The organism is Synechococcus sp. BIOS-U3-1 (assembly GCF_014279975.1).
GTDB lineage: Bacteria > Cyanobacteriota > Cyanobacteriia > PCC-6307 > Cyanobiaceae > Synechococcus_C.
Map to the genome: position 1 here is coordinate 783753 of NZ_CP047936.1, position 54803 is coordinate 838555.

A 54803-nucleotide genomic window follows, 5' to 3' on the forward strand; every position below is an offset into this window, starting at 1 on the left:
TGAGTTCGGTGGCACAAGGTAGATTGGATGTGGGTGTTCTTTATGGCTACGACACGATTGATCAGTTAGGCGGGTTGTGGTCCTACAACGGCAGGATGGATGATACGACCTTGAATGCCCAGGGTTTTGTTCGTGTTCAATCGGATGACAGTGTTGTCTTGAAGGGGATTACAACGCTTGGACGGTCTTCAGATATTGATACTCCGTTTGGAGTGCAAGGTCGTTCTGTGATTGCAGTGTCTGGTGAACTAACGATTGGTGAGAAAGGAATACAAGAGCTTGGAGATGCTAGAGCTTCTCTGCTGGTTGCATTAGGTGAGGGTAATGGCGATGGTGCGCATGTTGATCTCATCGGTGAAAGCAACTATTCAGGACCCACAATTGTGGCGCGTGGTGGTTCTCTTCATGCCCACACTGATGGTGCCATGAGCTCGGTTTCGAAAACTCTGGTAGGGAAAGATGGATCAATACTCATTGAGGGTGAACAAGTTGTCAATCGACTAATGATCCGAAAAGATGGGCAATTTATCGGTGGTGGAGATTCTAAATTAACAACCCAAAGTATTGTGAATCGCGGTGACATCAGTCTTGATTCACTTGTGATTGAAGACGGAATGACCCGTTTCATTGATCGGTTTATCAATTACAAGGCTTCTAAAGGAGAAGTAGTGTCTCCGAATTCCCCTCTGCGTAAAATTGATGCTCAAGGGAGTTTAAAAAATATTGGTGGATCGATCAGTGTCAATGGTGACTTGAGGTTTACGAGCACAGGTGATGCGGGCGGTCATGCCTTGCTGAATCTTTCAACTGGTGGTCTTAGGGCTAAGGACATCAGTCCGGCATCCATTTCAGCAAACTCTATTCAGTTCAGCGAAAAGAATGATGTGCTGATCAATTCTGGTTTTGTTCAAACGAACGGAATTGGTGGTATTGATTTTGGTGGTGGTAATGATCTGGTGCTTTCAAAAGGTACGTTCAGTATTGAGAGTGGAAGCAAAATTGACGGCGGTGAGCCCTTAGACACCAGTAACTGGAAACCGGGTAATCGCTCTATTACTGGTTTAAATATTTTCAAAGCTTATGAAGATCCTGGTGTCGATGAAAGTGATTTGGTTAACTGGGCTGCAATCAAATTGGGATCTGATCAAGACTGGCTGTTTCCCCAGGGTGGTGAATGTCGGGTGACAGGTGCAGGCAATATCTATAGCAAAGACACTCTATGTGTCGGTTTAACGGGAGAGAAAAAAGATCAGTTTGTGCGAATTGACTCTGGAGCAACGCTTGATGCAGGTGTGATTGCTTTAGGTCGTGGGTCTTCCAACACGATTGAGGTGCGTAATGGCAAATTACATGCAATCTTGATCGAAGGATCTCCTGGCCAAACGAAGGGGGTAACAAATGATCGTTTGTTCCTCGGTAATGACGAAGGTGGTAGTGGCGAACTCATTGTGGGAGCGATCACTGGTTTTGAGACTATGGAGCAACGCGGAGGTACTTGGAGTTATGCCGTTAATGGTGTTGATGATCCACAAGTCAAAGATCGTTTGATTAAAAGTGGGCGCCGTTCAGCGGAAGAACTTGATGAGATGGGGTCCTTCCCTGCTTTTACGGGTTACGGAATTGCCAAGATTGCACCAGTTGAAATCACTGGTCGTAACAAGAAACAGAAAACTGTTCAACGTGCATCATTTGCCCGCATTGAAGGAACAAACCCTGATCTTCCTTTGCAAGTTCAAAATATTGATTCTGAGTTAGAAGTTGCTGAGGGTATTTTTGGTAATGCTTCATTGATCACTTCTGGTAATACATTACTCAATGGGGAAAGTCAATACACAGGCCCTACCACGATTCAAAGTGGCGGTGAATTGAAGGCAGGAAATTCTCTTGCATTGAGCCCTTCCTCTGAGATCACAATTGAACCTGGAGGTGTACTTGATCTTGATGGATACGCAAATACGATCCCTGGTCTTTATGGTGGTAGTCGATTAGTAGCTGATCCTGGTATTATTATGCTTGGCACAAATTGTTCTGCCGTTGAGGAGGATAGCTGTGATACGTTGTCTGGCGGCTCATTAACTGTCTCTAAGGGAGACTTTGCTGGAACGATTGAGGAAGTGCAAGGTAGTCAAGGAGCTGTTATCAAGATTGGATCTACAAAAGAGGATTTATTAATCCTAAGTGGCCTTAATCAGTACTTCTCTCCAACGTTTTTGTATGGTGGTGTTTTGAGGGCCGGTGCTGATGGTTCACTAAGTCCTCATTCTCGTCATGTGTTGCTTGGCGGCGAATTGGATTTGCGAGGTTATCAGCAAGTTCTGCCTGAATTAAATATTTCTGGTGGTGTCTTAAGAGTTGAATCAAATAATCCTCTTAATGTGACGGGAAGTATGACATTCGCAGATGGTCAAATCTTGGCCTATCTAAATAATGGTAAGGATGCTAGTGCGCCTATTAATTTAACTGGTTCAGGGTCAACTTCTATATTCAAATATGAAACAGGTGTCGAAAGATCGGATTCGGATCATGGTATTTACGCAGTTGTTGATCCGGCTTCGACTTCAGACTCTAATTTAAATGGAACATGGAAAGTGATTTCGGGTGAAATTAAGAATATTGAGGCTTTGGCAAGCAAAACGTTTTTAGTTTTTCCTGTGGCTGATGGTGAACCAATTGATCCTGATCAGGTCGTGATTGAAGACGCTGATGGACAGCTTTACACTGTCGCGAACTTCGCAGGTATCAATGTTCCTTTGGATGCAGCAAGCCTGAAGACTGTGCTTTTGGAGGAAGGATCTCTGAATATTGTTGTTAAAGACAAGCCGAAACAAGAAGTGGTTAGTGATATTGAGAATGGCTCAGGAGATCGTTTTGGTTGCGATGGTATTCAGGACCTTTGCGAGAGCTTCAATGAATCTGTCACTACTTCAATTGTCGATGCTGTGCTTTCCGATGTTGATTCTTCTGGGATTGACCAGGAGTTGCCCTTGATGCATTGGGGGCACCTTGCATCACTTCTTGGTAGTGGTTTGTCTCCAAGAAATGTAGATGCTGCGCCTCGAGGTCTACAAACCTATAACAATGTGCTTGCAGATACAGTCTTCGATCGTCATCCACTGCGGCAATTTGAGCCTTTGATCGAGGCTGAGGAATCGGCTACTGATTCTTCAGAGAAGATTCAACCACAAGTGGTCGAGCCATTTCGTGGTCTATGGCAGAAGCAGGGGCCTATCAATGACAGCGATGCACTGGAGTATCTCAGTAACGCCGTCGCAGATAACTCTGCAGATCGTTCAGCTGATCATTCTGGCGATGATTCTCTTGATCAATGGCATGTCATCTCAGTGGATGGTCTTCGCTTTAAGGAGGATCAATCGCTAACGGCCCAATATGCTGACCGTGATGGCTGGCGCGCTTGGTATCGTGGTTTTGCAGCCAATAGTCGAGCTTACAATTCCACCGCAATTAATAACGACTACAGCCTTTATACAGGTGGATTTGCATTAGGAGCAGACCTTAGTCTTAGTGATTCTTTCCAGCTTGGTGCTTTTGTTAATTACGGCGATGTCACTGCAGTGCAACGTGGATCCACAGGTGGTGGTTCTTGGAGCCCTGATGGCTGGGGTGGTGGTATCACTGCTGATTACAGGATGGACAACTTCTATGCACAGGCAGTCTTTGGCGCTTCCGGTTTTTCAGCAATACAAAATAGAGGCACTCGCGAGATTGTTGAGGCTTGGGGTGGTGATACAGCAACGGCTCAAAAAAGTGCAACGAGTTATCTAGGTGCTTTGCGTTTTGGTACTCCTTTTCAGGTAGGTTCTTTGTTGCTCGAACCTCAATTGACTGGTATTTGGACACAGAATCAAGAAAATGGGTTTTCTGAATCTGGTGTTGAAAAAGCTTTGAGGCTCCAGTATGAGTCTCGAACCACGAATTACTTTCAGACAGGATTTGGCCTGAAGACAGCCTGGCCAATTTCCTCAGGGGATCGGGCGCAATGGGTTCCAAGCATCAAGTTGGCTTGGTTGGCAGATTGGAATGTTGGCAATGAAGGGCAATCTATTGGATACTCCTTCAGCGACAAAAAAGTGTCATTTCTTCCGAAGCAAGAGAATCAAAATGGTGCTCTTATTGAGGTTGGGCTCGATTATTCAGTGGCTAATTTCAATTCGATGTCTGTCAAGGTTTATGCCAATGGTGGTGCAGAGATCTGGGCAGGTGATCGAGGCACAAATTGGCGTGCCAGTGGTGGCCTTACCTTCCAGTTCTGATGACGTGTTGTTGATTAGCGCAATACAACATTCAACGGTTCAGTGAGTGGCAGCGTTTCGTGTTCGCTCTGGTTGGTGTCAGCAAGCTGAAGATTAAAAAAAAGATCATGACGCTGCCTCAAACAGCGGCCCTGCGTGCAAGTGCCCAGGTGCAGCTGGATGCCTTCTCGTGGGGTCAGCTTCAACAGCCATGCTGCTGAAGCATCCAGTACGGGCCCTTTGGTGTGTGGTGCCGTCAATAACATTCAGAAGGGTCGCCCTTCGGTAGAGCTCAGGCATTGGGTGCTCTGCAGGTGACGCTTTTGTTCAGTGCCGAATTTCAGCGCGGCATCCTGGTTTCTTGGTGGTGTCATGTCGTCGACTTCACGCGGACGCATGCCGCAGGAGTCGAGACGCGGATCCAGCCAGGACGCCGCTTGCAGTGATTCATGTCTAATCATGGTCACAGCTCTATAGCTCTGTTCATGCCTGCGCTGCGTCGTTTGTTCTGCACCTTGTTGGTTGCCGGTCTGCTGTTGCTGCTCACTCCTGCAGCGGCCAGCGCCCAGGTGCATGAGCATCAAGATGAAAACGGTGCGCCGATGCTCCGCAGCCTGGAGAGCTTGCGTGATCTTGATTACCAGAGCTGGCAGGCGGTGGCCTATCGCGTTGGTAAGCCGGGTAATCCGGTGGTGCTGCGGATCGTTGGCTACCCCGGCAAGATGCGGGTTGAGCATCCCACTTCGCTGTTGGTTCAGGCAGGTGTGAAGGAATGGCAGCTCGACGACATCACCCTCGATAACCCGGTTCTGGCCACCGACGGCCGCGAGGCAGCTGTGGAATTTGCCCTGGATCCATTGCTCAATGACCTCACCAACAAACGCCCATTGCGTTTGTTTCTGCCAGGTGTTTTCAATGAGATGCCCGTGCCTCCTTATGTGGTCGCTGAATGGCGTGATGTGCAGACCGAGCCGCTGAGCTGATGGCAGGTCTGGCTCAACCGGAGCAGCGCTGGATTCCCTGGATGCGCCGGGCTCTACAGCTGGCGGCTCTGGCGGAAGGACGCACCAGCCCCAACCCGCTGGTGGGAGCGATTGTGCTGGATTCAGACGGCCGCTTAGTGGGAGAAGGGTTCCACGCGCGGGCCGGCCAGCCCCATGCTGAGCCTGGAGCCTTGAAACAGGCCGGCGAAGCGGCCCGCGGTGGCACGATCGTGGTCACCCTGGAGCCGTGTTGCCATCAGGGCAGAACACCGCCATGCACGGAAGCGATCCTTGCCGCTGGTATCCAGCGGGTTGTGGTGGCACTCACCGATCCTGATCCGCGCGTAGCTGGTGGTGGCTTGCAACGCTTGCGTGATGCCGGTTTGGAGGTGATCAGCGGAATCCTGGATTCAGAAGCCGCCCATCAGAACCGGGCCTTTGTGCATCGTGTGCGCACTGGTCGTCCCTGGGGGGTCCTCAAGTGGGCGATGAGTCTGGATGGGCGCACGGCGCTGCCGAATGGAGCCAGTCAGTGGATCAGTGGCCCGGCGGCGAGGACCTGGGTGCATCAACTCAGGGCGCAATGCGATGCCGTGATCGTTGGTGGCGGCACCGTGCGTGCCGACGATCCGCTGCTCACCAGCCGTGGTCGCCGCTCGCCGGAACCGTTGAGGGTTGTGCTCAGCCGCAGCCTTGATCTGCCTATTGCCGCACAGCTGTGGCAGCAGGATGTTGCCCCCAGCTTGCTGGTCCACGCATCTTCCGAAGCAGGTGAGCCCCATGCCACCCGACTGGCTGCCTTGCAAGCCAAGGGCATGGAGCTCCAGAAGCTCGATCGCTGTGAGCCTGAATTGCTCTTACTTGAACTTGCACGCCGTGGTTGCAACCGGGTGCTTTGGGAATGCGGCCCGGGTCTGGCCTCAGCAGCGTTGCAACAGGGTTGTGTGCAAGAGATTGCCGCCGTGATTGCCCCCAAGCTTCTGGGCGGAGAGCTGGCGCGAACACCCCTGGGGAATCTGGGCTTCACGGCGATGGATCAAGTGCTTAGTTTGAACTGTGAGCCAGGTCTGAGCCTGGGGCACGACCTGCTGTTGAAGGCGCAACTCAGTTCTTGCGCAGCTCCGAACTGAACCGGCCGATCAGGATTCCCATCACCACAGCCAGATACAGCTGGCCCACCACTCCTGTTGTGACCGCCAGCATGCGGGCGATTGGTTGAACCGGAGTGATGTCGCCGAATCCCAGGGTGGTGAGACAGACGAATGCGAAATAGTTGATTTGCGCGAACGCAGGAATCAGGTGCAGCACGCTGGAATTGCCCACCACATCCGCCGCTGGCAAAATCACTGGCTCGAAGCTGCCGGGCTGAATGGTTTCAACACCACTCATCACCAAACCAGAGGTCAGCCCGAGCAAGAGATAACCAGCGGCCGCTCCCATGAGCACTTTTGTGTTCACGCGTTGTTCGCTGGCCAGTCGTTTCACCAGGCGCACTACGCTCCAGCCCACCAGAAGGCTCCAGCTCACCACCAGTGAGATGGCACTGAGGCGCCAGTGAACAGGCGTCAATAACCACCAAAGCTGAGTGAGCAGCGCAACAATCCCCAGTGCCTGATACACCCGGTCGTGCAGTCTCAGCACGTTTTTGCGAAGCATCACCAGCTGGGTGAGCAGCAGGGCGATTAAGGCATAACCCAGGTTGCCTAGCCAGGTGATGCGGGGAAAGGCGAAGCTCGCCATCACCAGTAGGCAGAGCAGCAGCAACAACTGATAGATCGCTTCCTTTCTCTGAGCGCGCCCGCGTTCCGATTGCACTGTGATTGATTCGCTTACGACGAGGATGCCGAGGTTTGCAGGCACAAGCGAGCGGCAGCGCAATGATGTGTCGTTCGGTTCTCCGCCATCGCGCGGCGACCAGGCTTGGAATCCCGGCTATAGCCTGACCACAGCACAGGACGTGATTCATGCCGATCCGCGAGGACGACAACCGCCCCAATCGCCGCTTTGGAATCCTCAACCTGGTGCTGATCGGTTTCGGTGTGTTGCTGCTGATCAGCAGCTTCATTCCCAATCAGGGCATGCAGCAGGTTCCGCGCGTGCCCTACTCCCTCTTTATTGACCAGGTGAACGACGGCGCTGTGAAGCGCGCCTACATCACTCAGGATCAGATTCGTTACGAGCTCTCGGAAGTGGAAGAAGGAGCGCCATCGGTGCTTGCCACCACACCGATCTTTGACATGGATCTGCCACAGCGCCTGGAGAGCAAGGGCGTTGAATTCGCCGCGGCACCGCCGAAGAAGCCTAATATCTTCACCACGATTCTCAGCTGGGTCGTCCCCCCGCTGATCTTCATCTTGGTGCTCCAATTCTTTGCACGCCGCTCCATGGGAGGCGGCGGAGCCCAGGGTGCCCTCAACTTCACCAAGAGCAAAGCAAAGGTCTATGTGCCTGATGAGCAGTCACGCGTCACCTTCGCTGATGTGGCCGGTGTGGATGAGGCCAAGGATGAATTAGCTGAGATTGTTGATTTCCTTAAGTCGTCCGATCGTTATACGGAAATTGGTGCACGGATTCCCAAGGGTGTGCTGTTGGTTGGCCCTCCCGGAACCGGTAAAACGCTGCTATCCAAGGCAGTCGCAGGAGAGGCAGGAGTTCCCTTCTTTATTATCAGTGGTTCTGAATTTGTCGAACTGTTTGTTGGCGCTGGTGCCGCCCGCGTGCGCGATCTGTTCGAGCAGGCCAAGAAAAACGCTCCTTGCATCATCTTCATCGATGAGCTGGATGCCATCGGCAAAAGCCGCTCCGGCTCGATGGGTGTTGTTGGAGGTAACGACGAACGTGAGCAGACCCTTAACCAGTTGCTCACCGAGATGGATGGCTTTGCCTCCAAGGACAAGCCGGTGATTGTGCTGGCAGCGACCAACCAACCGGAAGTGCTGGATGCTGCTCTGTTGCGCCCCGGTCGCTTCGACCGCCAAGTGCTGGTGGATCGCCCTGATCTTTCCGGCCGTAAGACGATTTTGGAGATCTATGCCAAGAAGGTGAAGCTGGCAGAAGGGGTCGATCTCGACCGTATTGCTCAAGCCACCAGTGGTTTTGCCGGTGCTGACCTTGCCAACCTTGTGAACGAGGCTGCATTGCTGGCCGCCCGCGCCATGCGCAAGTCAGTTGAACAGCAGGACCTCGGTGAAGCCATCGAGCGAGTTGTCGCTGGCCTGGAGAAGAAGAGTCGTGTTCTTCAGGATGATGAGAAGAAGGTGGTGGCGTATCACGAAGTGGGTCACGCCATCGTCGGTCACCTGATGCCCGGTGGCAGCAAGGTGGCCAAGATCTCAATCGTGCCCCGCGGCATGAGTGCCCTCGGCTACACCCTTCAGCTCCCCACCGAGGAACGCTTCCTCAATTCCAGGGAAGAGCTTCAAGGTCAGATCGCCACGTTGTTGGGTGGTCGATCAGCTGAGGAAGTGGTGTTTGGCAAGGTCACCACTGGCGCATCCAATGATCTGCAGCGAGCCACGGATATCGCAGAGCAGATGGTGGGCACTTACGGCATGAGTGAGACCCTCGGACCATTGGCTTACGACAAGCAGGGAGGAGGCCGATTCCTCGGCGGTAACAACAACCCTCGCCGCACCGTCAGCGATGCCACCGCTCAGGCTATCGACAAGGAAGTGCGAGCCCTTGTTGACACGGCCCATGACCAAGCCCTCACGATCTTGCGGCAGAACATGGCCCTGTTGGAGACCATCTCTCAGAAGATTCTTGAGAAGGAAGTGATTGAGGGTGATGAGCTCAAAGACATGCTCGATGCCAGCGTGATGCCTGAAGCAATTGCCGCCTGAGGCTTGACGGATTCACTGTTTGTCCTCGATAACACTCCTTTGAGCTCAGTCCATGACGTCCGCCACCACCAGCGTTGCTGCCGTCCTCTCGGCACTGAGCGGCAAAGACTTTCTGTCTTCGGCTGACACCACAGCAGAGCAGACAGCGGCGTTGCTCGAGTTGGCTAGCCAGCTCAAGAGTGGTGATCGCCGGATTGATCTCGGTAACCGCGTGCTGGGTCTGATCTTCACCAAAGCCTCCACTCGCACTCGCGTCAGCTTCCAGGTGGCGATGGCCAGGCTTGGTGGGCAAACCGTGGATCTCAATCCTCAGGTCACCCAGTTGGGACGTGGTGAGCCCCTGGAAGACACCGCCAGGGTGTTAAGTCGCTTCTGCGATGTGCTTGCTGTGCGCACCTTCGCGCAGCAAGAACTTGCCGATTACGCCTTCTGGGCGTCGATTCCGGTGATCAATGCTCTCACCGATCTGGAGCATCCCTGCCAGGCCTTGGCGGACTTCCTCACCATGCAAGAAGCTTTTGGTGATCTTCAAGGTCAGACGCTGACCTACGTGGGTGATGGCAATAACGTGGCCCACTCCTTGATGCTCTGTGGTGCCCTGTTGGGCGTCAATGTGCGCATCGCCTGTCCTGATGGATTTGAGCCCCTACCAGGTGTGCTTGACCAGGCGCGTTCCCTCGCTGTGGGCGGTGCTCAGATCAGCGTTACCACTGATCCTGAGACTGCAGTTTCCGGTGTGCAGGCGCTCTATACGGATGTATGGGCCTCAATGGGTCAGGAACAGGAGCAGCAGGAGAGGGCACAGGCTTTCCAGGGGTTCTGTGTGAATGAGGAGCTGCTGGCGAAAGCTGATTCACGCGCCATCGTGTTGCACTGTCTGCCTGCCCATCGCGGTGAAGAGATCAGTGCAGAGGTGATGGAGAGTTCTGCTAGTCGGATCTTTGATCAAGCAGAGAATCGCCTGCATGCCCAACAGGCCTTGCTGGCTGCCTTGCTGGGCGGTCTCTGAGGGTTCTGCAACTGCAGACCAACTGCCTGACGTTGCAGAAGACAAGGTGTCGACTTGATTGTGCAAGTTGATCGTTAGGTCTGCGTAGCGGCAAGAGCAAGGCTTGGCAGGTTGATTAATTCGCTCTGGCAGACCCTGTGAGCAAGATCACAGCCCAGCGTGAGTCAGATCATCATGTTGATTGTTGATTGCAGCGATGGTGTGTTCACGAGGGACAACTCCTCAAGTTCACCTTTCTCTTCTCAATCATGGCTTCCTCAACACAAAACACTTCAATTGTCGTCGATGGAAATGGCAGTATTTTCGCTGGTGCTGTTTCGGAAAAAATCCGTGACTATTCCAACGTGGATGACACTGTCGACTTCTCAAATAATAGCCCCACCAACTATCACACCCGAATGATGGGTGGTAATGATGTCGTGACTCTCAGTGATATTAACGTTGGCGGGTTTAGTAACAAGGTGAATGGCAATCTTGGTGATGACAAGTTTGAATCCAAGGCAGGATCAACTACCCGGGATTTCATTCTTGGTGGTAGTGAGAATGACACTATCGATCTTTCCAATTCTGCGAAGGGAGGTGATTGGCAAAACGGAAACTTTGGAAAAGACACTCTTACTGGGGCGCAAGGCAATGACAGAATGAGTATCCTGCGTGGTGGTGCTGATGATGATTTCATCACAGTAATGGCCAACAGTAAGCACATTGTTGTTGGCGACCTTGGTCAGGACAATATCTTGATGGTTGGAACTGGGCGTATTGTTTGTCGAACAGACAATGGAGCAGCGGCTCAAAATCGCGATGAAGCCGATGCGATCCTTGGTTTTGATGGCGATGACAAGCTTTTCATCCCCGGCATTAATAGTATTAATGATCTCACGGTTGAGCAAGATGGTCTCAGCACTTATATCAAAGCCGATAGCTTTACAAACGGCACAACAGGGATGAGATACATTGCTAAATTTGCACTGAGAGACGAGGCGGACGTTACTGGTTATCTCAACGGCGGCCAGGTGATCATCGGCGATACGGCAGATAATGCGTATGCCGCCTTGAATCCGGAAAACTTCCTCAATAGTCCTGATCTTGGAGGAATGTTCGCTTAGAACTATCACCAAAATCAGTAAACACAAAGAACAGCCCGGCTATGCCGGGTTTTTCTTTGAAAAGTAATCGGAGATTAATCAAGGTGAGGTTGAGCTGAATTTTGTGGTCATTGCATTCAAAACGATGATCAAGGCATTGACCCAAGTGATGAACGACCAATCAAAAAGAGGCCGGTTTGACCCAGCCTCTGATTGATCATGAATAGGACTGGTGTCTTAATCGATCAGCTGAAGAAGCTGAGCAGACCTGAAAAATCAATTCTTTACCAGTGATTTTGAGACTGCAGTTTCCGGTGTGCAGGCGCTCTATACGGATGTATGGGCCTCAATGGGTCAGGAACAGGAGCAGCAGGAGAGGGCACAGGCTTTCCAGGGGTTCTGTGTGAATGAGGAGCTGCTGGCGAAAGCTGATTCACGCGCCATCGTGTTGCACTGTCTGCCTGCCCATCGCGGTGAAGAGATCAGTGCAGAGGTGATGGAGAGTTCTGCTAGTCGGATCTTTGATCAAGCAGAGAATCGCCTGCATGCCCAACAGGCCTTGCTGGCTGCCTTGCTGGGCGGTCTCTGAGGGTTCTGCAACTGCAGACCAACTGCCTGACGTTGCAGAAGACAAGGTGTCGACTTGATTGTGCAAGTTGATCGTTAGGTCTGCGTAGCGGCAAGAGCAAGGCTTGGCAGGTTGATTAATTCGCTCTGGCAGACCCTGTGAGCAAGATCACAGCCCAGCGTGAGTCAGATCATCATGTTGATTGTTGATTGCAGCGATGGTGTGTTCACGAGGGACAACTCCTCAAGTTCACCTTTCTCTTCTCAATCATGGCTTCCTCAACACAAAACACTTCAATTGTCGTCGATGGAAATGGCAGTATTTTCGCTGGTGCTGTTTCGGAAAAAATCCGTGACTATTCCAACGTGGATGACACTGTCGACTTCTCAAATAATAGCCCCACCAACTATCACACCCGAATGATGGGTGGTAATGATGTCGTGACTCTCAGTGATATTAACGTTGGCGGGTTTAGTAACAAGGTGAATGGCAATCTTGGTGATGACAAGTTTGAATCCAAGGCAGGATCAACTACCCGGGATTTCATTCTTGGTGGTAGTGAGAATGACACTATCGATCTTTCCAATTCTGCGAAGGGAGGTGATTGGCAAAACGGAAACTTTGGAAAAGACACTCTTACTGGGGCGCAAGGCAATGACAGAATGAGTATCCTGCGTGGTGGTGCTGATGATGATTTCATCACAGTAATGGCCAACAGTAAGCACATTGTTGTTGGCGACCTTGGTCAGGACAATATCTTGATGGTTGGAACTGGGCGTATTGTTTGTCGAACAGACAATGGAGCAGCGGCTCAAAATCGCGATGAAGCCGATGCGATCCTTGGTTTTGATGGCGATGACAAGCTTTTCATCCCCGGCATTAATAGTATTAATGATCTCACGGTTGAGCAAGATGGTCTCAGCACTTATATCAAAGCCGATAGCTTTACAAACGGCACAACAGGGATGAGATACATTGCTAAATTTGCACTGAGAGACGAGGCGGACGTTACTGGTTATCTCAACGGCGGCCAGGTGATCATCGGCGATACGGCAGATAATGCGTATGCCGCCTTGAATCCGGAAAACTTCCTCAATAGTCCTGATCTTGGAGGAATGTTCGCTTAGAACTATCACCAAAATCAGTAAACACAAAGAACAGCCCGGCTATGCCGGGTTTTTCTTTGAAAAGTAATCGGAGATTAATCAAGGTGAGGTTGAGCTGAATTTTGTGGTCATTGCATTCAAAACGATGATCAAGGCATTGACCCAAGTGATGAACGACCAATCAAAAAGAGGCCGGTTTGACCCAGCCTCTGATTGATCATGAATAGGACTGGTGTCTTAATCGATCAGCTGAAGAAGCTGAGCAGACCTGAAAAATCAATTCCTTTGGTTGATTCGTTGAAGCTCCAGACCTGTTGGATGATTCCTTTACCAGTGCCGGCTTCAACGGCAAGACCGATTACTAAGCCAATCATGGCCGCACGACCATTGAGCTTTTCACTGAAAACCTTCTGTGGATCTGGGGTTTGGGAGGATGAAGTCATGAATAAAATTCCTTTCTCAAATATTAACGAACGTAACGATCGGTTGACGACTGCCGGTTAGTTGACTGGCTTTTTCAACATTTGATACTTCATGCCCATGGTTGTGCAGATTGGTCTAGGTGTCTGTGCGCTTTTGCATGCCATCGCTCATCAAGCAACGGATTTCAAAATCATGGCTTCGTTGTTGGAATTAATCCGTGATTCGATTTGCTTGAGCAGATCATGTCATTTGGTGTTGTCGCGTGATGGAAAGCACAAATAGGAGCTGACAGAGCCGTTGATCGTGGTTATCAAGCGAATGTCGCGGAACATTCTTGACTGTTATTTGCACTGCTTCTGCCCAGTCAATTGGTACGGAAATCATCGACGGCAAGCGCCAGCCCTATCGAGCGCCAGCCTGTTCGTTAAGGGCTGTTGACTATGACGAGTCACAAATGAAGGAAAGCAATGGAACAAGGCGCGAGCAGCAATCGGAGCTGATCTACGACTGTTGAGCAAGCTTTTTTCAGTGGTAATGGCAAGACCTAGGTGGTTGATGGCTGACTTCAGTGGTGATCTCGCTCCTACAGGGAATCACGGCGTCGTGGAATGGTCCTGATCGGGCAGGTTTTCTTGGTGCTCGGATGCGTGTTCCGGTCACGCTAGGTGAAACCCAAGCACTAGTTCTGGTGTATTCGAGGCTCGCAAGTGCATTGCCTCCAGATATGGTGTTGTTTCGGACTGTGTCATAGGTTATTGAGAAACATTCTTGCGGTTACAAACTCATGCGGCAGTACTTAGTACTTGTTAGAAACTAAATCCGCTGAGCAATCAACTGATGACGGACGGTTGGCTAAAGGATCCACAACAGTCGTGGGCTGTGAGGTTTCAAAAAGACCCGAGTAGTGAACAGAAGGATGTTCGTGTTCTTGTTGATCACGGCAGGAAGTTGTCTGAAGATCAGCCTGCATTGCTGAAGTCTCGCAGAAACATGCGTTATGAAGACGCCATCTCCTTGTACAAAGAGCTTCAGCATGTTGGCTGGACTCATTGCGAAGCTGTTTGGTAAAAGCTTTTTGAGTGAACCACGCCAGATGAACCGTTCCGTCTTTAGCGGTTCTGATGCTGGCGTCACTTTTAATGCTGTTGCTGAATGGATGCGTAATCAAGCGATATCAATGATCCTTTGAGATATTTTGAGATTTTCCAATTCAGTGCACTTGCTGGGATATCAAATTGTTTTTTGTGCTTATCGCACTTGCAGACAACTATGAGATGCCCCATCTGAGTTCCGTCATTTGTAACTTTAAAATCAATTGCTTCAATAGATCCGATCACTTCATTTTTTTGTATCTTGCTGAACTGCAGTAAATAGTCGAGTCCAGAATGGTTCATGAATAAGCCTTGGCTTATATCATCTTAATTGTGATCCTTTGATTGCCGCTTGTTTCCGTGGCCTTGTGTTCTCAAGCTCTCTGATGGAGCCTCATTGTTTCGCCAGAATTCAGATCATGCATTGGTGCGCCTGAAGTGATGGCTGCTTCTCCTCAACCGTTTTCGATGCCAGGTGGCCCCATTACGGTTGTGCTTTTGCATGGCTACACCGGGTCTCCAGCCGAGCTGTCTCTGTTGGCTGATGTGCTGCATCAGCAGGGTTACGGAGTGGAAGCACCTCTGCTGGTTGGACATGGAACGTGCCTTGAAGACCTCATGCCTGTGCTGCCCAGCCAGTGGCTGGAGCAGATCGATGGAGTGATTGATTGTCTTCTGGATCATGGCCAGCGCGTTGTAGTCGCCGGCTTGTCCTTGGGCTCGATTCTTGCGATTCAGGCGGGAATGCGGCGTCCGGACGTTGAAGCTGTAATTGCTTACTCTCCACCGATTGTCAGCGGTGATCCTCGAGCGTTGATTGCGCCGGTGTTATCCCTGTTTCTGCCCTCGGTGCCGCGACCTGCTGATGATTTCGTGGATCCACTTACACCTGAGCGTCTCTGGAAGTACCAACGCTGGCCTAGTCGTTGCAGTGTGCGGGTGCTGGATCTAATCGCCTCGACCCGCAGGCAATTGGGGAATCTTCAGCAACCCCTGTTGGTGATGGCTAGCACGCTGGACAAGGTGATCACACGACGAGGTGTTGAGTTGCTTCTGCAGCGAGCCGCTTCCGAACGTGTTGAGGTGTACTGGTTGAAGGGCAGTGGTCACGTGATCACTGCTGATGCTGAGTGGAAAATGGTTGCTGATCAGACCCTGATTTTTTTAAAAGACCTTTAAGGTCGACTTCCTTTTGATTTCATCAATGGACCAGCAGGAACGAGACAACTGGCAAAAGGTTCTCGACTCTCTTGAGGCCGCCGGCGATACCGAAAGTGCCTTTTATGTTCGCGCTCGAGCCATCTGCAGTGGTGATCCTGATCCCATGCTGACCTGGGAATCTGGATCGTGAGCATTGATCCTCTTCAGCAGGGCCTTGAGCAGTCGTTTGAAACAGAGCGTTGGGCTCGGCTTATTCGCGATTGCGACGACATCGAAACCCTCAGGCAAACAGCGCTTTCCTTGCTGCAACAAGTCACGCAAATGAAAGTTGCCAGTTCCTGGATGGCTTCGAGAGCATCAGAGTCTGAAAATGCCAAGCTGGAGATCTTGGCAAAACTAATTAGGGAACGGTCCGAGCGCCCGCAGGAGCAAAAAGAAGAGTGATCAACGTGGTTCGATTCGGCGCCCTCGCGCTCACCTTGGCGTTTGGCAGTGCTGCTGCAAATGCGGAGGGTTGGTCACCGTCTCCGGAGCCTCCGTTCTGGTCGAAGACTCGTCAGAAACTGCAGGCTTCGGGCGATTTGTCTCAGCGCACCTGGTTGTTCATGGAGGCGATGGACGCACCAAGCTTGAAAGCTGGGGAGTACCTCAGTAATCCTGCGCGGACGCCACTTGGCGTGGAATTTGATGCTGCACTGTTGATGCGGCGTCAGGGCCAGGAGGTTTGGAAGGTGCGTGAATTACGAATGAGAGCACTCTGTAATCAGCAGAGGTTGCAGCGCAGCAGCGCTCAGGGCCAATGGCTTGATTACGTAGGGAGAGAGGACACATCGGCCAAGGTTCGTTGGATCTGCGCTTTGCAAGCACCCAACTGAGCCCTTGCCATCTCAGTCGATGACCGGTACACATGTATTGACGAACAAATGAATTGCCGGTGTCTGCTGGATCCCCCGAGCCGCTAACGACTGCTCAGCAAGAGCTTTACGACTGGCTTGCTGACTACATCGGTTGTCATCGCCACAGTCCGTCGATTCGGCAGATGATGCAGGCCATGGGTCTGCGTTCGCCTGCACCTGTTCAGAGTCGTTTACGTCATCTTCAGCAGAAAGGCTGGATTACCTGGCAGGAGGGGCAGGCGCGAACGCTTCAGTTGCTTGGAGGGATTGCTTCTGGAATCCCTGTCCTAGGGGCGGTTGCGGCTGGTGGCTTGGTGGAGACCTTTGATGACGTCCAAGATCGATTGGATTTGGCTCCTGTTCTTGAAACCCGTGGTTTGTTTGCACTCACAGTGAATGGTGACTCCATGGTGGATGCCCACATCGCAGATGGTGACGTTGTTCTGATGGAACCGGTCCTTGATGCGGCTCGCCTTCGCCAGGGAACAATTGTTAGTGCCCTGGTTCCAGGCAGCGGGACCACGCTGAAGCATTTTCATTGCGACGGACTGACCGTTCGACTGGAAGCAGCGAACCCTGCCTACGAGCCGATTGAGTTGCCAGTTGATCAGGTGCAGGTTCAGGGCAAACTCGCTGCCGTATGGCGACAGATGTAAGAGAGAGGTTGCATGGGCCGTTGCCGTTGTAAACTTCCATCCGACAAAGACAGGTTTAATTTCTTGTCTGCGTTTTCGGGGCCATAGCTCAGCTGGTAGAGCACCTGCATGGCATGCAGGGGGTCAGCGGTTCGAATCCGCTTGGCTCCATTGAGATTTCAGCCAGCGTCTAACGACGGTGAGTCTGATTTTTAAGTCCGATTTCTGCATTGAGTCTGATTCGCTCGTGCAGATCGGACTCTCTTTGGTTGGTGGTGCACAGCTTGCCAAGGAATGCTGGGCCTAGTACTTTTTGTCCCACGAACACCGGTGGGACTGGGTCGGCTAATTAGTCGGCCTGGACGTGAGTTAAACCTCACCTTGGATCCCGGAGTTCCTCACATCTGGAGGATCTCCCGTGCCTAAATCCAAATCCAAACCGAACAAGTATGCGAATAAATCACCGCAGCTTCGAGATGCCGGCTATTTGGTGACGCTGGGTAGTTGCGATGAAATCGCGCATCACTATCGCCGTCACTTCCACAACTTTCTCGACGATCTGACCATCGACCCATCAGCGCCTAATTGGCTTGAGCAAGTCGGAGATGGTGAGCCTGCGCTGCGCGATGCCATGCGTAGGACCGGTCTGATTGGCCTGACCCGCGAGCAGCTTTTGGAAAAGCGTGATGACTACGTCAAGCGCATAGAAGCTGGTGAAGAGCCCTACAGCAGCAAGCTGTACGGCACTGAGTACATCCCCGCTAACTGAGGTCGGGGCATGAAATCTGAACTGTGGCTGGCCACCAAACCAGCGTCGGAAGCTCTTGCTATCTCGACAGACACCCTCAAGCGCAGACGTGAGGTTTGCGATGGATTCTTGGAAGTTGGGACGCATTACGTTCCCGGCCCCACGCTGAATTCACCGATCACCTGGTGCGTTGAGCGATGCCATCAGGCATTTCTGCAACGAGGCATGCAGATTCGCGCTCGCAAAGGGACCGGTTGAGCAATGAGACATCTCATTAAAGATCTAAAGCTGTGCGTTGAAGCGAAAAAGCGGCTGCTGAAACCAGCCGAATTATGTGCGCTATGGCGAAATGCCTCTTATCGGCTCGCCTTCAATGAGCTGACTCAGGAGGTTGAGCTAGATGGCAGACCTCTGCCGATTGCGGACATTGACGAGGCGTACATCGGTCTGTCTGAGGTTGGTTATGAGGCCAATCCCAAAACAGCTGCTGACACGGTTCTGAAGGTTGCACGGGAAGATTGTTATCACCCTGTGCAGAGGTATTTCGAGAGCCTCGAACAGGACGAATCAATTCGACCTGTCGACCTCACGACTTTTTCGGCGGATTACTTCGGGACTTCGGACCCGCTGTATGACGCGATGTGGGCTGCGGCTTTGCGAGGAGCTGTCTGGAGGGTGTTTGAACCAGGGTGTCAGTTCGACTTTGTTCTGACGCTGAAGGGGGATCAAGGGATCCGTAAAAGCTCAAGCTTCCAGGCGCTTGTACCTGACCCTGATTGGTTTTCTTCCTCTACGCATGATCAGCCGAAAGACATGACAGTGGCACTGCACCGTGTCTTAATCACGGAGCTTGCAGAGTTGGAAAACATCACCGGTAAGAGATCCACAGGGGCTCTCAAAAACCACATCACCACTAGGACAGACCTCTGTCGTGTGCCTTACGGGAGGTCTTATGAGCGCCTGAAGAGGCGTTCAATAATGGTCGCCTCAGTCAATGGCGATGAGTTTCTTAGGGATCACACAGGCGACCGTCGCTTTTGGGTCATTGATCTTGGTCGCCATGTCATTGATACACAAAGGTTGAGCCTTGATCGGGACCTTATCTGGAAAGCCGCCATTGCCCAATACAGAGCGAGGGATCGGCCTTGCTTGCAGGTTGCTCAGCAGGCTCTTAGTGATCGACGAAATGAAGCCTTCCGCAGCGAGAACGTCTACCTCTCAGCGGTGGAGGAGAGATGCCTCGGGAAGTTAAAGGCTCGTTCTTGTGGTTTTGACACTCGGTACGCGATTACTGAGTCAGGTGTCTGCGAAGGGCGTCCAATCGGCCAAAGCGAGATGCGGCAGATGGCTAAATGCCTAAGAGAGTTGGGCTTTGCCCAGGATCGCAATCCCACAAAGGATTCAGTTACAGATCGGACTCGAAAATGGCGCTGGCCTGGCACAGACAACACAGATGCTGTTAAGGCAACCTGTGTCGTTTCAACTGAGTCAACGTAAGGATTTGAGCTGATCAGCACTCAGCACAGTTATTTAGACAATTGTGCTGAGCTTTTTCTTGGTGAGTAGTGGCGACCTTGATTATTTGATGTGTTTGTGTGCTGAATTTGGCTTGGCGGCTTGGCGTTATGCGATGACTACGGCGTGATGAAAACAAAAATCTGATGTTGATTGCTGCCCTTGCCTCTGTCTTCATTGCTTCCTGCTACGACGGCGATACATGCACCGAAAAACGGTGTCGGCTGGCTTGTGAACGCCCAGCAAGGGAAGGTTTGCAGCTTCACGAATGACTCGCCCACTGCACATGCTCAATGGGTCGTCGTTGAGACCAGACCGCTACGGGATGGTGGTCAGCCCGTGGTTCGCAGAATGCTTCGTCATAACTCCATCGAAGCCTGGGAAACGATGCAGAAGTCAGGCGGGTGGAAGCGTTGCCCGCCTAGGTGGTGAAAAAGGTCTGAGCCATTCACCAGAAGCTCACCAGAACTCTTCCAACTGCTGACCAGAGGCTGACCAGGTCCTCAAACAATCAGCCGCGATGGTGTGTACATGAGAGAAACAAATTCCTCTCTTTCACACACCAAACAAGGAACAATCCAATGAACACTTCATTCATCTCTGAGAGCACCGATCAAGAGCTTTCGATGCAAGAACTCGCTGCTACTAACGGTGGCCTCATCCGCACAAGCCCAGTGATGGAAGAGATTGGTAGAGAGATCGGCAAGGGCCTGAAAAACGTTGGGGAGAGATTTTGGAAACAGGTGCAAGACCACTACGCAAGAAAAGGTCCTCTGTGCTGAAGTGATTCAGCACAAGTGAACGTTACCCCTGCTAACGCAGGGTTTTTATTGCCCTGGAGCCTTGGTGTCACCGGCATCGGCCTGAACTAGCCCAGCCAGACAATGAACTCTGAGCAATTCACCAGAAGCTCACCAGAACTTCGCGGGGTCTACACCAGAGCTGTGTAGTGGGGTTCACCAGAAGGGCTGTGATCTTGAAGGAGTCGAGGGGGCAACACCTCCACACATCACTCACTCAACTCACTTCAAACAATGTCTGAACTCAACACTGACTACAACAACACTGAACTGCTCGATCAAGAGCTGAGCTTCGATGAACTTCAAGAAATTAATGGGGGTTTAGGTCCTTTCCTGGGTGTTCATCTTGCACTCGCTATCCCAGTGATTCACGCAGTTGCCTCCCTCATTGCAGATCCCCCCTTTATGACCGCTGAAGAGGCAGGTCAATCCATAGTCCTTCCAGCCAGGATTAAACAAATCAATAACGTTCCGTAGAGAACCGCATTAATCGTTGATTTGGTAATTCACAGAGCTATTGGTACACCATCGAACCCCGCCATGTGCGGGGTTTTTTATTTCATTTATGTGGTCTACCCAAATGGGGGAAGCGAAGCGGCTGGAAGTCCACATGATCGGGTGATGTGAATTGTGCTCAGTTCAGCGATGGTGAATAAACAAGAGAAATTGATTTCGACCTTCAGATCACATGATCAATAAATTATCCAAGAAAATCTAAGACTTGAAGATGATCGAATTTATATATCATCTCAAGAATTAGCTTGCGGTTAGCTGAATTCCTTCAAAAGTCAATTCACCAGAAGGAACGAATTGTGGTGTTGATAAATGATTGAATCCTTCGCTCTTCCCAGGATCAAGCAAATTAACTGTTCCCAAGGGCTCAGTGATACTTCCTATATCCCAAATAAAACCAGGTAGAGAAAGGGTGTCAAGGATTGATACTCCAAGCGCTTGAAGATTCAAGCCCGCATCCAATGATATAGCATCAGTGATTTGTAGCATTCCGTCGGCATCAAAGCCTATTTTTATATCATTACCTAAAGTAATTGGAACATTTACGGCGGCAGGCGTAACCCCTGTATTTTCTTCCTTGAGAATCACTCCTATTGAACCAGTGAATCCAGGATTGATATTCAAGTCAATCTCAAGTCCGGTCAAAGCGTCTTTAATTTTTGATGGTGAAGCTAGATCAACAGGTTCATTGTTTACAAATGCTTTGAAAGTTGGAATGAAGCCAACACTAATATGAGCATCAAGAGACGTCTCATATTTCGGGGTTAAAGGTGAATCTTTCCAGAACTGTTGAGACAAAAGACCACCTTGCGCTATTTCCCCATAGACGTTTTTGATATCATCTGCGTCAAGTTTAAAAAAATCATTGATAGTTGCTTCAAAATTAAATTTCGGCGAACAAAGCAGCGTAACACCTAATTCAATTCTTATAGAATCTTCTGATTTGCTGGTAATAGAGCCACCAAAGCCAACACCACCAGAAAGCGAAATAACTCCATCAGAGTCTTGGAACTGTCCCAATTTCTTTTTTCCTTCATTTGCTTTCCCTGCACTCAAGCCAAACGAGGGGAGTGGGAATGTGCCGGCTTCGCTAATATCTATTTCAAGATTCATTCCTAACTCTAATGTAATGTCTGCCGAACATCCCATGGAAAACGTAAAGCCACCAGCTAAAGAGTTATTCTCGAAAGTTGGCGGAAGTCCGTTATACATTAACTCTGGAGGTCTGTAATAATTGTCGTGCAAATATACGTCCTGGTTTTTTATAGAAAACGTAGGAGTAAATGTCAATCGCGGTGCTGTTGAACTTGCATCAGCTAATGCATCAATAATAATAGATTTGCCTGGCGACTTTAGTCCAGGAAGAGCAGTATCATTGGCATTCATTGGGTATTGAACCCAGCGGTTAAAAGGATCCGAAGTTATAGTTTCAGCTTCAGATACTGGGATTAAAGCTGATAGACCTTGGATCAAAGGTGCAGCAGCTTTTGTGAAGTCCTTTTTTATGAGGTCTAATATTTCGTTTTCAGCATTTAGAATTTCGGACCCTATTGAATCAAAAAAATGATCGATTCCACTGATAGGTTGCTCGAATGGAGCTTCTATCTTTTTTACAATTCCCTCCAGGTCGGACAGAAATGACATTCATTTTATTTTCACTGTAATTAGAATAATCACACAATCAGAGACGTTCCTAATCTTAGTAATCCTTTAAGGCGACTGGCCTGGAACATTTTCTTGGACGAGTCGAGGCTAATAATGGAATCTGATTTATTTAAGTTAGCACCCACTATCGATCTCCCGACAAAACAACCTCACACCAATCACGCCCCGCCAAGTGCGGGGTTTTTCGTGTCGTCTCTATGTAGCTAGCGCGATCTGTATTGCCTTGCCTGAACTTACCCATCATCGACCTAGGTAGCCATAATGGCGAAACCTCTGTGATGTCGATGAAACACTTGCTCTTATCTTTAGTGTTTCTTGGTTTATCTGTTCCATTTTCGAGGGCAGCAGAGAGTGCCCCCTTGGACTCAGGCCCGTTAGTTACAAAGGAAGCAGTGGAAGGGAGGACCTTGAAACCGGGAATAATCGGCATTACTCTCATGTGTCGATACCCAGAGCAAATCAAAAGAGGCGAAGAAATCACAAGCAACACCAAATCGAATGATTGCTATGTCGCGAGGATCTATAAAGGTTTCCCTGCGGATTTGGATGGAAGGCTGAAAAAAGGTGATAGGATTACTTTTGTAGATGGAATTAAAATTGAGGACATATCTCTAGATGAGGTAACTCGATTAATATCAGGAAGAATTGGCACCAATGTCAACATCCAAGTCAAAGGGAAATACGGTCCAATTCAGCTAAAGCGCATAGCGCCCTAAACGCTAATTGCAACCCCTAAGACCAAGAGCTATCTTTCAATATCTGGCACGATTGACTGCAGTAGGTATTAGCCAAAGACACTCCAGCAGACCGTTGCTATGACTGCTGAACAGACCCGATACCCATGTCAGAAGAGCAACTCAAGGCTTTCCTCGAAAAGGTAAAAGCAGACAGCAGCCTTCAGGAAAAGCTCAAAGCAGCTAAGTCACCTGAAGACGTCGTGGGCATCGCTAAAGAACACGGCTTCGAATTCACTGCTGACAAGATCAGCCAGCTCAGTGAAGAGGAACTGGAAGCCGTGGCTGGAGGCTGTGGTGTTGTGGGGACACAGAAGAATACCAAAACTGGTGGCTTTGGCTCAAACTGTGGGGCAGGTTGTTGCTGGTAAAAATCTGGTGTCCATAATTTTTCCCCTTCGGCTTCAAAACTTACACACTCAAAGCCTCTTCATTGACAGGGGCCTTTTATTTCTTCAATCACCCCAAACAGCCCACAAATCAGCCTTCAATACCTGCCACGATTGAGCGCAGTTGAGCAGAGATCAGGCGGGCGGATGCGTTACTTAATTGAGTCATGAAAAAGTTCTGAGCAATTCACCAGAAGCTCACCAGAACTTCGCGGGGACTTCACCAGAGCTGTGTAGTGGGGTTCACCAGAAGGGCTGTGATCTTGAAGGAGTCGAGGGGGCAACACCCCCACACATCACTCACTCAACTCACTTAAAATCATGTCTGAACTCAACACTGACTACAACAACACTGAACTACTTGATCAAGAGCTGACGATTGAAGAGCTGGAATCTGTAACTGGTGGCGGTCGCGAACGATTCGAAGCCTGGCACCGATGGCTGGCTGAGAACGAAAACGACGAGCCCGAAACATTAGCAGAAGTGGAATTAAATGCACGCGAATTTTTTCTTAGAAATCCTCTTATGTGAGACTACTTATTGCAAGGCCCTGCATCCGTAGGGTTTTTTATTGCTTCAATCACCCCAAAAAGCCCATCAATAGCCTTCAATACCTGGCACAATTGAGCGCAGTTGAGCAGAGATAGTCAGGGCTTAATTCGCAATCAAGGCTGCAATCAACTAGCAACTCGGCCAACGCTCGCTCAGCAGCAGTCCGGTTCTCCAGGACACCCGGCCAAGCGCGGGTTTCTTATCTCTAAATTGATTGGGTCCCATTTGGCAAAAAATCAAGGGTCGTCCGTGCGCGCGTTGTTCCTCTAGCGTCAGGTCATATAAATAGTAGACATTTGGAGACTGCTCATGCGTTTAATGAGTATTAGTGGGGCTGCAAGACATCTTGGATATAAGAGCCGCTCGCAGCTTTATAAGTTAATGAATGACGGCTGGCTTGATGATCACGTGCATGTGCAGATGCCAAGTGGTCAGCGGTTATTGGATGTTGATGGACTGAAGGAGAAGTTGCAGAGCGTTTGTCAGTGGCGGATTGATAGTGTCTTCCTTCAAAGAGATGTCATTGAGCTTGCAGAGGACAGCTAAACGGCTCCGTAGGTCTCGTCGTAAATCTCGGTCAGTGGTTTGCCTTGATAGCTCCAGTAAGCGGTGCCTCTGATTGGGCCTTCATGGTCCAAAAGTTTGTTGGTCAGATATGAGAGAGCCCAACAAGTGCCCTCGTGTTCAACTTGACGCCCATTGAGGATGTTGCAGAAATGATCGCCGTTCACAAAGTCCAAGCGAGCGCCTTCAGGCAAACCCATCTCAAGAAAGTTCAAAGAGGGTCTACGTGTTTGCTTGATCTTGTCTGCTGATGCTTTGGCTTCGGTATCGACTTGTTCCGCCTCTCGCTGCATTTCGGGCGTCATGTCCTCCAGCTTCATCAGATCCAGCAGCCCGATTGCTTGCTCTGGCTCGATGCTGAAAAACTCTCGCCTTGGGTTGACTCTGTAGGGGCCGAAAGCGTTGTGAAAGGCTTTCTCCACCTTGTCCATGTCCGCGACTCTGGCGGCGTAGGCGCACTCAAACGGCAGCGGCACACCCGTTGTGTAGAGGTCATTGAGACGAGCCTCAACCTCACGGCCTGTCTTGCCGATCTTGACCATGCCAGGCATGGCGGGATTCGTCAGGACGTAGACGATGCCCTCGTTCATTAGCTCGCACCTATCAAGGACTGAATTGAGGCTTCGACCGCCGACTTCGTAGAAGCGTCGTCAGTCCACTGCCCGTAGTGACGAATGTGCGTTTTTAGATCGTGGCCCATCAGCTTTGCGGTGTCACGCAGTGGCAGCGGTTGTGGGTAGTACTTGGCCGCTCGCCATGCATAGCCATGTCGCAACGAATATGGCGTCAGCTCGGGGTTGGATGCCTTCAGCGACTGCCAGGTCGCATTGCGGTCGAGATACTGTCGGAAGGTATGGCCGCAAGCCTTGAAGGCATCGGCCTCAAGATTTCGGATGCTCTTGGGAAGCTTCACAAGGCCGCTTTGAAAAAGCTGCACCAACCGTGCCCCTTCACCTTGGAACTCCTTCAAAGGAAGCTCCTGCACAGTCCTAGGAGGCTTCGGTGTTGCTGAGCTGTGTGCGTTCCGCTTCACATTGCCGATTTTTTGGTTGCCATCTTCAACGGAGAGCACCATCAGCTCTGCTGGCCTCAACCCAAATAGTGCGACAAGCCCGACGGCAAGCCTTAGTGATGGGTCTGACTCAAGGCCGTTCAGCAGTGTGATCAGCTCTTCTGGCTTGATTGGCACCGTTGGTTTGGGTGCGGTTTGACGATGTCCAATCAGCTCCTTGAGGTCATCTGCCTCCAAGGGGAGCCATTTTTTGTCTGCTCCGCATTTTTTGACGGCAAATTTCAGAAACCGTGAAACGTCCAGCAGGTTGCGTTTGCGGCCTGATGAGCCTGGTTCTACTTTCATCAGGTGCTTTTGGGCGTAGAGCCGCATAAGCCCGCCACCATCGTGCGCCGCACCAGTGCGAGCCGTGATCAGGGCAAAGGCTCGATTAATTCGATATTCCTCGTGCTCGGCGTAGTTGCTTGCTTTGACAGTGCCTGAGTCAACTCTGCTGGCCTTGTAACGGGAGCGAACTTCCTCCCAGTTGATGGCGGCACCAGTGACTTCGGTGCTGCTTCGAACGAGTTCATATGCCTCAGCTAAACCCACGCCTAATTCTGGATCCTGCATCTTGGCGACCATCTCGCCGATGAGGTTCAAGACCTTGCGGTGACAACCACGAGCGAACGGCAGATCAGTGCTGATGAATTGTGTTTTGCCGTGTCTTGCATTGCCAGCCTCAGACCTGCCGATCTTGAAGCGGTCGTACTGCTCTTTGAGGATCCAACCTGACCCGTAGTCACCCTTCACGGCTTGGCGCAGCGTTTTAAGCCATTGCTGTGCTTGAGCCATGACCCCCTTCATTTCGTGCAGGTGGACAGAGCATGACGGACATGAGTCTGATTTTCAAGTCTGATTTCTGCCTTTTCTTGCCATAGCAGGCTGTCGCAAGCTGCGCATAGATCTGCCAAAAAGCCAAGTAGTACTGGGGTTTGAGCTAGTCGTCGCAACCGATCTCAGCGCTGCCAGTATTTACATGGCATGCAGGGGGTCAGCGGTTCGAATCCGCTTGGCTCCATTGAATTATTCAAGTTGCCCACTGGCTTCTGAGCTGGTGGGCATTCTTTTTGCTCAGCCTGCGGTCTGGATCAAGTCAACGCTCAGGGATAACCCTTATCTCTCAAACCCTGATCAGTACGAGAAAGAACTGCGGGCCAGTTGCTTTGGCGATGAATCGAAGATCTCTGCTGAGGTGCTCGGTGAATGGGGTCAGGTCACAGTTGGATTCTTTGGCTCGTGCCTGAGCATTGAAAGGTCAATGCTGCCCCGTGATTTTCAGATCCCTTGGTATACCGACAAGAGCGGATCATTTACTGAAAAGACCAAGGCACATTGGTGCTGGATCGGTGGTGACTGGGGCACGGCCAGCCCTGCATGCGTCGTGTTGATGTGTCAGATCCAAGAACCAATGATGGTTGGAGAGCGTCATATCGCCAGAGGTAGTTGGGTCTGCGTGGATGAGGAATACGTCTGCTCGATTGAGCCAGACGGATCAAAGGAATGGAGTAGGGGAGATCGCTCATTAACTGCACCGCAGTTTGTGGAGCGAGTGAAAAAGCTTTACATGCGCAATGGATTTACTGATTGGGTGATTCCGCATTGCAGAGTGATCATGGATTCAGCAGTTACTGCACAGCTTGGTTTCGGCGGTCATAGCGATCCAGTAACGCTGAGCACTGAATTCAAGAAGTACGGATGGCAGGTCACTGGCAGCCCAAAGAGTTCAAGGGCTGTGGGTTGGCAATTGATGAAATCTCTGTTGTGGCAGGCAGGCAGTGATCAGCCTGGTTTGTTTATCTCAGAGCGGTGCGAGAGCTTGTGGGCGACGTTGCCTTATTGCATCAGTGATGATCGCAATCCTGAGGACATGGAGAAGGCTGCACCTGATCACTCTGCTGATGCTGTGAGGTATGTATTGACCGCAGCGAATCAAGGCCAGCACAGCTATCGGTAATCACAGTGAAGTGGAGCGCATCCATTGATGTGGGGTAAGGAAGAGAAGCCGAGACGATATTCAGGAGGCGTGCGTACGTTCAAGCCAATGCCGATTCGTTGAGGGGTTAAGGCATGGGGCTACCCAAGCGGGGGAGGAAGGCGGCTGGAAGACGACCGTTCGCCATCGATCTATCTCCTGACAAAATAATTTTTCATTAAAATGTTGAACCGTCATCTAAGAAATTAATTATTCTCCTAAATCTTGATTCTTATTCAATGAAAAAGCTAAATACTATAAGTTTAACTGCGCTGAAATTCCTTGGAGTTTCCTGGCTTTTTATTGCTTCATTTGCGATTTTAGACGTTCTGTATCATGAAAGCAGCAACAACGAGTATTTAAAGGCGTGCCTGCGTTATCACAAAGGGATGATGATGGTATTAGATGATGAAGCCGCAAATAAAATTAGGCTCGAATTCCTGCCTGGTAGTGACACTCATGATGTAGCGTCGTTGATGATGAGTCGTTTCTATAAAGACAGTGCATATGCCTGGCAGCAGTGCATGGGCAAGCCTCGCTAAGTTTATTCGCCAGAAATAAACTCATCGCCAGTCAAGTCGATCATCGCGACACATCTCCCGACAAAACAACCTCACACCAATCACGCCCCGCCAATTGCGGAGTTTTTTAATGGCTTTGGTGTCTGCACTTAAGTCTCTTACTGGGATCTGAGCCATTCACCAGAAGCTCACCAGAACATCTTGGGGTCTGCACCAAAACTATGTAGTCGGGTTCACCAGAAAGGCTGTGATCTTGAAGGAGTCGAGGGGGCAACACCTCCAACACAACTCACACACTGAACTCCTTCAAAACAAGGACTACTTTCAACACTGACTACAACAACACTGAACTGCTCGATCAAGAGCTGAGCTTCGATCAACTGCAAGATATCAATGGAGGTGTATTTCCACTCTTTTTTGCAGGGGCAGCGATCGCAAAACTGTTTGCTGCTGGAAAAGTAGCAGCTGCAGGTGCTATCGCAGGCGCTAGCAAAGTCACTGCAGCCCAAGTTGGCGCTGCCGCTGTGACTGGTGCCGTTTCTGGTGCTGCGTCCTATGGAATGGGTAAAGCCTTGGGTGCTGACATGGACAACGACTATGGCCCCGAAGTTGCGTTGGCTTTAGCCCCAATCACCAACCAACCAATCAACCCCGCCAAGTGCGGGGTTTTTAATCCATTGCTGGGATCTATCTAATCGGGAAAGTCAGGCGGCTGGAAGACCACCTCAATGGGTGATGTGAATCCGATTGATTCCGGAGATGGTGCATATGTCAAAGGAATAAACTAGACATTTAATCATAAACTATCAATATTAATACTTAAGTCAATTTCTTTTGATGAGTTCTGGACGCCATCAGGAATGGTTCAAAAATTTGCCGAAGTAAGTTCAATACCATCGAACGTTAAAACGCCTGAAGGTTCAAATCCAGGGCTGCCTAATCGTAAACCTTCAGGATGGCGAAGCAAATTAACCGTTCCTAATGTTTCGCTTATACTACCAATATCCCAAACAAACCCTGGCAGAGATACAGCATCATAAAGCGACGCTCCTAAAGCTTGTATATTTAATCCGGCGTCTAAAGATATTGCATCAGTAAGTTGAACCTTATCATTTTCATCAATCCCAACAGATATTTTGTTGGCTAGCGTAAGCGGAAAATTTAGAGCCGTTAAAGTGATTCCTGTATCCTCCTCCTTAAAAATCAAACCAAGCGAACCAGTCACTTGAGGATTAATATTTAAATCCACTTCTAAACCAGTCAAGGCATCTATTCCTACTGGCTGGTCGTTTTTAGTCGCTTTAAATGTGTGCTTTATGCTTGCATCAATGTTACCACCAGAATTGGCTATATATGTAGGCACAATGGGTGACTCATCCCAGAATTTTTTCGAGAAAATATCTCCTTTCCATATTCTTTGAAAGAAATTCTTGATGTCAGCTTCGTCTAATTTAAATTTCTCAAAGATTTGCGGATTTATTTCAACATTTGGAATACATAGAAAAGAGATGCCTAAATCAAGATTTATTGAATCATTGGTTTTATTGGTAATCGACCCGCCATAGCCGATTCCTGCCGAGATTGACGCAATTCCATCTGAGCCCTGAAAACTACCCAGATTTTTCTTTTTACTCCATGCATTCAAGCCAAAGGAGGGAAACTCATATGTTCCGTTACCTGGAATATCAATATTGAGATCTAGACCAATATTGAGCACAAAACGCGATGTAAAATTTAAATTAAAATCAAAACCCCCAGTCAAGGAGTTGTCCTCAATACTTGGCAAAGACCCAGCGAATTGAGTATAATTAAAATTCCCATTGTCTCCAGTACTGCTCTCGACAGATAATGTTGGAGTTATGGTTAACGTGGCAGCCTCCGAGGATTGACCATTCCCACTCTCCCAGTTTGCGATTCTTTCATTTATATCTAAACTTTTTGGTGCTTGAAGAACAATCGAGTCTATAGATGCAACGATGCCCTTGTATTTATTTTCCAGATTATTCCCCATACTAATACCCAATGGATTTGAAATAATTTTTTCGGCGCTGCTTATTGTAAAGAATGATGAAATGCCTTGAATCAGAGGTCCAGCATCTTTGATAAAGTCATGCTCAATTTCATTTAATATCTTCTGTTCCTCTTTTTGAATGTCAGCGCCTAGGGAGGCGAAAAACCCTTCAACTGTATCGGCAGCGGTTTTGAAGGGAGCCTCTATTCTTTGACCAATTGTTTCCAGTAAAGACAGAAGTGACAATGCATTAAATTTTGACTGAATAGATGATAATAAGATAACGGTGTTTTTTTTGATGTAACACGATCTTTTAATGTTTTGGCTATATCTGATTGTGCATCACCGCCATTTTAAATGCGAAAGGGACAAGCAGGGGGCGTTGAGTAGTCGCTATCGATCTCCCAACAAAACAACCTCACACCATCCACGCACCGCTAGTTGCAGTGTGTGATTGGTGTGTTGTAGATGGCTACTTCAAACGGAGGAGTAGAGCGCAACCAGGCAAAGCCCCCATAATGCGCGAACTGACACCAGCTCAATGCTCCGCCGCTTATCGATGGGTTAGGTCTGCAGCTTTAGTAATGACATTCCAATCTTAGAGTCGCAGTTGGTAGAGGGCGAAACCGACACTTAACCCACCATTTTTGCACTATTCATAAGTTCCATCAATTTCGCAGATTGGTCTAAGGCCAAAAAGACTTGCCAACCACAAATTGCGCCGCCAACCCCGACTAAGACCCAAAGGCTTTTGATCCAGTATTTGAGGTCATGCTTACTATGTTCATCAATCGCGTATGCAATAAGCATTCCAAATGCGGCAATGAGAGCGCCGATACAAAACAAGATTACGATCGCTGGTGCCATGTGTTTGCCTCACTTATTTGATTGATAGCAACAGAGCAACCCAATCGAAGCCTGGGAAACAAAACTCAAATCAGGCGGGTGGAAGCGGTTCCCGCCCAAATGGTGATTCAGACGGTTGCATTAATGGCTGAACAGACCTCATACCTCTGACCCTAGAACAATTCAAAGTCTTCCTGGAAAAAGTTAAAGGCGACACCAGCCTTCAGGAATAACTAACAGTAGCAAAGTTATATGAAGATGTAACAGGTATTGCTTGAGAAAATGGTCATGAATTTACTGCTGATAAGATCAACCTGCTCAGTGACGATGAGCTGGAAGGCGTTTTTGGGGGAGGATTTTCGTTTAAAGGGACTGGAATGTGGCAGGTTGTATGCCGCGGTTCTACTGGTGCAAGAAAGTGTAGTCTCTAAAGAGATAAGTAGTCTATCTCGTTATCAAAGTCCCTGCTAAATTGGGGGTTTTAATTGCTTCAATAGCCCAGCTAATCCCATAAGTAAGCCTTTAATTCCTGGCACGATTGAGCACAGTAAGTATTAGCCAAAGACACTGTAGAAGACCGTTGCTATGACTGCTGAACAGACCTGCTGCTACCCATGTCAGAAGAGCAACTCAAAGCCTTCCTGGAAAAAGTCAAAGGCGACACCAGTCTTCAGGAGAAGCTCAAAGCAGCGAATTCATCTGAAGATGTGGTGTCTATGGCTAAGGAGCACGGTCACGATTTTGGCACCGAACACATCAACCAGCTCAGTGATGAAGAACTAGAAGGCGTAGTAGGAGGTGGTAATTGGACAACATTGAATGTTTTAAAATGGTATGGTTGTTGTCCAAGGAATAAGCCTTAATAGTCTTCCTTCGCAAACATATGGCACCATCGCTCGCACTTGGTGGGCTTTTGATTGCTAACTGACATCGCTGCCGACCGTTGCTATGACTGCTGAACAGAACTCATACCCATGTCCCTAGAACAACTCAAGGCATTCCTCGCCAAGGTCAAAAAAGATTCCAATCTTCAGGAGAAGCTAAAAGCAGCTAAGTCACCTGATGAAGTTGTTTCTATTGCTAAAGAACATGGTCATGAATTCACCGCTGATAAGCTCAGTCAGCTCAATGAAGAGGAGCTGGAAGGAGTGGCAGGGGGTGGGAGGTGCTGTGCTGCTCGGTATAGTGGCTGTGCCGGGGGTACTATGGCTGGGACTTTATAAATAAATACTTCCCAGAACTTTTGCAGCTTAAACACTAACTCCTGCAATAACAGGAGTATTTTATTTCCCAATAGCCTGACTAGTTCCATAAATCAGTCTTCAATACCTTGCACGATTGAGTGCAGTAAGTATTAACCCAAGACACTGCAGCAGGCCGTTGCTATGACTGCTTAAAAGACCTGCTATCCATGTCCCTAGAACAACTCAAGGCCTTCCTAGAGAAGGTCAAAGGCGACACCACGCTTCAGGAAAAACTAAAAGCAGCTAAGTCCTCTGAAGATGTTGTGGGCATCGCTAAAGAACATGGTCATGAATTCACCGCTGATAAGATTAATCAGCTCAGTGAAGAGGAGCTGGAAGGTGTTTCGGGTGGTGGAAAGTCGAATGAAACGGGAGCTGCGTGCTTCTGTGGATTTTGAGTTGGCAAATTCCAAAGCTCTTCCCATAATGATCTTGCTACTAACTAATAACTATGTCTCTAGAACAACTCAAGGCTTTTCTTGAGAAGGTCAAAGGCGACACAAGTCTTCAAGACAAGCTACAAGCAGCTAAGTCGCCCGAAGACGTTGTGGCTATCGCTAAAGAGCATGGTCATGAATTTAAGTCAGATGATCTCAGTCAGCTCGGCGAAGAGGAGTTAGAAAATGTGGATGGCGGTGGAACTAGGGGGTACTGCAGCGGCGGCGGGGAAAATTACAGCATCCGTTGGCTTTAATATTTCTGCTGACCAGTTGTAGAGGGCTCAATCAGAAGTTTCTGACGAAGAACTGAGGCGCGGCTGGAAGTCTGAGTGTCTGTCTGGTATGACTATGTTTACCTGTGCCTATAATATTTTGATCCATGAGTTTCTAGCAACCAATGCGGCTGGCGATGCAGATTGGTAGGGCTGGGTGACAGGAAGGGTAGAGCTGGGACGGGTCGATCGGCTCACTCACCTCAAGCCTCCGCAGTTGTAGGGATTTTTATTGCTTCAATAGCCTTACTAATCCTATAAATCAACCTTCATTGCTTGGCTCGATTGAGCGCAGAAAGTATTAGCGAAAGACGCTACGGCAGACCATTATTATAGATGTTGAACTGATCTCATGCCCATGTCCCTAGAACAACTCAAGGCATTCCTCGCCAAGGTCAAATGTGATTCCAGTCTTCAGGAGAAACTAAAAGCAGCAAAGTCACTTGAAGATGTTGTGGCTATCGCTAAAGAAAATGGTCATGAATTTAAATCAGAGCATCTCAGTCAGCTCAGTGAAGAAGAGTTAGAAGGTGTGGCTGGTGGAAAGAAGATGCAACCAAAAAATTGTCACTTTATCGCCACGAACTGGTAAAATTATTCAAGCGAATGCGTTAATTTTGGTGCGGCTTAATGGTTGCTTGTTCTTGGTTTTACATCTTCAATGCCCCTGCATTGACAGGGGCTTTTTAACGCTTCAATAGCCTGATTGATCCCATAAATCTACCTATAACGTCTGGCACGATTGAGCGAAGTAATGATTGGTTAAAGGCAAGACAACGTCGCTGAAAGGGTAATGAAGGCGCATCCCCCCCCCCACAAAAAAAAAGAGTGAAGGCGCCCTGTGACCAACCTCACAGCCATGCTTGAGGCAGGTCATCGAGTGGAGCTGTGAAACCGGAGATGGTGTGTGCATCGGAGCCATGACCTCCACCACACCTTTAAACCAATGCCCAAAGCTGAACTCACCCTTGATCAACTTCAAACCGTCCACGGTGGTGCTGCATTGATGAAATTGGGGGATATCAAAGCTGAATATCGCCAGATCTTGCACCCCCAATACAAGACGGGATATCACACACCGTTTGGCACCGCCCGTAATCGCCTTGGCGCCAGTGCTCCCTCCAGTGTTTAGACAAATGGAAGTGCCACGAGCTTGGAGCCTGAATAGCGCGCTTAGTTAAGAGGTCAACGCAATGCTCCGCTCTCACGAGTGGGGTTTTTATTTTCCTGAAGTGGGCGGGTTGAAGCGTTGCCCGCTTAAGTGGTGATGTTAAGCAAGCAAATGCCACAAGAGCAACGATTACGACGGCAGCGATGGGTGCGAAGTGTTCATGTTGCCAGTGGAATGTCGATGACTCCTCCAATCGACTACTCGCAGCAACGCTCAATCAACAGGTGATCAGCCCTGGTTCAGCATCGGGTGCTGCAGCCGGTAGCCAAGAGCCTTGAGCCTGTCGTTACGAACGCGGCGTCCGTTACCGGAGGCCGGTGCGGGCCCGCCGCTCCAGTACACCGGCTCAAGTTGTTGGCGCTCCAAACTGAGGTTCACTAGATCACGAATCCGGATTGGTTCGTCGTTCACCACATTCACAACGCCGCTCCAGGCGCCATCCATGGCAGCAATCAAGGCACCGGCTGCGTCATGCACATGGACCCAGTTGCTGAATGTGCGACCGTCCCCTGTGCGCTCCCTGCCGGACAGTCCTTTGAGTCGATCATCCAGCTCACGCCCTGGTCCATACAGGGCAGCGAGTCTGAGGATGCAGACACGCCTTTTGCTGTCTCCCATCTCGGTGAGCAGTCGTTCGCTCTCCAGCAAGACCTCACGATGCCCAGTTCCAGCTGCAGGGGCTGTCGATTCATCCACCCAGTCACCGTCCGCGTCGCCATATACCGAACAGCTGCCGGTGTAGATGATCTGGTGCAGGTTAGGCAGATCAGGTAATAGAGATCTCAGGCAACGAAAGCTGTCAACGAAGGTCTGGCGGTAGCCATCAGCATTCACCTGTCGATTTCCTTTGGGAGCAAGACAGAACACAGCCGTATGGTTGCGCTGCAATGCGGCCAGCAGCTGTGCAGGGTCCGTTGCATCACAGAGCAGCAGCTGATCGGCAAGGTCGGTCAGAGCTGGATGCCGTTCGGTCACGGTGGTGGTCAAGGTCAGGGGAAGAATCGATCGGCGCGGTTGCAGTTGAAGCGCCACGACCTCACCGAGGTATCCGCAACCAACGATTGTCAGCCCCATGGCTCTATTGAGGGAAGAGATCAACCTAAGGAGTCTGAGAACCTGTAATGGTGATCAACATGACGGATCAATGGGTGCTGAATCGGCTCAACTTCCAGGGGTGCTGGCAGGGTCGTGGTCGATGGTTCGGGCGTGATTCGCAGGACCGGCTTGATCTCGCGTCACCGGTCAGGGTGATGGATCCCACGACATATGACATCTCATTCAGTGACCCCGATACCGGCGTTTGGGATGGATCCGGACTGTTTTTTGCCCAAGGCGGCAAGGCCAGGTATGAGATCAGCCGGAGCACGTACAACACCGGCGGCGGATGCTGGCAATTCCAAGGGGCTGGAGGTCAGTCCAGTCTTGTGCCGGATCCTGATCGCCGTCGCTTCGGGCACGAGATCAACCTGTTTCACGACCGGTCCCGATCCATGCTGGTCTTGCTCTGGGAGCCGGTGGGAACGCGTTGGCGTTTGCAGTTGGTGGGCGCCGTTGGTTTCCTTTGCCGTAATACTTCTGTGCGCAAGCCGGAACGTCTTGCATCGATGTCTCCCGAAGCGATGCTTGCATCGCTGGGGGGATGGTCCAGTGTGGCGGAGACGTTTTGGCCACAGCCTGGTTGCATCGGTCAGGTGAGTGCAGCTGAGCCGTCGGTTTTTGTCCCAGAGCAGTTCATGCGACACGCAAGGACTGCTGTCATGCCGGCTGGCCTCATTTTTTCGGTTCCTGAGTATCTGCCAGATGGTGCCTATCAGTTAGAGATTGGTTGTCTGCACACTGTCGAGTTGTTTCAGCAGCTCAGCATTGTGTTTGATGCCAATGGCAGTCTCACAACCTGGGAACGCCGACGGTTCCGGGCTAACACCAAAAAAGTCGATCCCTAAAACAACCGTCTATCAAGACAGCTGACTCCGGGTGAACACTTCTGCCTCTTAGAGCAACAAGAGTAACGAATCCGCCTTTCTATTCAATTAGATTACTGGGATTGATCTTACTCAATATTGCCAGCCAGTCACCATGTTAGCTCGACTCAGTTATTGAATATGCGTTGATGTTGTTTTTATGTGGGCTGCAATGTCCCCAATAAACACGCCATTCTGAAAAGTCGATTTTATCTATCTCTGTTCAACTGCGCTCAACCTCGCCAGATATTGGGTGGTATTTAAGGTTCTTAATAGATTGATTAAAGTAATAAAATCTCTTGTCAATGCAGGGGCTTTGATAAGTAGTCTATTTGATCTTGTCGTAATCTAGTACTAGGTTCTTCACGTATACATTTATTATCTACATTCAGTCCCAGGTAGACTCACAGTACCCCCAGCCAAGCCTTCCAGCTCTTCTTCACTGGGTTAAGTCATCTTATCACCAGTGAATTTATAACCATGTTCTTTGGCGATGCCTACAACCCGATGTAGCGATATTTGTCACACCACACAGCAGCGGATTGCCCTTGCTGAAGATGCTGATACTTATCAAGTATCGGACCCTCTGCCCAATAAGGCTCAAGGTCTAAGCGTGATAGCCAATCTTGAATACCTGAGAAGTAATCGAAGTAGCAAGGTTCAAGGTCACATTCACCAGTGCGAATGAAGTTGCGAACTGCGCTATGAACGGCAGTGCCTCTTGCAGTTGCTGATAGATGCTTACTACGGTTGGCGGCTTTGCCTGATGCTGCTCTGGACTTCTTGCCTTGAACGATCTTTGTATCAGTTTTAATAATTGATGAGACAGATGTATAGGGAAGCCCGTCAACAGCAAACTTGCCGGAGAACAGGGTGGTGCTAGTCACTTAATAATTCGGACAGTTTAAGTCCGTTGGATATACCTAGTCACATACTAAATGATTAGAAAAAGTAATAATCAACTAGGTGTACCCCAAAGCTCAAGGCAATAAAAAGCTCTCTAACTGCGCTCAGTCGTGCCAGGTATTGGAGGATTATTTATGGGATTAGTTGGGCTATTAAAGCGATAAGAAGCCCCTGTGGCTGCTGGGCTCAATGGATGAAGTGTCAAAAGATAAGGCCCTTAAATTGAAGGACCGAACCTAGTGGCTTTTTCTTTTGAATCTAAATCGTTATACCGCAGCCAAGGGCCACGCCACAGGGACATGTGAAAGCTGAGCTTTTACCCCCAGACACGCCCTCTAACTCATCTTCAGAAAGTTGAGTCCATTTAACAGCAGCTTCAGAACCAAAGTCGTGACCATGGTCTTTGGTGATGCTTACAACATCTTCAGGTGACTTTGCTGCTTTTAGTTTTTCCTGAAGACTGAGGTCGCCTTTGACCTTCTCTAGGAAGGCTTTGAGTTTTTCTTGTGACATGGGTATCAGGTCTGTTCAGCAGTCATAGCAACGGCTGACAGGAAGCGCCGTATTCACTTGCTTGACATAAAAAACCCCGCACTTGGCGGGGATAGTGATTTGTTGGTTGGATTTGAGCCACTTCTTCTTAGTGCTCTTCCCGTGCTTGTGAGGGATCTATTCCGTGATTTGTTGCACCACCGATCAAATCTTGCCCAAGTGCATCTTGGTGATCATAAGCATCGGATACCAGTGCGGTTTCTACGTTGAGTCGGTTCAGAGTTACAGGAGTGGAATCCATAGGTCTTAAGTCAGTAAAAATAGTTGTCCTTAGAAGATCTAATTCAATAAAATTCTTGGTTCAAGGAAGTGAGTGTAGTTTTCCTTCATTTGGTTCTGAATATATTCAGAATGAAGGCAGGTGGGTGCTTGTAGAGTGAATATGTTAGAAGACTTTTCTGTTCTAAGCTTAGGCTTGATTTATTTTCCTCGACATGGGCATTCTTAACAGCTTTTTTTCACTGTTTCAGGATAAGCGTGAAGTTCTTAATCTGGAAGAGTTTAATGATGAATTGGCGTTTAGGATTTCCTGGGATCCGCTGGTTGGGGGCGGTACGAATTTCTGCACGCACAGATTGCAGAAAATGCCTGGTCTTATGAACAGCTCGATCGAATTTAAACCAACTTTTGTTGCATATTTGTTTTCGCTCTTTTTTTCTGCCATGGGATTAATTGCTTGTTTTTTCACATTCTTCACAGGAGCGATGGATATCGGCGTATTGATAAGCTTGTCTTGTTTAGGGTTTGGTCTTTGGTCTTTATGGTGCCTTATTAAGCATAAATCAACTTTCAATGGTTCGACGCGAGTTTTTTGCAAGAATGAAAAATCTTTCGGGTTTGACGATATCTGTGCAATTCAGCTATTGCGAGAATATGTGAGTGGAAATAAAAATAGTTATTATAGTTATGAGTTGAATCTTGTTTGTATGAACGGAGAGCGTATCAATATTATTGATCATGGCGCGTTGCGTGCAATCCGCGAAGACGCCTCAATGCTTGCTGACTATTTATCTATTCCAGTTTGGGATGCTATTGATTTTCGCATTCCAGATTCTGGTCCCGATAGGGATCTCAAGGCTGAACTGCTCAGAAATAACCTTGGTTAATCTTTAGTTGTTGTCTCTAGGTGAAGGCAGCACTGGCCTGGGATTACGACGCCCTTGTTTTTTTCGATCTGCAGTCCCCCAAATGGGGGATCTAAGTGTCTTGAAGATCACTTGATCGGGTGATGTACGATCAGTTCAATTCAGCGATTGTGAATACATCGGAGGAAAGGCTTTCTTTATTTCATGAATATCTTATCTTTGCCTCATTGCTCTGAAAGCATCTTATCAACTAGGGAAAGTAAGACTTTGGAAATTCCTGGTAGTGCTGAAGCTTTTGATTGCCAAACAGCCAGGATAAAGAATCGCTTGATCTACGTTGATCAGATCAGAGCACTAATGATTGCATTAGTCATTTTCGTTCATGTTTTGCTGACCTTCCTGGGTAGTTTCATGGGTGTGCATATTTACATCAGTGAATCTCAGTATCCGGTCTTTGGCGGATTAGCTGTTTGGTTGCTTTTGTTCTGTAATACCTTCTTCATGTGCATGTTATTTCTTCTGTCGGGCTACTTCGTCCCTGGTTCAGTACATAAAAAGGGTGTGATGAGATATCTAAAACATCGCTTCCTTCGAATTGGTATCCCCTTCTTGGCTGGTCTCTTACTGATTAATAACGCTTCGATGCTCATAGCGAGACTCTCCCCGCCGAGCCCTTTAGCGGAATTGTCTTGGAACGAGATGCCTTTCCATCGCGTAGGGGTGCTGTGGTTTCTTGTTGTTCTGTTTTTCTTTGATTTGCTCTATTGCGCGTGGGTTGCGCTGCGAGGACATCGCTTTTCTGTCGATACCTCTGTACCCACACCGCAACTGCGCTCTTGGCTTATCAGTGCCGTCGTTCTTGCATTGCTTGAAGTGGTGATGACCACACGTGCAGACCTTTGGACTGCTTTAGGTCGGTCACCACTCGATGGCCTAGGTGCTCAGGGCATGCATGTCTTCACCTATGCCTTTTTGTTTTTTGTGGGGTGTAAGGCATCGTTCCATCACTGGTTGGAGCGCCTTGACACTCATTTGGTTTTGCGATGGTTTCGTTTTTCCTTTGTATTAGCGCTCAGCCTTCTAGCAATTTGCCTTGTTCTGTCAATCAACGGCAGTATGTCAAATGACTTTGGCAAGCTGTCACTTCTGACAGCTTTTTTAAATCCCTTCATTGGATGGGGAGTAATCACCTATCTCCTGTTGTGGTTCCAGCGCAATGAAAATAGCTATGGCCAGTGGCTTGCTACCGCTGGAGTTGATAGCTTCGGGGCCTATATCATTCATCCACTTGTGCTGGTGGTAGTGCTTAACGCGATTGGGTTCTATGGTCTCAATCCTTGGCTCATTGCTCTTTCTGCTACACCTCTCGGGATCGTTATTTCCTTTGGCATCGCCCATCAGCTCAGGCGTAGCCCAACTATCGCAAAGATCATCTAATTCAGAAATCACATATCGTCAGCAGATGATTGGTTGTGAATGCTTTGTTAGGGAGAGTTGGGTAGACCGCTATCGATTTCCCGACAAAGCACCTTTGGGTTTATTATTGTTGCGTAGGTTGAGGTTCAATAGATCATTTATGAACTGATTTGGTAAAACCTCTATACAAACGTAGCCAATTTATGCAAGTCGCTGCTATGAGGAAGGTATATATCCTTGCTTGACTTCAACCTTAGTCAACTCTACCCATTTGTAAAATCGTATTGAGGTTCTATGCCATCAGAAAAGTATGTCCAAGGCATGCAAGAAATGAGAACGCATTTTGGCGATGCTGCTGATCAATGGATCAAGGCAATTCACGCAATTTATCCTGAATTTGCAAAAGTAAATGTTGAATTCCCGTTTGGTGAACTATATAGACGTGATGTGGTCGACGACAGAATACGTGAGCTGTGTACCGTTGCAGCCTTGACTGTGCAGGGCTTTGCTCTTCAAGAACTTAAGATCCATATCAAGGGCGCACTAAATACTGGATCAAGCAAAGCAGAGATTCTTGAGATTATTACGCAGATGATTGCATATTGCGGATTTCCTGCTGCAACGAATGCATTGTTAGCAGCGCAGGAAGTGTTTGATGAAATGGAATCTACTTAATCGCAATAATATGAAAAAACTCAGTACAAAATTTTGGCGTGTATGGATTAATGATAAGGGTGAAAGTTGCCAGAGCATACATTCGCTTGTGGGATATAAGCAATCAGTTTTTGCTGAAGGAGCCGCACCAATCTGGAGTGCAATGCACTACAGCGATAGTACTAAGTTGATCACATTAATTCTAATGCCAGGTGAAATTGGTGAGTGGCATGAAAATCCAGTGCCTCAATGGATCATTCCTCTGCGTGGTCGTTGGAGCGTTGAGACGATGGATGGCGTGATTGTTGAAATGGGACCTGGAGACATCAGCTTTGGCGGTGATCAGGGAACAAACAATCAACAAGGACATCGATCTTGGGCTGTAGGCGAAATACCTGCTGAGCTTCTTTTGATTCAAGTGAAAGGACACCCTCCATGGAATCCTTGTGCTTAAACGAAGTCATACCATTGCCGAATTTATAGGCCCTTTTTGCTGTGAATGTCTTGACTAGTCGACATCCTTTTTGGGTCATTACGCTTAATAAGCGGTCGGTCCTGATTCGAAATCTGAAAATGATGGCGAAATCAGTTTGCTGATCCTGGGCAAACTGTGGCTTGTAATCAGTTGTTTCTGCCTGAAACCACCAGCCCTCATTTGGACATCAATTGCTTGTAAAGTTGCTGGGATCGATATTGGTGCTTTTTCAACTAGTCTAACGAAATCACTACGGACTGATGGAGTCGGGTCGTTTTGAGGATGGAGCGTTAGTGCCAGTTCCAAAATGTGATCACAGCCAAATTAGTGATTCACTCTGGTATGACTGCATTGAACTTCAGAAGGGGATACTGCCCTGGAGGCCTGGCGGGACTTGCTTTCTGGTGAGCTGTGCCGACTCGGGCAGTTGGTTTTGAGCCAATCACCAGAAGCTCACCAGAACATCTTGGGGTCTGCACCAGTGCTGTGTAGGGATGTTCACTAGAAGGGCTGTGATCTTGTAGGAGTCGAGGGGGCAACACCCCCAAACATTCAATCTTCACTCAAATGACTTCCACCATTTCTTCATTCACTCCTTCCACTCAGATTCTGGAAGCCGCTCAAAAACCTTAGGCCCTCGTTAACGCAGGCAACGCATTCAAGCCATTTCTCCCCAATGATGCTCAAGCAACTATTGAAGGAGTAGAGAAAGTCGCCAATGCGATGAACGCCACTGGCCAAGCTCTGAAGCACTTTGGTTTCGATGAAGCTGAGCCTGATCTCATCACCGGTGGTGGTCAGCCCATCATTCAATTCATGGGGAGCATTGGTTTCGATAACGCTGGCCCTCAAAACCTGATGAACGATTCCGTCACAAGTGGTGGGGTCACCATGGACGTCGATGATGATCTTGGGTTTTTCCCATTCGTTATCGCAGGAGCATCGTTCGCAAAACTGTTTGCTGGTGGAGCAGCTGCTGCCACAGCTTTAAAAGTAAAAGCTGCAGCTGCTATCGCAGGCGCTAAAGCAGTCACTGCAGGCCAAGTTGGCGCTACCGCTGTGTCTGGTGCCGTTTCTGGTGCTGCGTCCTTTGGGATGAGTAAAGCCTTGGGTGCTGACTTGGACAACGACTATGGTCAGCAGCCATGGATGCCCGAAGTGGCAGTCGATGTCTTGGCTTGAGGCCCAATCACCAACCAACCAATCACCCCCGCCACGAGCGGGGTTTTTTATTACCATCGCTGATGAAGACGATCACCCCGGCGAGGAGCGAGGTCAGTGCCACTCGAAATGTAAGCAGTGCTTCCAGAACAAAACTAATGTGATCAAAAGCCAAAACGGGATTGTTTTGGCTTCAAGAGGTCTTTCTGATCAAGGATTCAGAGCGGCAATGAACGATCAGTCGCGTACAGGTTTGTCTTTGACTTTGAGGGTGCTCTTCTTGGCTGCAGCCTTTGATGCGAGAGCCGCTTCTAGACGCTGAAGCTGCGCATCGCGCAATGCAGCGGAAATGCTGAGTGTGAGGTCAGTCATCGATTGGCGTTTCCGATTGCTGCAAGCGCAGGGCTTTGTGCTTTCGAAAGGGGGCCTTGAGATCCCAGAACTCGCGAAACATAAACAATCCGAAGCGCCTGACCAGGTAGCAAAAATGCTTAAGTCAGCGATTTGCAACATAATCATCGACAAGCTGCATCAATCCCACAGTGGGGAACCGGGGAGTCTGGGTTGAAACTGTGATTCGAACTGTGTACTAGCTATTAGTCTTTCAATGTGTCAGTGTTTTAATTCTTTTTCATAAGTAGAAAGCCCTCGTGAACATGCTGAGCATCAATAACGAGGTCGATCTTAGTACTATTCGCTGCCTCATCGCTACATCAAAATGTGTTTGTATTATAATATTTTCTGATTTTTTATCGGCTTGAGTGTGTTTAAATCCCCAGGATTAGTGGCGAATTGTGGATTTTTTTGCCTTTGGGATGATTAGTTCTTCGACAGGGATCTATGTAATTGCGTTCGCTTGATTATTTGATTCGCCGCAATCGCGTGTAAAGCTGTCTACCATTTTGTTCTAGCTTCCACCGCTACAAAGCATCTGGTAGGTTTTGTGCCTAAGCGATGAGGGGCTCGTAAGATTTTCATCCTCTTGTTGTTGCCCTGGTTTTTTAACACTAATTTTTCCTTCTCATGCTTTTGTAAGCTGCTGCTTCCTCAGATCTATGAATTTTAATTGTTTGGTTTGCTTCTGTAGTCCTTGAACCAGTTTCATCGCTTCGCAATTCCTATGTTCAAAAGGATGGTTGCTATTGATTCAATCTATGGCGCCTTGTGAATCTCCAATCTTTCTTATTGCGATGCTTACTGGTTCAGATCTTTTGTCAAGAGTTAATAAACTGGGAGACATTGCCCTCACTGACATTGCCACAGCCTGTGGTTATGTGTCCAAGAAAAAAGATGTTTTTGACCGAGTGAATTTCACTGTTTCTATGAGGCTCTTCTAAGTGCCAAGGGAATTGAACTCGGTAGTGGTTCGGCGGGTATTGGTATGGGCGGCCGTAAGCTCTCCTACATATCCAAAGTTCAGGGTAACGACAACCTTTTTGTGGGTAATGCCTACACAGCAATGCTGGAGCTCGTTCCTGGCGATGAATTTGAAATCAAACTCGTTAAGAAGGCCATTCGGCTTGCCCCTGTCGGTAGTGAGGAAGAAGCATAGGAGTGAGTTGCTATTGCCACTAAGCCCAATGTCCTTCGCTTTTTTGGGGGGCATTTCTTTTATTGATATTACAAGTTTTGAATGGCTATTGCCCTTTGGAAGTTACCTTGCGAAGTGATTGCTTTTTCAAGCGAGAATGTGTTTAACATGTCATCATGCGTTGATTATCTCTACTTTGATGCTTCGCTGCTTGTCTCTTGGTCTTCTGGCTACGGCTCTTGTTATTATCCCGCTTCCCCTAAGGGCTCAGGCCGATCATAATAAGCAGAGGGTTTTTTATATCGAGTGCAGTGGTAGAAAGACGCAAGGCTCTGGTGCTGCAACTGGTTTCCCGATGAATCATCCAATCCTTGTCCAGTACAAACTGGATCAGAATACATCATCACTAACTGAGATGGCGATAGACACGCGTGAGTTGACTGCGGGTCAAAAACCCATACCAGTTCAATTACATGGAAAGGTTTTGATTACAGAGTTCCGTAATCGCATTTTGCAGAAAGATTACGAGATTCAGATTCGTGGAGACGAGCGCTTGTTCTCGATCACCGTATTTCCGCCCAGTCGGATTGATCCTGATGCTTGGTATGGTCAATGCAATAATATTAAGTCACCTTGAAATTATATTTACTCTATAATGACAGCCTTTAGACGTATATAGGTCAGTCCTCTTTAGCTGGTTGAAAGCTTGTTGTTGCACTGCTTTATTGCTTTAATGTTCTTTTTTTTAAATCACTTACGTTTCTGATTCTTTGTGCTTTGCTAAGTCATTGACTAACGATTTGTTTCTGTACGGGTTGGCCTGACATATCATCCTTGTGTTTTCCCTGGTTCCCTGGACGGCTGATTCGATGCGCAGGAGATGGTCGGTCTAAGTCTATCGGCGTGATAACACTGTATTACTTAGCGACCTGTCTTCGATAGTCAAAGTTCCTTACGGTAATCCCTCATTCAATGGATGCTTAGGAATTCAGTGCGATGACAACTACGATCACAGGATTTGGCCCTTTTGAGGCACAGCACGCGCCCAGTCTGATCTTCTATACCTTCGCTTGTTCTCTGATCCCTACTTTCCTGGTGGTGGGATCGGTCTTTTTTAAAAATCGAGCTGTTTGCTCTGTGCAGGTTCCCGTTTCAGTCTGTGGCGCTGTCCGCCCAAAACCGCATGCATTGCGATACGAATCAATCATCCTCTTCTTGAGCTCTGAGCCTTCAGTGCTCCCTGTTTGGGTTTGAGTTATGGATTGCTTCATCACCAAGTTAAAGACGGTTCACATTTGATGACTCTCTGTCTCAACTTGGTCATTGCAGTTCAGATCTCTACCAGAGCCCTGACCCAATTTAGGTTTGCAGATCATCGAAAGCTTGATCATTCTGTCTATCAGTGTTGTTTCCTGTTGCTGATGTTGATCAGTTCTAAGCCTTACAGTGCAACTGAAGGCTGAGAATGTTCTGCAGATCAAATGTTTGGCGCTCGACCATGTTTTGACTGGTCTAATGACGTGTGTTGGCTCCTTCTTGGTTCCGAGTTGATCAAAAATGATGGACGAGATAGTCCCTTGAAAATTTCGCGATCTAATAATGATCTTTTTAGAAAAATTTAAAAATACAGTATGATTAACTTTGAAATTGTCGAATTGTCGAGTGAGTTTTTCGCTATCTCTGAGCTTTCATTGTTGATTTGTTTTTACAAGTAGCTTTGAGGTTTTGATTTTTTGTGTCCAAGACCGATTCGTTATGATCTTGGACACGTTTTTGACAGCTGTTGATTAATACCTTCAGTGAGCGTGCAGGCTTGTGGCTTAAACCAACTCAGGAATTAACTCAGATACGTTTGGCAATGGGTCTGGTTTCCCATCAGCAATGGCTCGTGCACGCAGGTAAAATCAGTTCTCGGTGTCGCCATTTGTTTCCAACTTTTCTGCAATGGCGATCCAGTTGTTGATTTCGGCTTGATCCATGACGATGTTTCATACCTATTCATTATCAGCAGTAGCCGACGCTTCTGTGACTTCCTTAGGTCGTAATGACCGTCACTCAAGTAGATCCGTATAGGAAAGGCATCGCGATTACCATCATGCGATAGCACTAGGAGGCCACGAGATCTACCTAAGCCGATGAAGAATTAATTCTCTTGACACGAGTTGTCTTTGATTAAGATAACAACTTCCGTTAAATGCTTATTTTTTCCACTTTCTCGAGTTTGTTTTTGCTCCTTCTAGTGTTCAATCTGATTGCTCGTTGAAGTGACGCTGTCGTTTGAAGTTCAGCTGATGTCTTCATTGCTACATCTGATCCCAAAACAAATCCAGATATTTGTTGATTGATTGGCTGAGGGGGTTGATGCTTCGGACGTCTCATTGGTATCAAATGGCTTCATTCACAGTCACGATGGTCACGGACGCAGGCGAACAAGCCTTCACCTGTGACGATGATCAATACATCCTTGATGCTGCTGAAGAAGCAGGTGTTGATTTGCCTTACTCCTGCAAGTCGGGTGCATGCTCAACTTGTGCAGGTAAGGTTTCGGAGGGGACTCTCGATCAAAGTGATCAAAGCTTCCTCGATGACGAGCAGATGGAGGAAGGCTTCAGTCTTCTTTGTGTCGCCTACCCCCGTAGCGATTGCAAAATCCAGGCTGAGGCTGAGGAACTACTCGCATAGGAGAAAAACAAGTCTCTGGTCTGGTCAACACCGCAATGGTCAGTGCACCCGTTAATCACTCATTCGGATGTTTCGGGTTCGGTGACCAGGGACTGTTCAATCTGCAGAAGTGAGCGTCCGTCTGCATCGACAAGAATCCTTGTCACCACGGACGGAGAGTCTGTTAACTGCTCCCAACCAGGTGAACCGCCAGGAATCTTGAATTCAAGCCCTTTAGCTCCAGCGTGGACTAAGCATGGATTGTTCGAGGCACTTTGATACATGCAAAGACCTGGCCGATAAATTCTCAGACCGCCATTCCTCCGCGTTGCAGCGCCCCGAGCAAGATTTAAGGCTCGGCGTGCAGCAAATGGATCGTTTCGCACAAATTGATTCACTAATTCAGGATCGGGAGATGTTTCGGCGTACGGACTTGGTCCACTGCTGATCTCCGGATCTGTTAATGGTTGATTAGAACTTTCTGTAGTGGCTTCATCTGGTGATGTGATCGTTGAATCCATCGGGGTGATACGTTCACAACTCACTTCAGGTGTGCTGAGATCGATCAAACTCGCTGCGACCGGACGTCGAGTCTCCCTTTCGAAGCACTGATAGTTCATGACATCGCTTTGTGCTGTCCTTGCTGTCGTGAGTAGCAATACTGCCCATCCCAAGCAGATGCTCAGTTGTTGTCTTGGGATCCTGGATGTTGTTTTGTTCAAGACGTCGTGAGGTTGAGATGTTTGCTTAGTTGGATTGCTACCTTGTCTGCTCAATCAGGACTGGTTTGGGCCATGGTTGACGACATCAGCTCATTAATTTGAAAGATGTGCTGGCTCCATCACAGCTTCAGGATTTAGCTTGAGACTCATCAGTGTGACTAGCTCATGCTTTGCGCGGGAATTGTGGCTGCGTTGTTTGAATTGACATCTGACGTCACAACGCATTCCTAGCAACCCGTTCAAGCGGTGGATGCTTATATCTCCATCGAGGTGTCTCTGACGCAAGGCACAGGGGCTCGGTCCGAGTTTCCGGTGACTCCTTCCCAGTAGGAAGCTGGTTTGACCATCACCAATGTCAGTACTCCTGTAGCACTCAGTAATAACAGCAGCCCAATGGTGCGTAAGAGCCGGTGCGTGACGTCGTCTGGGTGGCGCTCTTTCCTGGCCATGGCAATCCATCGGTTGAGTTAATTCTGGCGATCACTTGGAGCACAACGGTTAACGCATCGGAGGGTGGCACTTGCGCCAGCCAACAACTTGCATGTTTTTCCTGGCCATTACAGCGTTGTTCCGCAGCATGTGTCTTTCTCTCTGCGGGACTGGTGGATGAGGTCTGACCCAGCGATAAGTATTCAAGATCACCCATTGGCCGTGAGCAGTGGGGTTGTCATTCCTGAACCTCACCAGCAATTGCGCATCACCATTCACCAGCCAGCCCTCGCCTCCGGGCTTTGGTGGGGATTTATGAGGGCGCGACAGCGATTCGGCATTGGTGGAGTCTGTACTTCGGATGTCACCAGCGAAGGCAGGTGTCTCCAAACCCCGCCCCCTGCTGATCACCGGCTGACCCTTTCGGAGCCTGATGATGATGCTGCCGTCCGTTCCAGGCAACAGCACCGTGTAGGGCACGATCCCGCAGTAGCTCGCCTGGAAGGAAAGCTGATCACGATCCTGCCGGCCTTTCAAAGCAGCAGCATCGCGGGAGACCGTTACCCCGTTGACGCACCCATACGCGCGTCATGCAAAACCTAGCAATTGTGTTGTTGCGCGTATGCGTTTATGCGCAACAACACAATTGCGCATGTCTGTGCAGCCTCGGTCGTTCGAGCAGCTCCCCAATCGCTGCGCTCTGTATCAGCCTCAGTAGGGAGTGTTCGAAATTCGCTCAACCTTGCTGTAATTCTTGGCTAGCTATTTGTTTTGAAGGTCATCCACAAACCTGCTTTAGACCGGTTTTAGAATTAATCTGATTGGATGTTTTGCGGTTTGATATCTCTTGGATCGAGGATAAGCTTTTGGGTCTCATCGAGACTGTTTTGTGTTAATTTTCAGGAAGATTTAGCAGAGTTATAGTTAGCGAAGCTTTCTGCGATTGTTGCTTTGCAGTATTTTGCCAGTCTAGTCGATAGTTCAAAACCTTCCGTGACATCACCATGGATGCCGGTATATTGATGCTAAAGCATTGTTAAAACTAGTTCCTGCATTGACAATATGATTGGATTTTTAGGCTTTAGGACGGCCTTTGCCCGGGCTGGGTGCACGTGACTTTAAACCATGAAACTCCTGAATTTTCCTGATAAAATAATTCAAAACTAGTGGCCAACCAAAAGCAAGCAGGGCTGGTCAGGTTGATATGGTTCTTTCTATCAACATCAGACCTCATGCTCCTTGTATGATCCTTTGATATCTTTCAGTGCTATCCCATTGAGGCTTGAATCATCTCAAGATCACCAGTTAAGCTACTTCTAAGATTTTGATCCACTTATATTGCTTCTTTGGTTGTGGATGTATGTCTCCCCTAAAGATTAAACATCTTCTTGCATCCTCCCAAAGTGATGACGCATTGCACGTTCTTTGATTGCGTGTTGAAAACCCGATATGTTTTGCCTGTGGCCATACACTTCGTGCGGGCACTGACAAAAGCTTTAAATTCTGTTTTGTATTGAATTTCTGGAACCCATACCTCCTTTTCGGACGATGTGTCGTTCAATCGCTCGATGGTATACATGCATGACCGGTAGATAATTCATCTTTGCCGCCACCGAAGCAAATAGGTGAAATTCACAGCTTCTTGTTGGGATCATCGATCCAATGCTCCTTGGAGTGAGTTCAGGCTCTGAGGGAGTGTCGGTCAAGGGTTTTTTGTGCTGTGCTCCCCGCTATCCCTGGGCTCGAACCTCGTCAGTCGAGTGCAAGTTGACCGATTGAGTGCGACAACTTGTCAGAGAGCACTCCAGGCATTGCCTCATCGTTCGATCAAGTCATGCACTGTGGCGCTCTTGAGATCAAAACTTGATCTGAGCTGACTACAAGCTTTGTGATTGCCTGATGGCCCATGCACTAGCAGCTTGCTGTTGCTGCCAAGCGACTAACAGATCTTTGGCAATCGATCGAAGCTGCTGTACATCTTTGGAGTTGTCGATTTCCCTGGAAAATTTCTCGATTTCAAACTTTTGTCCCAGAGTCAAAGCAATTGGTTCCATGCGAGCTTTTGGCTTGGTTGACAGAAGTTATCCCAGATGTTTCTAGACAGCAAATCTTAAACGTAGTCATTGCAACCGTTTTGAGAGATCTTTGCTCAGATGAATACATTGTGTTGATGACAAAACGTTGTTTGAATTGTCTGATGGCTGTCATTTAATCTGCTGACTCATTAAGAAGGGGCATCCTTATTGACTTCGATGCACTTTTCTTGGCAAAAACATCTTGAGCCATTCAGAATTGTATCGATTAATGCAGACAATGATAGTGGTAATCGTCTTGCACTTATGGAAATTACGCTCACGATTCTTGCGTAGGATCTATCGATGTACGAGGCAAGTCTTTCAGGGACCTATACCCGGAGTGACACCGGCCTTGGCTAAACGTCTTTGCAGTCTTCTCTGATCGACTGTAAGGAACAGCAGGAACTGCTGCTCTTTCTTGCGGTGCATGTCATGCAACATTCTTTTGTTGATCGTTAGGTTGCAACCAAAGGCAATAAAAAAGCCGGATTTCTCCGGCCTATTACCCCCTTTTGCCAAGTTTTATTCTCGCGAACCTTTACTTTGCATTGGGCAGACAGGCTGAGGCTGTGGCATCGGACAGGCTGGCTCTTGTTGTTGGCTCATAAGAGACATTGATAGAAGTTGACCCAACCCTTTGAAACGCAATTGGCAGAACTTTCAATAGGTAGAAATTCTGCTTAGTCAATGTTCGCCGCTGCTTGGACTCCTGGCCACATCGCCGCAAACTCTTTGTCTGAAACGACCGGTGTCACTTCGAACTTGATACCGAAACCTTTAATCCAAGGTGCCAGATGAGTCCAGACTTTGCCGATATCGCTTGCCACGGTGATGGCCATTCCCCTGCCAGCTATAGGATCGCATACGCGGTACTTCAGTTCGAAGCCTTCAAATTGGTCGCCTGCACCTCCTGCATTGATGTATTCGGCGAATGGAGGACATGCTTCCCAGGAGCTTGCCACGGTTGAGAAGTTCCAGATAATCAGATAGTGCTGCATGAGGCTCTGTTAGATACAGCTCTTCGTAGCAGAAACCAGGTTTTGGCACAGTTGCGGTTGATTCATGCGTGTGTGTTGTGATTCAGGCATACCTTATCGAGGTCTTTGCTGAGCATCTTCATGCCTTCCAGCATGTCAATCAGTTGTCAACTGTGATTGTTGCTTTGCGGATAGTGAGTATTGGATCCACTCAAGAGCAAACTGGGCAGTAACCGCTGTGATCCCCAGAATCAGGATGAGATCAAGATTGTGTCTTGAGAGCTGCGCTGTAGCGGCCGAGAAAATGATGAAGCCTAAGGCTCCTATTGATGTTGCAATAGCCCAGGCTCGACGTTGCGCATCTTCATTACAGAGTTGTCCGAGTCGGTCGATCGTTAATGTACCAGTCATCATGTCCCAGACCCCAATCAGGAAAATCGATGCAGATAGCATGTAAACATTCTCCGAAAATCCCAAAAGAATAACTCCCAAGAGTCCAACACTCGAGATTAATGGAAGGAATATTCTGGTTGTTAGTTTGTCGGAAACTACGGCGGGGATTAATCCGCCAACGATCAAACCGACTCCGAATAGGCTGTCGACACTGCTTGACATCATTGGCGTAAGCCCGGTTTTTTTGATGGCAACCAGCGGCTCATAAAGAATCGCAGGTATTTGGCCAACTTGCATGAGGGCAAAGCCCATAATAATGATTGGTATGAGCAAATTTGATTTTTTGTTGGTTTTGAGTCTTTCGTAATCTTGCTCAGATCCTTTAGTGGTTGCAGCGACGTTTTCTTTGAATTGTTTGTTTCTTATGACCAGCTTCAATGTTGGTAGGCTGAGAATGATTGTTAGTATTGCGAGGATATTCCAGGCTGTGGGTGCAGATGTTGGAGAAAATAATCCGATGGCAACAGCTCCGAGCAATGATCCGATTCCGCCCCCACACATCATCAGGCCTGTCGCTTGTCTTCTCCACTGGTTTGGGATCTGTTCCAGCGCGAAGGTTGGTAGCCCTGACACAATATGGGCTGCTCCCCATCCGGATAGCAGTCTGAGGATTGTTTGACCTGTCAAATTACTAAATTGCCCTTCCATAATTATTGAAACGATGATCACGATGATTGCGAAGCGTATAGATCTAATGGATGCTTCTCTGCTTTTCATATAGGCCTGTTGAATGCAGCCAGCCAGATATCCAAACATATTGATCGCAGCGAGCTTGCCGATGTCTTCGACAGCAATCCATTGGGCTTCTGCCATCAGGCTGCCGACGATTCCAAAGTCAAACCGGACCAGGCCAAGCGCGATGGCAATTCCGAAGCATCCACCCAGTAGATCAAGTGACCAATGGTTCCAATCCAGCTTCATTGATTGCCCCTCCTTGCTCCGAAGTCTGAATTCTCAACAAATCATTGGATGTGATCAGCATTAACAGGCCAGATCTTTTGATCTGACCTGTTAGCGCCATCAAAATCCTCTTTGGTTCAATTTTATTATTGAATTCTTGTTTGCTCTGCACCCCATTTACTATCGCATTTGATTTACCCCGTTATACCTTCGCCAGGTTGGATGGCGGAGATGTGCTCCCTTGTCAGTTCGATGCAGCGTCTGATCCAGAGGCGGATGGCTGATGCGTTGATCCCTGGTCTGTTGTACTCGGCAGTCGTAGACCCGTGCTGTCCTGAAGTTGGCGCAACAAGGTGGCGATCGAGAGGTTCATTTGTCCATCACGTTCTCCGATCAGGGACACTTCCTCCACTTCGATGGGTTGCACCGTGTCGCTCAGCATCGTGAGTAGTGGCTCCAGCTTCTGCAGCAGGAACAGGCGTTTGGCGTCAGAACCTGATCGTTTCAGTGAGGTCACAAGTTCCTGCAGGCCTTCGGCCTGCGATCGCCCCTGCTCAATGATGGATGCCGCGGCGCCTTTTGCATCTGCCATCATCGTTTCGCACTCGGACTCTGCAGGTGCAATCACATCGGCTTCGAGTTGCTGCATCACTTGCTTGATCCGTTCTTCCTGCACCGGTAATTCGGCTTCGGCCCGTGCTAGTTCGGCTCCGACCTGTGCATCCACTTCGGCGATCAAAGCATCACGGCGAGTGAGCGCATCTTTGATGCGTTTCTGAGCATTGGCAGTGGCCACAGCGAGCTCTTTGTCGAGTCTCCGTAGCGAGGTGATGCGTGCATTTTCAGCTTGCTTCACGGCTGATTGAGATGTGGCTTCCGCCTCTGCAATACGTGAGTCTCGCTTGAGTTCCACCAATTGTTTACGACCAATGGAATCCAGATAGCGCACATCATCTGAGATGTTCTGGATCTGGAGAGTATCGAGGACCAGCCCCAACTTCTGTAGATCATCTTCGGCCTCCTCTAGAAGGGTCCTGGCGAACGTGATCTTGTCTTCGTTGAGTTGCTCAGGAGTCAGGCTGGCCATCACTCCGCGCAGATTTCCCTCAAGGGTTTCTTTTGCAATATGGCGAATGTCGTCCTGACTCTTGCCGATCAGACGTTCGATCGCGTTGTGGATTCCAGGTTCATCACCGGAAATTTTGATATTGGCGACTCCGGCAACGTTGAGTGGGATTCCTCCTTTGGAGTAGGCGTTCTCCACACGTAACTCGATGATCATGTTGCTGAGGTCGAGTCTCATCACTTCTTCCAGAACAGGGATGCGCAGAGCACTGCCCCCGCGCACGGTGCGATAGCCCACCTTGCGCCCGTCTCCGGTTGTTTTGCCCAAACCAGCAAAAATCAGCACCTCGCTGGGCTGACAGATGTAGTAAAGCTGACGCAGAAGCACGACAAACGCCCAAAGACCTGCGGCTCCAGTAAGACCTACTGCAAAAAACATCACTTCACTCCAGTTGAGGACAAGGTGCCGAGCAGATCGACGCCAAGGATGTCCTTGACTTGCTCGAAGAATTGACGAACCACTTTGTGGTTCAAGGCCACGAGGCTGGCCAGGCTCGATGCGTCATTTCCATCGAGCGCAGTGATGCGTTTGAGCTGAAGCTGCGCAGGTAGTCGGGTTGCTTGCTCAAGCACCATCTCGATCTGTTGCAGCAGAAAGACAAGCTCAGCTGTGCTGCCGGCATCTTTCCAGACTTGAGTGAGCATGTCGTTCACAAGGGCGCTGGCTTTGACATCCTCTGCAGTCGCTGCTGCTTGACCTCGAGCCCGTAGCTCTTGCGCTTTTTGCTGAGCTTTGGATGGGAGAACTGCTTCAGCCTTCAGACGTAGACGCTCCAGTTCTGCGCGCACTTTTTGCAATTGTTGTTCAGCTCGCGCTCTGGCTTCCTGCTCTGCGGCTTCTGTCCGCTCCTCCTCCGAGCGGGCCTGTTTTTCCATTTGGGCGACTTTGGTTCGCACGTCGTTGTTTTTTTCAATGACCACGGTGTCGGCTTCAGTGCGCACGACTTCAGCCACTTCCTCCATCTCCGCTTCAATACGCTCGGCTTGACCGATAGCCTCTGCTTCAGCGATTTCAGCATCTCGAACGATCTGGGCCACGCGCCTTCGGCTGATCGAGTTGAGGTAGTCGACGTCGTCGTAGACACTCTGGATTTTCAGGGTGTCCAGTTGTAGGCCCAGCCTGCGTAGGTCTTCGCCAACATCATCGGCGATTTGTTCAGCAAAACGTAGGCGGTCTTCATTGACCTGCTCCGGTGTTAGCTGTGCCAGCACACTGCGAAGGTTGCCTTCCAGATTTTCTTTTGCAACCTGCACGATCTCCTTGTTGTCGCGGCCGAGAAAACGTTCGATTGCGTTGTTGCGGATCTCGGGATCAGTGCTGACCTTCACATTGGCGATCGCCTGAATATTGAGAGGTGTACCGCCCTTTGAATAGGCGTTGTTCACTTCAACCAGGACTGGCAGCAAGGTTGCGTCCATGCGCCTGGCTGTCTCAAGAATGGGCTTCACAAAGGTGCAGCCGCCATTGGCAACGACCCGGTAGCCCTTGACGCCTTGGTTTCCCTGATTAGATCTTGAGCCTGTAACCACAAGCATTTCACTGGGTCTGCAGATGCGGATCATCCAGCGGCTGATCAGGGTGAGTGCAACGATCGCCACAAAGACAGCGGAACCGATTGTCACTACTGCTGCTGCAGGGTTGCTGCTTGGTTGTCGTTGG

The 54803-nt window shown here is 48.9% G+C and carries 60 protein-coding genes, 1 tRNA gene and 2 pseudogenes (2 of these 63 cut by a window edge); 42 read left to right on the forward strand and 21 right to left on the reverse strand.

The window, feature by feature from the left end; all coding sequences use genetic code 11:
- Window positions 1–4271: the 3' portion of an autotransporter domain-containing protein gene (locus SynBIOSU31_RS03975; protein WP_186492206.1), read on the forward strand. The gene continues 3823 nt to the left of window position 1, outside the view; only the last 4271 of its 8094 coding nucleotides appear in the window; the start codon falls outside the window, past its left edge; the stop codon is at window positions 4269–4271.
- 245 nt (window positions 4272–4516) lie between these two features.
- On the opposite strand, the gene SynBIOSU31_RS14710 is transcribed toward SynBIOSU31_RS03975, so the two are convergent.
- Entirely contained in the window at window positions 4517–4717 is a 201-nt protein-coding gene (locus SynBIOSU31_RS14710; protein ID WP_255477346.1) for a hypothetical protein, read from the reverse strand.
- A gap of 18 nt (window positions 4718–4735) precedes the next feature.
- On the opposite strand from SynBIOSU31_RS14710, the gene SynBIOSU31_RS03985 reads away from it, so the two are divergent.
- Both SynBIOSU31_RS03985 and ribD read left to right on the forward strand, forming a co-directional pair.
- The gene (locus SynBIOSU31_RS03985) at window positions 4736–5233 is read left to right on the forward strand and encodes a DUF3122 domain-containing protein (protein WP_186492207.1); all 498 of its coding nucleotides are present in this window, start codon (window positions 4736–4738) and stop codon (window positions 5231–5233) included.
- Complete coding sequence (ribD, locus tag SynBIOSU31_RS03990; protein ID WP_186492208.1) at window positions 5233–6363, forward strand: bifunctional diaminohydroxyphosphoribosylaminopyrimidine deaminase/5-amino-6-(5-phosphoribosylamino)uracil reductase RibD; 1131 nt, start codon at window positions 5233–5235, stop codon at window positions 6361–6363. The genes SynBIOSU31_RS03985 and ribD overlap by 1 nt, the downstream gene beginning before the upstream one ends.
- Here ribD and SynBIOSU31_RS03995 read toward each other — a convergent pair.
- Window positions 6338–7111, reverse strand: a complete 774-nt coding sequence (locus SynBIOSU31_RS03995) for a potassium channel family protein (RefSeq protein ID WP_370593673.1) — start codon at window positions 7109–7111, stop codon at window positions 6338–6340. The two genes, ribD and SynBIOSU31_RS03995, sit on opposite strands and share 26 nt — an antisense overlap.
- An 86-nt stretch (window positions 7112–7197) precedes the next feature.
- On the opposite strand from SynBIOSU31_RS03995, the gene ftsH reads away from it, so the two are divergent.
- The 5 genes and pseudogenes from ftsH (at window position 7198) to SynBIOSU31_RS04020 (ending at window position 12864) form a co-directional block, all read left to right on the forward strand.
- Window positions 7198–9075, forward strand: a complete 1878-nt coding sequence (ftsH, locus tag SynBIOSU31_RS04000; RefSeq protein ID WP_186492209.1) for an ATP-dependent zinc metalloprotease FtsH — start codon at window positions 7198–7200, stop codon at window positions 9073–9075.
- Window positions 9076–9127: 52 nt separating this feature from the next.
- Window positions 9128–10084: an ornithine carbamoyltransferase gene (gene argF, locus SynBIOSU31_RS04005; protein ID WP_186492210.1), complete on the forward strand. Its 957-nt coding sequence runs from the start codon at window positions 9128–9130 to the stop codon at window positions 10082–10084.
- A 248-nt stretch (window positions 10085–10332) separates the two neighbouring features.
- Window positions 10333–11190 carry a hypothetical protein gene (locus SynBIOSU31_RS04010; RefSeq protein ID WP_186492211.1) on the forward strand — a complete coding sequence of 286 codons (858 nt, stop codon included), beginning with the start codon at window positions 10333–10335 and terminating at the stop codon, window positions 11188–11190.
- A gap of 268 nt (window positions 11191–11458) precedes the next feature.
- Window positions 11459–11758 (forward strand): annotated as a pseudogene (locus SynBIOSU31_RS04015) (ornithine carbamoyltransferase); the annotation flags it as partial.
- Between the two features lie 248 nt (window positions 11759–12006).
- Window positions 12007–12864: a hypothetical protein gene (locus tag SynBIOSU31_RS04020; RefSeq protein WP_186492211.1), complete on the forward strand. Its 858-nt coding sequence runs from the start codon at window positions 12007–12009 to the stop codon at window positions 12862–12864.
- A gap of 224 nt (window positions 12865–13088) precedes the next feature.
- Here SynBIOSU31_RS04020 and SynBIOSU31_RS04025 read toward each other — a convergent pair whose 3' ends face one another.
- Window positions 13089–13286 (reverse strand): hypothetical protein, encoded by a 198-nt coding sequence (locus SynBIOSU31_RS04025; RefSeq protein WP_255477347.1) that lies wholly within the window; start codon window positions 13284–13286, stop codon window positions 13089–13091.
- Window positions 13287–14103: 817 nt separating this feature from the next.
- Between SynBIOSU31_RS04025 and SynBIOSU31_RS04030 the strand changes: the two genes are divergently transcribed.
- The 11 genes from SynBIOSU31_RS04030 to SynBIOSU31_RS04080 all read left to right on the forward strand — a co-directional run bounded on the left by SynBIOSU31_RS04030 (window position 14104) and on the right by SynBIOSU31_RS04080 (window position 19294).
- Window positions 14104–14334 (forward strand): DUF1651 domain-containing protein, encoded by a 231-nt coding sequence (locus SynBIOSU31_RS04030; RefSeq protein ID WP_186492212.1) that lies wholly within the window; start codon window positions 14104–14106, stop codon window positions 14332–14334.
- On the forward strand, window positions 14300–14455 hold the full coding sequence (locus SynBIOSU31_RS04035; RefSeq protein ID WP_186493197.1) for a hypothetical protein: 156 nt from the start codon (window positions 14300–14302) through the stop codon (window positions 14453–14455). The genes SynBIOSU31_RS04030 and SynBIOSU31_RS04035 overlap by 35 nt, the downstream gene beginning before the upstream one ends.
- 343 nt (window positions 14456–14798) lie before the next feature.
- A complete protein-coding gene (locus SynBIOSU31_RS04040) occupies window positions 14799–15536 on the forward strand; it encodes an alpha/beta hydrolase (RefSeq protein ID WP_186492213.1) in 738 nt (245 codons plus the stop codon).
- Between the two features lie 25 nt (window positions 15537–15561).
- A complete protein-coding gene (locus tag SynBIOSU31_RS04045) occupies window positions 15562–15708 on the forward strand; it encodes a hypothetical protein (protein WP_186492214.1) in 147 nt (48 codons plus the stop codon).
- A complete protein-coding gene (locus tag SynBIOSU31_RS04050; protein ID WP_186492215.1) occupies window positions 15705–15962 on the forward strand; it encodes a hypothetical protein in 258 nt (85 codons plus the stop codon). Before SynBIOSU31_RS04045 ends, SynBIOSU31_RS04050 begins: the two co-directional genes overlap by 4 nt.
- Window positions 15963–15967: 5 nt before the next feature.
- Window positions 15968–16393 carry a hypothetical protein gene (locus tag SynBIOSU31_RS04055; protein WP_186492216.1) on the forward strand — a complete coding sequence of 142 codons (426 nt, stop codon included), beginning with the start codon at window positions 15968–15970 and terminating at the stop codon, window positions 16391–16393.
- A gap of 53 nt (window positions 16394–16446) precedes the next feature.
- The gene (lexA, locus tag SynBIOSU31_RS04060; RefSeq protein ID WP_186492217.1) at window positions 16447–17070 is read left to right on the forward strand and encodes a transcriptional repressor LexA; all 624 of its coding nucleotides are present in this window, start codon (window positions 16447–16449) and stop codon (window positions 17068–17070) included.
- Between the two features lie 77 nt (window positions 17071–17147).
- Window positions 17148–17220 (forward strand) — tRNA-Ala (locus SynBIOSU31_RS04065).
- Window positions 17221–17467: 247 nt separating this feature from the next.
- Window positions 17468–17818, forward strand: coding sequence for a hypothetical protein (locus SynBIOSU31_RS04070; protein WP_186492218.1), 351 nt, complete (start codon window positions 17468–17470; stop codon window positions 17816–17818).
- 9 nt (window positions 17819–17827) lie between these two features.
- Complete coding sequence (locus SynBIOSU31_RS04075) at window positions 17828–18055, forward strand: hypothetical protein (RefSeq protein ID WP_186492219.1); 228 nt, start codon at window positions 17828–17830, stop codon at window positions 18053–18055.
- A gap of 3 nt (window positions 18056–18058) precedes the next feature.
- A complete protein-coding gene (locus tag SynBIOSU31_RS04080; RefSeq protein ID WP_186492220.1) occupies window positions 18059–19294 on the forward strand; it encodes a VapE domain-containing protein in 1236 nt (411 codons plus the stop codon).
- A 137-nt stretch (window positions 19295–19431) separates the two neighbouring features.
- Here the strand turns inward: SynBIOSU31_RS04080 and SynBIOSU31_RS14715 are convergent, their stop codons facing one another.
- Window positions 19432–19578, reverse strand: coding sequence for a hypothetical protein (locus SynBIOSU31_RS14715; RefSeq protein WP_255477475.1), 147 nt, complete (start codon window positions 19576–19578; stop codon window positions 19432–19434).
- On the opposite strand from SynBIOSU31_RS14715, the gene SynBIOSU31_RS04085 reads away from it, so the two are divergent.
- Window positions 19544–19744: a DUF1651 domain-containing protein gene (locus SynBIOSU31_RS04085; RefSeq protein WP_370593706.1), complete on the forward strand. Its 201-nt coding sequence runs from the start codon at window positions 19544–19546 to the stop codon at window positions 19742–19744. The genes SynBIOSU31_RS14715 and SynBIOSU31_RS04085 overlap by 35 nt on opposite strands.
- A 602-nt stretch (window positions 19745–20346) precedes the next feature.
- Window positions 20347–20589, forward strand: coding sequence for a hypothetical protein (locus tag SynBIOSU31_RS04090; protein ID WP_186492221.1), 243 nt, complete (start codon window positions 20347–20349; stop codon window positions 20587–20589).
- A 279-nt stretch (window positions 20590–20868) separates the two neighbouring features.
- Here the strand turns inward: SynBIOSU31_RS04090 and SynBIOSU31_RS04095 are convergent, their stop codons facing one another.
- Window positions 20869–22269, reverse strand: a complete 1401-nt coding sequence (locus tag SynBIOSU31_RS04095) for a hypothetical protein (protein WP_186492222.1) — start codon at window positions 22267–22269, stop codon at window positions 20869–20871.
- Between the two features lie 299 nt (window positions 22270–22568).
- On the opposite strand from SynBIOSU31_RS04095, the gene SynBIOSU31_RS04100 reads away from it, so the two are divergent.
- The 4 genes from SynBIOSU31_RS04100 (at window position 22569) to SynBIOSU31_RS04115 (ending at window position 24511) form a co-directional block, all read left to right on the forward strand.
- Window positions 22569–23006, forward strand: coding sequence for a PDZ domain-containing protein (locus SynBIOSU31_RS04100; RefSeq protein ID WP_186492223.1), 438 nt, complete (start codon window positions 22569–22571; stop codon window positions 23004–23006).
- Window positions 23007–23131: 125 nt separating this feature from the next.
- Window positions 23132–23395, forward strand: coding sequence for a Nif11-like leader peptide family natural product precursor (locus SynBIOSU31_RS04105; protein WP_186492224.1), 264 nt, complete (start codon window positions 23132–23134; stop codon window positions 23393–23395).
- 339 nt (window positions 23396–23734) lie between these two features.
- Window positions 23735–23944, forward strand: coding sequence for a CCRG-2 family RiPP (locus SynBIOSU31_RS04110; protein WP_186492225.1), 210 nt, complete (start codon window positions 23735–23737; stop codon window positions 23942–23944).
- A 330-nt stretch (window positions 23945–24274) separates the two neighbouring features.
- Window positions 24275–24511 carry a hypothetical protein gene (locus SynBIOSU31_RS04115; RefSeq protein WP_255477348.1) on the forward strand — a complete coding sequence of 79 codons (237 nt, stop codon included), beginning with the start codon at window positions 24275–24277 and terminating at the stop codon, window positions 24509–24511.
- Here SynBIOSU31_RS04115 and SynBIOSU31_RS04120 read toward each other — a convergent pair.
- Complete coding sequence (locus SynBIOSU31_RS04120; protein WP_186492226.1) at window positions 24508–25119, reverse strand: GIY-YIG nuclease family protein; 612 nt, start codon at window positions 25117–25119, stop codon at window positions 24508–24510. The two genes, SynBIOSU31_RS04115 and SynBIOSU31_RS04120, sit on opposite strands and share 4 nt — an antisense overlap.
- Complete coding sequence (locus SynBIOSU31_RS04125) at window positions 25119–26375, reverse strand: site-specific integrase (RefSeq protein WP_186492227.1); 1257 nt, start codon at window positions 26373–26375, stop codon at window positions 25119–25121. The genes SynBIOSU31_RS04120 and SynBIOSU31_RS04125 overlap by 1 nt, the downstream gene beginning before the upstream one ends.
- Window positions 26376–26637: 262 nt before the next feature.
- Between SynBIOSU31_RS04125 and SynBIOSU31_RS04130 the strand changes: the two genes are divergently transcribed.
- Entirely contained in the window at window positions 26638–27537 is a 900-nt protein-coding gene (locus tag SynBIOSU31_RS04130; protein ID WP_255477350.1) for a hypothetical protein, read from the forward strand.
- Between the two features lie 257 nt (window positions 27538–27794).
- On the forward strand, window positions 27795–28097 hold the full coding sequence (locus SynBIOSU31_RS04135) for a hypothetical protein (protein WP_186492228.1): 303 nt from the start codon (window positions 27795–27797) through the stop codon (window positions 28095–28097).
- A gap of 844 nt (window positions 28098–28941) precedes the next feature.
- Here the strand turns inward: SynBIOSU31_RS04135 and SynBIOSU31_RS04140 are convergent.
- Both SynBIOSU31_RS04140 and SynBIOSU31_RS04145 read right to left on the reverse strand, forming a co-directional pair.
- Window positions 28942–30333, reverse strand: a complete 1392-nt coding sequence (locus tag SynBIOSU31_RS04140; protein ID WP_186492229.1) for a hypothetical protein — start codon at window positions 30331–30333, stop codon at window positions 28942–28944.
- Window positions 30334–30720: 387 nt separating this feature from the next.
- Window positions 30721–30954, reverse strand: a complete 234-nt coding sequence (locus SynBIOSU31_RS04145; protein WP_186492230.1) for a hypothetical protein — start codon at window positions 30952–30954, stop codon at window positions 30721–30723.
- A gap of 593 nt (window positions 30955–31547) precedes the next feature.
- Between SynBIOSU31_RS04145 and SynBIOSU31_RS04150 the strand changes: the two genes are divergently transcribed.
- The 6 genes from SynBIOSU31_RS04150 to SynBIOSU31_RS04175 all read left to right on the forward strand — a co-directional run bounded on the left by SynBIOSU31_RS04150 (window position 31548) and on the right by SynBIOSU31_RS04175 (window position 34021).
- A complete protein-coding gene (locus SynBIOSU31_RS04150; protein WP_186492231.1) occupies window positions 31548–31796 on the forward strand; it encodes a Nif11-like leader peptide family natural product precursor in 249 nt (82 codons plus the stop codon).
- Between the two features lie 111 nt (window positions 31797–31907).
- Window positions 31908–32156, forward strand: coding sequence for a Nif11-like leader peptide family natural product precursor (locus SynBIOSU31_RS04155; protein ID WP_186492232.1), 249 nt, complete (start codon window positions 31908–31910; stop codon window positions 32154–32156).
- A gap of 188 nt (window positions 32157–32344) precedes the next feature.
- Window positions 32345–32575: a Nif11-like leader peptide family natural product precursor gene (locus SynBIOSU31_RS04160; RefSeq protein ID WP_186492233.1), complete on the forward strand. Its 231-nt coding sequence runs from the start codon at window positions 32345–32347 to the stop codon at window positions 32573–32575.
- Between the two features lie 53 nt (window positions 32576–32628).
- Window positions 32629–32871 (forward strand): Nif11-like leader peptide family natural product precursor, encoded by a 243-nt coding sequence (locus SynBIOSU31_RS04165; RefSeq protein ID WP_186492234.1) that lies wholly within the window; start codon window positions 32629–32631, stop codon window positions 32869–32871.
- Window positions 32872–33247: 376 nt separating this feature from the next.
- On the forward strand, window positions 33248–33481 hold the full coding sequence (locus tag SynBIOSU31_RS04170) for a Nif11-like leader peptide family natural product precursor (RefSeq protein ID WP_186492235.1): 234 nt from the start codon (window positions 33248–33250) through the stop codon (window positions 33479–33481).
- 354 nt (window positions 33482–33835) lie between these two features.
- Window positions 33836–34021 (forward strand): hypothetical protein, encoded by a 186-nt coding sequence (locus SynBIOSU31_RS04175; protein WP_186492236.1) that lies wholly within the window; start codon window positions 33836–33838, stop codon window positions 34019–34021.
- A gap of 267 nt (window positions 34022–34288) precedes the next feature.
- Here SynBIOSU31_RS04175 and SynBIOSU31_RS04180 read toward each other — a convergent pair whose 3' ends face one another.
- Window positions 34289–35134, reverse strand: coding sequence for an NAD-dependent epimerase/dehydratase family protein (locus tag SynBIOSU31_RS04180; RefSeq protein ID WP_186492237.1), 846 nt, complete (start codon window positions 35132–35134; stop codon window positions 34289–34291).
- A 59-nt stretch (window positions 35135–35193) separates the two neighbouring features.
- Here SynBIOSU31_RS04180 and SynBIOSU31_RS04185 point away from each other — a divergent pair, with 59 nt between their 5' ends.
- Window positions 35194–36003 carry a hypothetical protein gene (locus SynBIOSU31_RS04185; protein ID WP_186492238.1) on the forward strand — a complete coding sequence of 270 codons (810 nt, stop codon included), beginning with the start codon at window positions 35194–35196 and terminating at the stop codon, window positions 36001–36003.
- A gap of 515 nt (window positions 36004–36518) precedes the next feature.
- Here the strand turns inward: SynBIOSU31_RS04185 and SynBIOSU31_RS04190 are convergent.
- Window positions 36519–36908 (reverse strand): hypothetical protein, encoded by a 390-nt coding sequence (locus SynBIOSU31_RS04190; protein ID WP_186492239.1) that lies wholly within the window; start codon window positions 36906–36908, stop codon window positions 36519–36521.
- A 277-nt stretch (window positions 36909–37185) separates the two neighbouring features.
- Window positions 37186–37440 carry a Nif11-like leader peptide family natural product precursor gene (locus SynBIOSU31_RS04195; RefSeq protein WP_186492240.1) on the reverse strand — a complete coding sequence of 85 codons (255 nt, stop codon included), beginning with the start codon at window positions 37438–37440 and terminating at the stop codon, window positions 37186–37188.
- Window positions 37441–37913: 473 nt separating this feature from the next.
- Between SynBIOSU31_RS04195 and SynBIOSU31_RS04200 the strand changes: the two genes are divergently transcribed.
- The 4 genes from SynBIOSU31_RS04200 (at window position 37914) to SynBIOSU31_RS04215 (ending at window position 41088) form a co-directional block, all read left to right on the forward strand.
- A complete protein-coding gene (locus SynBIOSU31_RS04200) occupies window positions 37914–38585 on the forward strand; it encodes a hypothetical protein (RefSeq protein WP_186492241.1) in 672 nt (223 codons plus the stop codon).
- A gap of 183 nt (window positions 38586–38768) precedes the next feature.
- Window positions 38769–40001 (forward strand): acyltransferase family protein, encoded by a 1233-nt coding sequence (locus tag SynBIOSU31_RS04205; protein WP_186492242.1) that lies wholly within the window; start codon window positions 38769–38771, stop codon window positions 39999–40001.
- Between the two features lie 273 nt (window positions 40002–40274).
- A complete protein-coding gene (locus tag SynBIOSU31_RS04210) occupies window positions 40275–40655 on the forward strand; it encodes a carboxymuconolactone decarboxylase family protein (RefSeq protein WP_186492243.1) in 381 nt (126 codons plus the stop codon).
- Window positions 40636–41088 (forward strand): cupin domain-containing protein, encoded by a 453-nt coding sequence (locus SynBIOSU31_RS04215; RefSeq protein WP_255477353.1) that lies wholly within the window; start codon window positions 40636–40638, stop codon window positions 41086–41088. The genes SynBIOSU31_RS04210 and SynBIOSU31_RS04215 overlap by 20 nt, the downstream gene beginning before the upstream one ends.
- Window positions 41089–41694: 606 nt before the next feature.
- On the opposite strand, the gene SynBIOSU31_RS04220 is transcribed toward SynBIOSU31_RS04215, so the two are convergent.
- Window positions 41695–41961 carry a hypothetical protein gene (locus SynBIOSU31_RS04220; RefSeq protein ID WP_186492244.1) on the reverse strand — a complete coding sequence of 89 codons (267 nt, stop codon included), beginning with the start codon at window positions 41959–41961 and terminating at the stop codon, window positions 41695–41697.
- 6 nt (window positions 41962–41967) lie between these two features.
- Here SynBIOSU31_RS04220 and SynBIOSU31_RS04225 point away from each other — a divergent pair, with 6 nt between their 5' ends.
- On the forward strand, window positions 41968–42291 hold the full coding sequence (locus tag SynBIOSU31_RS04225; protein WP_186492245.1) for a hypothetical protein: 324 nt from the start codon (window positions 41968–41970) through the stop codon (window positions 42289–42291).
- A 216-nt stretch (window positions 42292–42507) separates the two neighbouring features.
- Here SynBIOSU31_RS04225 and SynBIOSU31_RS14720 read toward each other — a convergent pair whose 3' ends face one another.
- The gene (locus SynBIOSU31_RS14720) at window positions 42508–42642 is read right to left on the reverse strand and encodes a hypothetical protein (RefSeq protein ID WP_255477354.1); all 135 of its coding nucleotides are present in this window, start codon (window positions 42640–42642) and stop codon (window positions 42508–42510) included.
- Between the two features lie 818 nt (window positions 42643–43460).
- Between SynBIOSU31_RS14720 and SynBIOSU31_RS04230 the strand changes: the two are divergent.
- From SynBIOSU31_RS04230 to SynBIOSU31_RS04240, 3 genes and pseudogenes are all read left to right on the forward strand, one after another.
- Window positions 43461–43822: pseudogene (locus SynBIOSU31_RS04230) on the forward strand (AbrB family transcriptional regulator).
- Window positions 43823–44012: 190 nt separating this feature from the next.
- Window positions 44013–44438, forward strand: coding sequence for a hypothetical protein (locus SynBIOSU31_RS04235; protein WP_186492246.1), 426 nt, complete (start codon window positions 44013–44015; stop codon window positions 44436–44438).
- 1751 nt (window positions 44439–46189) lie between these two features.
- On the forward strand, window positions 46190–46483 hold the full coding sequence (locus SynBIOSU31_RS04240) for a ferredoxin (protein ID WP_186492247.1): 294 nt from the start codon (window positions 46190–46192) through the stop codon (window positions 46481–46483).
- A gap of 59 nt (window positions 46484–46542) precedes the next feature.
- On the opposite strand, the gene SynBIOSU31_RS04245 is transcribed toward SynBIOSU31_RS04240, so the two are convergent.
- From SynBIOSU31_RS04245 to SynBIOSU31_RS04275, 7 genes are all read right to left on the reverse strand, one after another.
- Window positions 46543–46983 carry a hypothetical protein gene (locus SynBIOSU31_RS04245; RefSeq protein ID WP_186492248.1) on the reverse strand — a complete coding sequence of 147 codons (441 nt, stop codon included), beginning with the start codon at window positions 46981–46983 and terminating at the stop codon, window positions 46543–46545.
- 455 nt (window positions 46984–47438) lie between these two features.
- Window positions 47439–47633 carry a hypothetical protein gene (locus tag SynBIOSU31_RS04250; RefSeq protein ID WP_186492249.1) on the reverse strand — a complete coding sequence of 65 codons (195 nt, stop codon included), beginning with the start codon at window positions 47631–47633 and terminating at the stop codon, window positions 47439–47441.
- A 49-nt stretch (window positions 47634–47682) separates the two neighbouring features.
- Window positions 47683–48150: a DUF1651 domain-containing protein gene (locus SynBIOSU31_RS14725; protein WP_255477355.1), complete on the reverse strand. Its 468-nt coding sequence runs from the start codon at window positions 48148–48150 to the stop codon at window positions 47683–47685.
- A gap of 2218 nt (window positions 48151–50368) precedes the next feature.
- On the reverse strand, window positions 50369–50686 hold the full coding sequence (locus tag SynBIOSU31_RS04260) for a DUF3303 domain-containing protein (RefSeq protein ID WP_186492250.1): 318 nt from the start codon (window positions 50684–50686) through the stop codon (window positions 50369–50371).
- A gap of 135 nt (window positions 50687–50821) precedes the next feature.
- Window positions 50822–52039, reverse strand: a complete 1218-nt coding sequence (locus SynBIOSU31_RS04265) for an MFS transporter (protein ID WP_186492251.1) — start codon at window positions 52037–52039, stop codon at window positions 50822–50824.
- Between the two features lie 223 nt (window positions 52040–52262).
- Window positions 52263–53522, reverse strand: a complete 1260-nt coding sequence (locus tag SynBIOSU31_RS04270; RefSeq protein WP_222930056.1) for a flotillin family protein — start codon at window positions 53520–53522, stop codon at window positions 52263–52265.
- Window positions 53522–54803, reverse strand: the 3' portion of a protein-coding gene (locus tag SynBIOSU31_RS04275; RefSeq protein ID WP_186492252.1) for a flotillin family protein. The gene runs 41 nt beyond the window's last position; only the last 1282 of its 1323 coding nucleotides appear in the window; its start codon lies off the right edge, out of view — the gene reads right to left on this strand; its stop codon occupies window positions 53522–53524. The genes SynBIOSU31_RS04270 and SynBIOSU31_RS04275 overlap by 1 nt, the downstream gene beginning before the upstream one ends.

What these genes read in the sequence shown, in the direction of transcription:
- SynBIOSU31_RS04180 (WP_186492237.1), bottom strand. Translation starts at nt 35,134, where the DNA reads ATGGGGCTGACAATCGTTGGTTGCGGATACCTCGGTGAGGTCGTGGCG.
- SynBIOSU31_RS04185 (WP_186492238.1), top strand. Translation starts at nt 35,194, where the DNA reads ATGACGGATCAATGGGTGCTGAATCGGCTCAACTTCCAGGGGTGCTGG.
- SynBIOSU31_RS04210 (WP_186492243.1), top strand. Translation starts at nt 40,275, where the DNA reads ATGCCATCAGAAAAGTATGTCCAAGGCATGCAAGAAATGAGAACGCAT.
- argF (WP_186492210.1), top strand. Translation starts at nt 9,128, where the DNA reads ATGACGTCCGCCACCACCAGCGTTGCTGCCGTCCTCTCGGCACTGAGC.
- SynBIOSU31_RS04150 (WP_186492231.1), top strand. Translation starts at nt 31,548, where the DNA reads ATGTCAGAAGAGCAACTCAAAGCCTTCCTGGAAAAAGTCAAAGGCGAC.
- SynBIOSU31_RS03985 (WP_186492207.1), top strand. Translation starts at nt 4,736, where the DNA reads ATGCCTGCGCTGCGTCGTTTGTTCTGCACCTTGTTGGTTGCCGGTCTG.
- SynBIOSU31_RS04040 (WP_186492213.1), top strand. Translation starts at nt 14,799, where the DNA reads ATGGCTGCTTCTCCTCAACCGTTTTCGATGCCAGGTGGCCCCATTACG.
- SynBIOSU31_RS04215 (WP_255477353.1), top strand. Translation starts at nt 40,636, where the DNA reads ATGAAATGGAATCTACTTAATCGCAATAATATGAAAAAACTCAGTACA.
- SynBIOSU31_RS04205 (WP_186492242.1), top strand. Translation starts at nt 38,769, where the DNA reads ATGAATATCTTATCTTTGCCTCATTGCTCTGAAAGCATCTTATCAACT.
- SynBIOSU31_RS04145 (WP_186492230.1), bottom strand. Translation starts at nt 30,954, where the DNA reads ATGGCACCAGCGATCGTAATCTTGTTTTGTATCGGCGCTCTCATTGCC.
- SynBIOSU31_RS04245 (WP_186492248.1), bottom strand. Translation starts at nt 46,983, where the DNA reads ATGGATTCAACGATCACATCACCAGATGAAGCCACTACAGAAAGTTCT.
- SynBIOSU31_RS04105 (WP_186492224.1), top strand. Translation starts at nt 23,132, where the DNA reads ATGTCAGAAGAGCAACTCAAGGCTTTCCTCGAAAAGGTAAAAGCAGAC.
- SynBIOSU31_RS04075 (WP_186492219.1), top strand. Translation starts at nt 17,828, where the DNA reads ATGAAATCTGAACTGTGGCTGGCCACCAAACCAGCGTCGGAAGCTCTT.
- SynBIOSU31_RS04270 (WP_222930056.1), bottom strand. Translation starts at nt 53,522, where the DNA reads ATGTTTTTTGCAGTAGGTCTTACTGGAGCCGCAGGTCTTTGGGCGTTT.
- SynBIOSU31_RS04010 (WP_186492211.1), top strand. Translation starts at nt 10,333, where the DNA reads ATGGCTTCCTCAACACAAAACACTTCAATTGTCGTCGATGGAAATGGC.
- SynBIOSU31_RS04240 (WP_186492247.1), top strand. Translation starts at nt 46,190, where the DNA reads ATGGCTTCATTCACAGTCACGATGGTCACGGACGCAGGCGAACAAGCC.
- SynBIOSU31_RS04035 (WP_186493197.1), top strand. Translation starts at nt 14,300, where the DNA reads ATGTTGGCTGGACTCATTGCGAAGCTGTTTGGTAAAAGCTTTTTGAGT.
- SynBIOSU31_RS04170 (WP_186492235.1), top strand. Translation starts at nt 33,248, where the DNA reads ATGTCCCTAGAACAACTCAAGGCATTCCTCGCCAAGGTCAAATGTGAT.
- SynBIOSU31_RS04120 (WP_186492226.1), bottom strand. Translation starts at nt 25,119, where the DNA reads ATGAACGAGGGCATCGTCTACGTCCTGACGAATCCCGCCATGCCTGGC.
- ribD (WP_186492208.1), top strand. Translation starts at nt 5,233, where the DNA reads ATGGCAGGTCTGGCTCAACCGGAGCAGCGCTGGATTCCCTGGATGCGC.
- SynBIOSU31_RS04155 (WP_186492232.1), top strand. Translation starts at nt 31,908, where the DNA reads ATGTCCCTAGAACAACTCAAGGCATTCCTCGCCAAGGTCAAAAAAGAT.
- SynBIOSU31_RS04200 (WP_186492241.1), top strand. Translation starts at nt 37,914, where the DNA reads ATGGGCATTCTTAACAGCTTTTTTTCACTGTTTCAGGATAAGCGTGAA.
- SynBIOSU31_RS04125 (WP_186492227.1), bottom strand. Translation starts at nt 26,375, where the DNA reads ATGGCTCAAGCACAGCAATGGCTTAAAACGCTGCGCCAAGCCGTGAAG.
- SynBIOSU31_RS04165 (WP_186492234.1), top strand. Translation starts at nt 32,629, where the DNA reads ATGTCTCTAGAACAACTCAAGGCTTTTCTTGAGAAGGTCAAAGGCGAC.
- SynBIOSU31_RS04195 (WP_186492240.1), bottom strand. Translation starts at nt 37,440, where the DNA reads ATGTCACAAGAAAAACTCAAAGCCTTCCTAGAGAAGGTCAAAGGCGAC.
- SynBIOSU31_RS04020 (WP_186492211.1), top strand. Translation starts at nt 12,007, where the DNA reads ATGGCTTCCTCAACACAAAACACTTCAATTGTCGTCGATGGAAATGGC.
- SynBIOSU31_RS04025 (WP_255477347.1), bottom strand. Translation starts at nt 13,286, where the DNA reads ATGACTTCATCCTCCCAAACCCCAGATCCACAGAAGGTTTTCAGTGAA.
- SynBIOSU31_RS04100 (WP_186492223.1), top strand. Translation starts at nt 22,569, where the DNA reads ATGTCGATGAAACACTTGCTCTTATCTTTAGTGTTTCTTGGTTTATCT.
- SynBIOSU31_RS04135 (WP_186492228.1), top strand. Translation starts at nt 27,795, where the DNA reads ATGAAAAAGCTAAATACTATAAGTTTAACTGCGCTGAAATTCCTTGGA.
- SynBIOSU31_RS04260 (WP_186492250.1), bottom strand. Translation starts at nt 50,686, where the DNA reads ATGCAGCACTATCTGATTATCTGGAACTTCTCAACCGTGGCAAGCTCC.
- SynBIOSU31_RS04160 (WP_186492233.1), top strand. Translation starts at nt 32,345, where the DNA reads ATGTCCCTAGAACAACTCAAGGCCTTCCTAGAGAAGGTCAAAGGCGAC.
- SynBIOSU31_RS04250 (WP_186492249.1), bottom strand. Translation starts at nt 47,633, where the DNA reads ATGGCCAGGAAAGAGCGCCACCCAGACGACGTCACGCACCGGCTCTTA.
- SynBIOSU31_RS04030 (WP_186492212.1), top strand. Translation starts at nt 14,104, where the DNA reads ATGACGGACGGTTGGCTAAAGGATCCACAACAGTCGTGGGCTGTGAGG.
- SynBIOSU31_RS04115 (WP_255477348.1), top strand. Translation starts at nt 24,275, where the DNA reads ATGCGTTTAATGAGTATTAGTGGGGCTGCAAGACATCTTGGATATAAG.
- SynBIOSU31_RS04045 (WP_186492214.1), top strand. Translation starts at nt 15,562, where the DNA reads ATGGACCAGCAGGAACGAGACAACTGGCAAAAGGTTCTCGACTCTCTT.
- SynBIOSU31_RS04080 (WP_186492220.1), top strand. Translation starts at nt 18,059, where the DNA reads ATGAGACATCTCATTAAAGATCTAAAGCTGTGCGTTGAAGCGAAAAAG.
- ftsH (WP_186492209.1), top strand. Translation starts at nt 7,198, where the DNA reads ATGCCGATCCGCGAGGACGACAACCGCCCCAATCGCCGCTTTGGAATC.
- SynBIOSU31_RS04225 (WP_186492245.1), top strand. Translation starts at nt 41,968, where the DNA reads ATGAACGATTCCGTCACAAGTGGTGGGGTCACCATGGACGTCGATGAT.
- SynBIOSU31_RS04110 (WP_186492225.1), top strand. Translation starts at nt 23,735, where the DNA reads ATGTCTGAACTCAACACTGACTACAACAACACTGAACTACTTGATCAA.
- SynBIOSU31_RS04090 (WP_186492221.1), top strand. Translation starts at nt 20,347, where the DNA reads ATGTCTGAACTCAACACTGACTACAACAACACTGAACTGCTCGATCAA.
- SynBIOSU31_RS04095 (WP_186492222.1), bottom strand. Translation starts at nt 22,269, where the DNA reads ATGTCATTTCTGTCCGACCTGGAGGGAATTGTAAAAAAGATAGAAGCT.
- SynBIOSU31_RS14720 (WP_255477354.1), bottom strand. Translation starts at nt 42,642, where the DNA reads ATGACTGACCTCACACTCAGCATTTCCGCTGCATTGCGCGATGCGCAG.
- SynBIOSU31_RS04175 (WP_186492236.1), top strand. Translation starts at nt 33,836, where the DNA reads ATGCCCAAAGCTGAACTCACCCTTGATCAACTTCAAACCGTCCACGGT.
- SynBIOSU31_RS04265 (WP_186492251.1), bottom strand. Translation starts at nt 52,039, where the DNA reads ATGAAGCTGGATTGGAACCATTGGTCACTTGATCTACTGGGTGGATGC.